The organism is Bradyrhizobium sp. LVM 105, from assembly GCF_003957705.1.
In the GTDB taxonomy this organism is placed as follows: domain Bacteria; phylum Pseudomonadota; class Alphaproteobacteria; order Rhizobiales; family Xanthobacteraceae; genus Bradyrhizobium; species Bradyrhizobium frederickii.
This window is the reverse complement of sequence record NZ_QZMV01000023.1, coordinates 1-51,935: the sequence shown is the minus strand read 5'-3', so window position 1 is coordinate 51,935 and position 51,935 is coordinate 1. Positions and strand designations below refer to the sequence as shown.

Genomic DNA, 51,935 nt, shown 5'->3' with positions numbered 1-51,935 from the left:
GACACGGCCCGAGCCAAAATGGGCCGCGCCTATCCCAACTCTTCCAAAGAGTCATAATCACTGTGCAGGGCTACTAGCGGCTCCGCGCTTTGTCGGATTTGTCTGCCATGAACGTTGATCAGCATGGAATGAAAGGCGATACCATGAAGAATCTGATTTCGGTCACCGCCAAGGCAGGAGGTACCGCCACTAATGCCTCTGGCACGACGACGCCTACCGCGCTGGCGGTCGAGCACAGAATGGATGATAGCACTGACTTATATCTTCCTAAAGGGGAGGGCGTCTTTGCCGACACGGTCAGATCGGATCGACCAGCTAGCTTCACGCTTCAGAACGGCCTCCAGGTGGTCGTGATCCCGGATCATCGCACACCCGTTGTGACTCAGATGATCTGGTATAAGGTCGGTTCCGCCGACGAGCCGCCTGGCAAATCGGGGCTTGCGCATTTCCTCGAACACCTGATGTTCAAGGGCACCTCCAAACATCCAGCGAATGAATTCTCCAAGGCCGTCCTGCGCGCCGGCGGCAATCAGAACGCCTTCACCGGGCTCGACTACACCAGCTACTTCCAGCACGTGCCGCGCGAGCACCTCGGCAAGATGATGGAATTTGAAGCCGACCGCATGACCGGTCTCATCCTCAAAGATGAGGACGTGCTTTCCGAGCGCGACGTCGTGCTGGAGGAATTCAATATGAGCGTCGCCAACAATCCGCGTGAACGTCTCGCCGAGCAGATGATGGCGGCGCTTTACCTCAACCACCCCTATGGACGCCCGATTATCGGGTGGCGCCACGAAATCGAAAAGCTTACCCGAGAGGATGCGCTTACTTTCTACAAGCGCATTCATGCACCGAACAACGCGATCCTGATCGTCGCTGGCGACGTCGCCCCTAAGAAAATCCGCTCGGTGGTGACGGAGACATTTGGCGCCATCCCCACGCAAGCATCAATTCCCCTGGAACGCCTTCGGCCGTAGGAGCCGACGTCGGCCGCGCCGCGCACAGTGACGTTGGCCGATGCCCGCGTCGAGCAGCCAGCCCTGCACCGCTATTATCTCGTACCATCGGCTCACACCGCGGCCGCCGGCGAGGGTCCAGTGCTTGACGTGCTCGAGCAGTTGATGGGCGGCGGTGTCAACTCATACCTCTATCGCTCGCTGGTGGTCGAAAAGCAGCTCGCGGTCACTGCCGGAGCGAGTTACCACTCGGCCGCGCTCGATCCCTCGCTATTCGCGGCTTCTGCCGTACCAAAACCCGGCGTCAAACTCAGCCAGATCGAGCGCTCCATCGACGAGGTAATAGCCGACATTGCGGGTAATCCCGCGAGCACCGCAGATCTCGAGAGGGTCAAGACGCGGCTGATCGCGCGGGTAACCTACGCCCAGGACAATCAGGAGATGCTCGCACGCTGGTATGGCCGCGGCCTCACAACGGGACTATCCATCGACGATATTCGGGGCTGGCCGGATGGCATCCGCGCGGTCGGTGCCCAGCAGGTGCAGGGGGCCGCGCGGAAATGGTTCGACAAGAAACGAGCGGTGACCGGCTATCTCATCAAAGAGTCCACCGTAAAACACGGGGAGAAGCTCTAATGATCCATCCTTGCACACGACGTGAGGTCCTCCTTGGGGCAAGCTCGCTCTCAATCGCCACGCTCGCTTCGCCCAATTCGCTTGCCGCCACAAGGACGCATGCCCGGACCAGGATCAGGCGCCTGGTTTCGTCTTGCGGTATAGAAGCCTGGTTCGTGCAGGATTCCACTGTCCCGTTGATCGCGATGGAATTTGCCTTCACCGGCGGCGCGACTCAGGACCCCGAACAAAAACCTGGCGTAAGCCACATGGTTGCTGGCCTGCTCAAGGAGGGTTCCGCCGAGCTTGACTTCAAGACCTTTCATGAGCGGCTCGAGCATCGTGCCATTGATCTGCATTTTCACTCGACCCATGATCACTTCCGCGGTTCCTTGCGCACGCTCGAGGACAACGCAGACGACGCCTTCGACCTTTTACGGATGGCGCTAACCTCGCCCCGTTTCGACGCGGCCGATGTCGAACGGATCCGTGCCACTGTGCTTGCGAGCCTTCGGCACGACTCGACCGATCCTTCGTCTCTGGCCCATCGCAAGTTCCTCGAGGTCGCCTTTATCAATCATCCTTATGCTCGCCCAGTCGGGGGCTCGCTGGAAAGCGTGCCGAAGGTCGAAGTCGCGGATCTCAAGGGCTATGTCCGACGCGTGCTCGCAAAAGACACGCTCAAGCTCGCGGTGGTCGGCGACGTCGATCCAGAGGTCCTCTGCAAGCTGCTCGACAAAACCTTTGGCAGCCTGCCGACCAAAGCGGAAGCGACGCCGGTTTCCGACGTCATCGCAGCAAAGCCGCCGCAGCGGGTCTTTTTTCCGCTCGACGTTCCGCAGACAGTTGTAACTTTTGGCGGTCCAGCCGTCCGTCGCACCGAGCCCGATTTCATGGCCACCTATGTGGTCAACCGCATCCTCGGCGGCGCCGGCCTGACGTCGCGTTTGTTCCGCGAAGTCCGCGAGAAGCGCGGACTAGCCTACTCCGTTCGTGAGAACCTGGTCTGGCTGGATCATTCAGCCATGTTTCTCGGCAATAGCGGCACTTGCGCCGATCGTGCCGACGAAACGGTCGAAGAAATCGAGAAGCAGGTCCGCCACATCGCTGAGAAAGGACCGACTCAGCAGGAACTCGATGATGCAAAGTCCTACCTGAAGGGCTCGCAAATGCTGGCTCTCAACACATCATCAAAGCTTGCGCGGACGCTGCAGCAGCAGCAGCTTGACAAGCTGCCCATCGACTATTTCGAAAAGCACAACGCCGTGGTCGATGGGGTGACGTTGGCAGACGCCAAGAGAGCAGCGCGGCGGCTGTGGGGCGATGGTCTGCTCACGATTATCGTTGGCCGCTCTCCAAATGACGCAACGCAGCCGACCACCGTGCCATCGGCGACCATACTTCCGCCAGGGGCCCGGCAGCTAAATGCCGCTCCGATGGCGCCACCGAATTGACTTTCTGGCAGCCAGGCGCTTAGCAAGCACCTGGCTGCTCCGCACAGAGTGCGCCTAGCCACCCGCCTTTAGCTCGCGGACAGCTACCATGCGGCCGCTCGAGCACGGTTTTTGCTCAATCGCGTTGCCAAATAAGTAGTCCGGGTTGAAGTCTTCAGGGCAACCAAATGCAAGATAGAAAATAGCCCCGGCGAACAGTAAGTTGAGGCACTGTCGTCCTGCCATTGGGCAATAGCTCAGGCGTGGAAATAACCCCTTACCAAATGGCTTGTCCCAATTCTCCATTTCCAGGCTATCAGCGATGGCCGCATCGGAGCTCTTCGCAGCGCCAGAGGATCGCTACTTTCGATCGCCTTCGGCCTGCGCTCGAGCTGCGTTAAGCCGGCAGGGCTGTACCGTGGCGCCAGCGGCATCGATGCCCCTCCAGCGCAAACCTAGGGAATGTCTGGCAGACTCCGGTGGTTGCCCCATATGAAGGCAAGCGTGGTGTAGCTTTACGCCGAGGCCGAATATGCAGACCAACTATATAAAGCGCCACCGACCAGAAGAAACGAGAAGTGGACGCGCACCTCGCATTCCCTTTCAGGCGGGCTTGCCCGAGTAAACTGAAAGGGTGATCAGAGTGGGCGCTTCAAAACGGTAACGTACACCGTCCGACGCCCCCAGGAAGCGGCCCAGCGAGAGCGCACACGCGCCAGGCCATCGTTCATTCCGCGCAGCTTCCCGCAGCGCCCGAGGGGAGGATCGCCGGTCCTATTCGCTCGACGCCGGCCTTCTTTTGACGCAGCGTCCTCGATCTCGCTTGCCACCGATGTTGCGCCGTCGGGCGTGCCCGCTCAGCCTTCGATCTCGTTCTCCATGAGACGATAATCTCGGCTCGACGCGAACAGATGTGTGCTTGCTATTTGCGTCAGCAGCCCGTTTCAGCGCTCGCACATCTCGATCTCTTTAGCAGAGTGAGAGCTCGCTCGTTCAGGGTCATTGTCTGCCGAAAAGACGACGATCTGTTCCAGCGGACCTTTGATGATTTACCAAGCCATAGTCGTACCGCGTAGCACACCACCTTTTCTTCCCCGAGCTCGCAATCTAACGCTACGTAAGATTCGGTCGCTTTATGCCAATCTAGATAGCGGCGTCGATAGATAACTTATGGCAACGCAACGATCACCACAGGCAGGCCATTGGTTCTTGGCGGCACGCATTCCAGCCGCTTACAAACCTCACCTAGATCACCACCACGAGTGATTTACTCACCATTATCGGCTTGCATCGTCATTGCAATCCAAGGCCGTCACTCGCTTGATGTTGAAATGTTCATCGGTTGCAGATCTCTCTCATCCGAAGGTTCATTGCCCCTTCTTTCTGCCATGTTCGCATCCAAAGCAGAGACGCGTCGGTTGCGCAGTTTGCGCGCGGCAATAGCGAGTGTCTCAGGAGATTTCCATGGTGAAGCCAGTTGTAATTGTGGTAGGTGCGGACAAGGGAGGGGTCGGCAAAACCACCGTATCACGAACGCTACTGGACTACTTCAGCGTCAACAACGTGCAAACACGCGCATTCGACACGGAGTCGCCGCGGGGAACGCTGAAGCGCTTTTATCCCGAGATCACCGAGATCGTTGACATGACGGCGACAGCGGACCAGATGAAGATCTTCGATACCCTGAACTCAGGGCTGTCCGTCACTGTCATTGATGCTCGCGCAGGCTTACTGTCCTCTGCGCTGGCTTCCTTGCGCGACATCGGATTTCTGGACTCAGCGCGGTCTGGCCAGATAACATTCGCCGTATTCCATATCCTGGGATCATCCATCGCTTCGTTAGACGAAATCGCGGAGACCGCGACCTTCATGAACGGCGCAAAGTACTACCTAGTCAAGAACTTCATCAACGACACTCAATTCTTCCAGTGGGATCAAGCGACCTATAATTCCTATTTTCACCGCATCAAACATGCGACTGAGTTGGTCATACCGAAGCTCAACGAGATGGCTTATGAGCAGGTGGAAGTTGCATCCGTCCCATTCGTAGACTTCGTCGCGAACAAGGGGCGGAACGATGAACCCGCGAACAACTCCTTCGTGCTGCGCGGTTATGTCCGGCATTGGCTGGCAAATGTCTGGAGCGAATTTGATCGCATCAACTTGACGGAATTGGCCGGCGCCAAGTCCGCTACCCGGCCCGGCGAGAAGTAGTCGCATTTCGGCGAGCTCAGGTCGGGCCCACGTACGAAACGAAATTGATCTGCTGGCTATGTTAGCGACCCCCATCTACATCATTTGCTCTCCTAGCCCGCAGGTCGGTAAAACTCTCATCGCTCGGGCCATGAGCGAGTTCTTGCTGCTGAAAAACGGCACAGCACTGTCGTTTGATGTCAACTTGAAAGAGCCGTCGTTGCTCGACTACCTCCCTAACATCACGGAGACCGCGGATGTGATCGACACTTATGGCAAGATGCAGCTGATGGACCCTCTTATCATCCACGACCGGGTCGCCAAGGTAATCGATCTCGGCTTTCACGCCTTCGACGAATTCTTCAGGATGTGCGAAGAGATCGGCTTCATGAAGGAGACGGCGCGCTGCTATGTCGCCCCCATCATTCTCTTCATCGCAGGCGCTGACCGCATCTCCTTTCGCGGTTATGAAATGCTGCGGCGGCGAATTCCGGCGGCGTCGCTGGTCACCGTCCACAATGAATTCGTGCTTCGTGGCGAATTACCTGAAGCGATGGACGGCGAGCGGGTGCTTCGGATTCCCGCGCTTCCGCTGTTCCTCAAGAGATATATAGACCGGCTTGGCTTTTCCTTCACTGGATATCTACGCAACGAGAATGACTGGTCCACCGAGCTGCATCAATGGATCCGACGGAACTACAGCATGTTTCGCGATCTGGATTCGAGTGTGATGTTGCGAAAGGTCTATCGATCTCGGGGCACGGATATCGACAGCCTACGTTGCACAAGGGCTACTTGAGATTCCGATCTGCCTGCCATCTATGCGTCAGGTCTATGGGTCGCTTCGATGGCGCTCTCAAGGGTCTCGAACGCATGAATTTCGATTTACGACCCTTCAGTGGACTGCGTATCTTTGCTCACCGAACGAACGGGCGGGAAAGTCGCGAGTCTTCGGATGCAATTATTCGGCAGGAATGCGGAGCGAAGGAATGGCCGCTCGATGACCAGCGCTATGCTTGATACTCCAGGGACGAAGCATCTGTGATGACTCCAATTGATGATGCATTAAGTGAGATCAGATCCCTGCGGAGCGAAATCTGGCGGTGCCGTCGACTCCTTAAAACGGACCTACCTGGCGCGGAGCGCAAGGCCGTCGAGAATCGTCTGGTTGAACAACTTTCTGCCTTTGAATGGCTCTTGGCGACGGCGTTTCCTTTGACCTTGAGCCCGAAACGGTATTCGGCCAAGAGCATCACGATCGGGCAAACTGATTCCCCTGAAGCGCCCATCGACAACGCCGCAATGGCATCAAGCAGTTCCTTCGGGAAGTCGATGGGCGGATAACAAAAGAGGTTTCCTGGCTCTATCTGTGTCTTTAGCCCGGCAGTCGAAAACGGGCTATTCTCCAGCTGAGACACCTGAAGAAGACCACGACGGAACAACCTCCAACGCTAACGTTCCGGCGATCTTTTGCCAGTTATAGCCTGCCGGAAAATACTTCGTTGCCGACCACAACGCCATAGATTGATGGGCAGCACGAATTCCTGCAGATGTCCTGCCGTAACCACCGCAGTTACACAGATTGTCCTTCCGACCAGCTACGACCAAGTCGATGGCAATCTCACGGCGGGCCCAAAGTCGGCGGATCGCTGCAGCGCTGAAGAGCGCAACTGCTTCAGTACGAAATTGAAGTTCAGAGCGCATGCAATCTCGTAGCACGCGTGGGCGCACATCGATCGCTGATCGGGGCCAATCGATTCACGGAGCTCAGCCCCCGGATAGATGAACTGCGGCGCGGCAGGCTGATGCTTCAGCCCGATCGACTTTCGGCCAAACTCTGGCCCGCAGGTCTGAACACCTCACTGTCGCTCAATTTCTGCAACTGCCACTCGGACGCCTCACTCTCGATGGAGGACGACCGGAAGCCTATTGAGACGCCGTCTTGGTCCTTCTTTTCTCTCCGCCGCAATTGGCATGATGCGGCGGCATTCGCCGCGTAAATTCTTGAAATTGTCCCTAAGGCAAAAGATGGCTACCTCCACATCGCTAGGCCCTCTAAAGCGGTCACAGAAGCGCATCACGTCTAGTCTGCATGACATTAAGACTTGCTCGGCCCCACGATCTCGCGCACGAGCTTGTTCTGTGCACCACGTGGCCGCGATCGCGATCACGATCACAGCGAGGGCGGATGCACAGCAATGCGCATTGCAAATCCAGCTCATTCGTTGCTCTTTATTCACCAAACCTGTCTTAAGTCGCATATCCTTCACTATTATTCTTTGCCCCGCGAGCGTCATCTGTTTGCCGGATACGGCGCGTCGGCAGCCATGATCGCGCCTGTTGCGGGGCAGCCGCAATGATTAAGGCCTCCATCGTCCCGCCACGCGCAACACGCTCATTGCGAAGACGGAGGTACGGCAAAGATTGGCCGTTTAGCGCATGTGTGGCGATGCTGTCTCCCCGGTGGCGTTCTACTTCGTAATGCCTACAACCTGACGCCACGGTCGATTCAAGGACTTTGAGCGTCCGGCACGTGTGAATACGTGCTGAGACGGGCATACCCACATTTGGTGGCAGTAGGACGAACTCCTGACAACTGCACGCCTGACCGACTGCACCGCGGGGTGGGGGTTGAAGCTCAAAGCGCACGCATCGAGCCGAGCAGCGACAAGCTGCGCCGGCGCAGCTCGCTTTGTTCGCGGTCCCAGCCAGCTGACCTGCAGAGTCAAAGAGTGCCGTACGGGTGAGTTTCCGAGAAGCACGGAGGCGTGGACCGACAGGCCAGGATTCCTGTGGCTGGATGATGATTCGTCGCACGGGTCACGTACCGTTGATTCGACAGCCTCAAGCCGCTTGCTGCAATTCACAGTACGCAATTGCTTGAAACCAGCTCAGTAGGCTTCGACCTTGAGCCCCCTGGCACGCTGGTTGCTATAGCACCGGCGGAGCGTCGGCCTGGGTGCAGCCTAGCCCAGCATACGGAAGACACCATTCGCTGACTGCTGCACGTCGTTCTGCGGGCGGACGCGGACCGAGCGCTATGTTTGCGATTCCACGATCTAGGAGAAAAGCGAGACATCACATGAGGAAGCGGTACGCGAGCTTTCCAGGGCCGGTAGGTTAAGTGTTGTGGCCTCAGCCATTCTGGTTTCCCCCGCAGCAGGCGCCAATGAGGATTTGATGCGCGTCGCCAAGCGGATTTTCAAGCCAATTCCCTCAGTCGCTCCAGCGGTGAAGGACAATCCTATCACCCATGAAAAGATCACACTTGACAAATCCTTATTTTTCGATTCGAGGCGAGCGGCGTTATTAGCTGCAATACGTGTCATAACCTTGGGACGGGCAGGGTAGATGCCGGCCGGAGGTCGATTGGTCATCGTTGGCAGCTGGGGTCACGTCGTGCGCCAACAGTCTATAACGCGGTCTTCAACGTGGCGCAGTTCTGGGATGGTCGAGCGGCGGATCTTAAGGCGCAAGCCGCAGGCCCTGTCCAGGCCAGCGTCGAAATGAATGCGACGCCCGATCACGTGCTCAAAACATTGAATTCAATGACCGATTATGTCGTTATGTTCAGTAAGGCTTTTCCAAACGAAGTGGCGCCCGTTACGTTTGAAAATTTCGCCAAGGCCATCGAGGCTTTCGAGGCAATCTTGATTACTCCCGCCGCCCCCTTCGATCAGTACCTCGAGGGCGATGAATATGCTCTCAGCGATCAGCAGAAAACCGGGCTAAAGCTATTCATCGAAAAGGGATGTTCCTCTTGCCACAACGGAATTAACGTCGGTGGACAGGATTATTTTCGCTTCGGCGTCATTAAAGGGCCAGCCGAAAGCCTGCTTCCAAAGGAAGACAAGGGTCGTTTTGCCGTCACTAAGGATCCCGGCGACGAGTATGTTTTCCGCTCGGCGCCATTGCGCAACATCGCATTGCGTCCGCCCTACTTTCATTCTGGTCAAGTTTGGAGTCTTAAGCAAGCGGTCGGCGTCATGAGTGAGGTTCAGCTTAGAGCAAAGCTCAGCGATGAAGAAACTGACGAGATTGTCGCCTTTCTGAATTCGCTCACCGGGCAGCTGCCGAAGATCGAGTACCCGATACTGCCCACGCGCACCATTGCAACGCCAACGTCCTCCTTAGACAAATAGGCCTTCACGATAGCGTAGGCGATCCAAGCTGGAGCATTCAGCAGGCTCAAATTGCGGACCTCAAGCCCCAACCCGTTCGTCGCCGACGCCAGAGTTCCTTAGGCGCCGGTCAAGTCATCCGTCTTGGGCAGCTCAATCCTGCGTCGACTCGCGAGGCAACGAAGGCCCGCGCGCCCTGAAATACGTCGGCAACCCGTGCTGCTAGGAGACGTTCTGCCGTAGCTCGCGGGCACCGCATATCATCTCACATCAGCCCTTTTTCCAAGCGCCCGGCCGCCGACCTTCTCCTCCGCACAGATCGGAACGTGCGCCATCGGATGGCATCCACTTGTCCCTCATTGACGAGTTTTACGGCCGCATGTTCGCCAAAGCACCATCCCCAATCCAAAAGGCGATGGATCATCCTCAGCTTCCACGTGGTAGCTCCTACATGTGCGCATGGTGACGCGAGCGTCCACAGTCCTACAATAAGATGTGACGACTTAAGATGTCGGGTAGAGACCGATACAAAACCTCCCTTGCCGCAAGACGCGCAGATATTCCTTGAAACGGCACGCGGATTGCTGGGTAGGGATCAATCAGTCGCCGCCAAAGAAGGGGCGCGGGGAGCCGGAGTTTCAATGAGATTTATCCGATTCATCCTGATCGATCTGGCTTTGATGCTGGTCGCACCCGAGAATGCAGAAGCCATGACCGTAGCTCCCGGCGCAAACTTCAAATCGGCTCGCAAAGCCGTGGGATGCTTGATGCGGATTTCGGGCCCCGAGCCAGTATTCAGCTCTGGCCTGAGCCGGCATCTTTACCGCCAAACCTCTCGAGCCGCGCAATTTGGACATTCAGCAAAAGCCTCCGGGCCGGCGAAGCAGGCTGAAAACCTCGCGCTAAGGGAGAGGCGCTTTGCCTCTCATTGGCAAGCGCACTGGGCAGCGTCCGACTGTCACGATCCTCGCGGCGCGGAGATGCTCAGGAAGCCTCTGATCTTAACACAGATCTGCAGTCCACCGCCGCAGCTTATGCCCTCAGGCGAGCAGAGACGCCGTGCTGGAGCGGCACCGGCCGGATTATCTAAGGCACGGCGATCATCTCTATTGCAGCTGTGCTCGTGACTTGGATGGGAAGATACAGCACAGGCGCAGGTTCATGAGAGAAGCAAGAACGGGCTATATTGAGGTTGCGTTCAACGGCTCTCTCGCGAACATTCCGTTAGATGCGCAATTCATCCTGCCGGCCAAAGGCGTCACAGCAATTTTTGGTCCGCCCGGGTGCGGCAAGACCACACTCGCGCGCTGCATCGCTGGCGTGCAGCATGTGCCGACTGGATTTTGTGCGGTCGATGGAGAGATTTGGCAGGATGAGACAAAGTTTCGACCGCCTCATCTGCGTCCCGTCGCATATGTATTCCGACCACCAATTCCTCTTTCTCATTGGTCTGTACGGCGCACCCTCCTATACAAGGCGTCAACATCGACACCAACACTAATCGATTTTGATGGGGTGGTCGAATTGCTCGCCTTGTCGCCGCTGCTCGAGCGTTCGCCATCACATCTTTCGGCGGCCGAGCGACAGCGACTTGCCCTTGGCAGCGCGCTGTTGGGCCAGCCTCAGCTACTTTTGCTGGACGATCCACTCATTGTGCTCGACCGCGCCGCCAAATGCGAGATCCTGCCATTTCTCGAGCGCATACGGGAAACCCTCCCATTGCCGATGATCTACATCACCCAAGATTACGCTGATATCGAGCGTTTTGCCGATCATCTTGTCATGATGAAAGATGGCGTCGTGACTGCGGCCGGGCCGCTCAACATCGTTCAGACCGATCCGGCGCTTGCCGGGCGCGGCGAAGCGGCAGTCTGTCTTGATACCTTGGTCGGCGGCTATGATGGGCGCTACGGGCTGATCATGCTCCGCCTCAACGGGGCGCGCCTTCTGATACCTGGAGTGCCGCTTAGACCGGGCGCGCAGCTGCGGCTGCGCATCGCAGCCGGCGATGTCAGCATCGCGTGCGAGCCCCCACGTGCAAGCTCTATCCTCAATGTATTTCCGGCACGCATCAAAGCCTTTCTGCCGTTCGACGAGGCGGAGGTCACCTTGGTTCTGGCTCTTGAAACTTGCCGTTCTGGCGCGCCGCTTTTGGCGCGCATCACGCGCCGCTCGTTTGATGCGCTACGGCTCAGCAATGGAGCGAACGTTTTTGCGGAGATCGCGCGCGCCGTTCCGCTCGCGGCTGCCGAGCGGTGCTTGCAACGCCTGCCACGATCCGCATGAGAGCGTTCGACAGCTATGTCCCGATACGAGAAACACATCAACAGGGACCCGGCCGTGATCGATAATATGGATGAGATAGATCCGAATAGTGTGGGGGCTATTCTCTACCGTCCAAAAGACGATGTTGATAGGCTACTCGCCGATTTCGCGCAGGACATCGCGCAGCAAGGCGTACGCATCGGCGGTATCGTGCAGCGACACGCGAGGTGCGCAAATGGCACGCACGTCATGCTCGCAATCGATGTTGCGACAGGACAAGAGATCTCGATTTCCCAGCCACTCGGCAGCGGAGCTATGTCCTGTAATCTCGACACAAATGGGCTTGCTGAGGCCGCAGCTGTCGTTTCCCGGGCACTTCGCAACAATATAGATCTTCTCGTGATCAACAAATTCGCCAAACAAGAAGCCGCTGGCCGGGGCCTGCGCGCCGATTTCGTTGACGCGATCACCCAAGGCGTACCAGTCCTGATAGCCGTTCCGAGAAAATGCCTTGCCGACTGACGAACCTTCACCGCGGGCGTTGGCACGCTGCTGCCTTGTGATCGTCAATCCTTGGAGCAATGGTGGCGCGAGATCTCAACGAGACGGGCGCGCAGCGGGGCCTTCAGACCAGCTGCGGTTATTTGGGGACGATGATACCGGATCGCTTGATGACGACAGGAGACAGTCGACCACGTCGTCTCCGAAATCGCCCATCAGGCTCTTCCGCCTCCGAAAACAGCCTTAGCTCTTGCGTCCGCTCCCACGCTCTGCGCCACCGCGATGCCTTGCGAACGTGCCGATTGCGGACCTTCTATGGCGAGAGTTCAACCAGCTGCCCTTTCCGCCGATATCAACCCCTCAGTCGGTTCTGCAGTGCCTGCCGGTCGAGGACGAGATTGCTTAGGTTCAGGTCTGGCTGACGTCTGCCCGCCAACCGCCTGGCCAGCGCCCGCGTACCGTCGAGCACAAAGACACCACAATCGTAGCCGTTCCTCTGCTGGCGTATCGGGGCGTTTTGCAGGTTGTCTTCGGCTCCCACATGCGCTGCGAGCATTGCTGCGGGTCTGTCATTGCGTCCCCGGGCGGAGTCATAGTGGTAGGCGACTGGATTGTTGCGATCGCGGCGGTCCACCAGCAGCAACGACCAATGGGACCCGCGGTCATCGGGACCCATGGTGCTGGCGTCATTCACCGGCAAGAACAGAAAGTCGGCTGTGTCGTTACCATTGGGATCATCGACAATCTGATGGAATGCGGATAGCGCGTCGTCCGCTGCGGTCGCCGGCAGAGGCACTCGCAGCCGAACCGCCGACCCTGGCCTTAGGAGCCGAGAATGGGCCAGCATGATGGATCAGCTGAGCGTCGCGGCGTCCTCGCGGACCCAACGTGATGGAGTAGGTCGCCCCGTTGATGGAGACCGGCTGGGGAGCCATTCGCGAACTTGGCAACAGCATTTTATTGTCAAGTACATCGAGCAGGAAATCCGGCACCGGCTGTGAGCCATGCTGCCAATCCTCGCCGACGAGATATCCGATATCCTCCAGCTCTTGAGGTACGCTGATGGCCCGATGAAGAACGGAGGTCTGCCGGCATGGCTCTGCACCGGCCCTGACTGGGCATCGTCACGCACCTCCTGCGGTGTGGACGGCAGGTCAACCAAAGAACCGAGACCCCGATAGATGTCTGAGGACCGAGCTGGCTCCCCCTTCGGCGTTGGAAAGTCGAAATAGGTCGGCAGTTGTGGGGACCAAGTCGAGCTCGACCCAGCCGGCTCCTGCAAGCCGACCTGACCAAACGCGCCTACTATCGGCGGCCACTCACTTTCGGACGCGGCGTCGGCAAATCTCGCATCCAGGTCGGGATGGAGGTTGAGTCCGAGCCTGCTCTTTGCTGAGGAGCGGGTACACCCAGCGCTCTGTTTGCCTCGAGTACTTGCACATACTGCCTGAGCTTCTTGAGAGTCACGCCAGATTTCCCTTTGGCTTCGCCGTAAGCCCGGTAGTCTGCATCCAGCGAGCGTTGCTGCTTATTGTTGCCGTGGATTCGGCTCGCGATGCTCTCCCTACCCTCTGTGCGGAGCCAGCCACTGAACTTGCGTTGCGCCGAGGCCGTACCTTGAATGGTTTTTCTCCTGTGCTGGGAACTCGGGTCAAGCTTGCTCAGCTCTTCGTTGGCGAGGCCCTCGATGAGGCGGGCGTCGTCGTCGTAAGGGCGAAATCCTTGTTGGGGCTCGAGACCTAGGTATTCTCTAAACGGATCGAGTGGAGCCGTCCGCTTTGTGGCTTTACTGAACGCCGTATAATCTGCGGTCAATGACGATTTCTGCGCAGTGTTGCCGCCGATTCGGTCCATGATGCTCGGCCTGCCCTCCCTTTGAAGCCAATCACTAAAAGAGCGTAGTCGGGAAACCATCGTCGAAACGGCGGCTTTCTCCTTCTTGGTCGCGTCAGATCCAAGCTTGGACAAAGCGTCGGTCAAAAAGTCATCGATCGTGGAGATGTCCTCCGGATGAGCCGACAATGTTTCGCGTCCCATCAGTCGGCCCCGGCGCCGACAGCTTGGAGCCCGTCAGCCCCGATCCTGCGCAGATGAGACAGTGCCGCGCTGAGGCGGTCGCGATCATCGCCGCCAGCTTCAACGTACTCGTCGATGTCCGCGGCAAGCGAGCTTGGTTCATTGAACGCCCGAAGAGCCAATGGTCCTTTATTCTCGGAGCCAACGAGCAAACGTGTTGAGTGCCTGCACATTGGACTTGATCGTAGCAGCCGGGACCTTTCCCGTCCCGCGGCTTCTGATACCATCGGGAGTAATTCTGTAGTCTTTGACGTTTTCCATGAACTGGCGGATCATCCGCTCGTCCTGGGGATGCATCGGTTGCTCTCGCGTATTCACAAAAGCTGGGGCCAGAATGGCATTTCCAGCCCGGAAATTCTGAAGTGTTTCCAATGCTCCCCCCACATAGTTCCTGCTGTTGGCGCTGGCCATCTTCATGAATTCATCTTTATAGGCGGCTAACGCACCTAAGATCTTGAGACATTCAGGTCTCTCCTTCTGATTATGGAGCTTCAGAGTGATCGCCGCATGTATCATCCAGACTGTACAACCTGACGCTACGTAGAGTTCAAGCCCCAAATCGCCGCCAAAGGCGAGCCTGGTTGGCTTTCAAACCTTTTAGAGTCCGGCAAACCATCGAGCCTGGTGATCTCGCGCCGCTTGAAGCGCCTCAATGCGCGAAGCGCCGTAGCCTCTGATTACTCGCACCTTGTTTGGCAGCCGCGAGCATCTGGCCTTACTGGCGCAATCTGTTGTCGCCGGCGATACAGCCGCTCTTGTTTGCGCCAGATGCTACGAACCTCGCGCTTCGTCAGGTTCCGTATTTCCATTAGATCTCGGCAGGCCGACAGTCGTTCATCACATTGATGGCGAGATGAGGCGGTTTGCTTTAAGGGACGCAGAACGGTCTTTGACCAGACGCTTGCAGCGCGAACATCTCAGGCGGTCGCGCAAAGCACGACTGCTTTCATGAACCTTGGCAAGAAAGCGCTTGGCTACAGATTTTTCTCAGATCGGCCCTCCAAGCGCCCGGGCATGTCTGTATCAAAGCCGCTGGACTCCACTCCTGAGAACGGATGGCACATAGCTTGCTTCAACAGTGAAGCCACCTTCTACAGAAAGCGACTTTGTGAGGACAGCATGCTCGGAATTGGAAGTCAGTTGCCGCGGTTCGAAATCACAGGCGTGAAGCCCGGTTTTCAAGCGCAGGAAGAAGGAGGACAGAGTGCATTCGAGACGCTGACCGAAGCGAGCTTTCCAGGAAAGTGGAAGATCATCTTCTTCTATCCGAAGGATTTTACCTTCGTCTGCCCGACAGAGATCGCTGAGTTTGCCCGGCTTTCCAAGGAATTCGCCGATCGCGATGCGGTTGTACTGGGTGGTTCGACTGACAATGAGTTCTGCAAGCTCGCTTGGCGGCGCTCACATCTCGACCTGCACAAACTTCCAATCTGGCAGTTTGCCGACACAAAGGGAACGCTCGTCGACGGTCTTGGCGTGCGTTCACCAGAAGGGGTTGCCTATCGTTACACCTTTATTGTTGACCCGCAAAATACGATCCAGCACGTCTATGCGACCAATCTCAGTGTCGGGCGCAGTCCTAAGGACACGCTCCGCGTTCTGGACGCGCTGCAAACCGACGAGCTCTGTCCCTGCAACCGCGAAATCGGCGGAGAAACCTTGAAGGTTGCTTGAGGCAGCATGTCGTCGATCGAACAACTAACCGACCAGATTCCCGATTTCGCGAAGGATGTCAGGCTTAACTTGACCTCCTTGGTGGCCGATGAGACGCTTTCGCCACAACGAAAATACGGGCTGCTGCTGGCGAGCGCGATTGCCACTCGCAATGCAGCCCTGATTGCCGTAATGGAATCGGCTGCGTCCGCTGTGATGACATCTGTGGCGATTGCCGCAGCGAAAGCCGCAGCCAGCCTCATGGCAATGAACAACGTTTATTACCGCTTCGCTCACCTTGTCGCCAACCCGGAATACAAGACGATGCCGCCACGGCTGCGTATGAACGTGATCGGCAATCCCGGCGTGGAGAAGTCCGATTTCGAGCTGTGGTCGCTTGCGGTCTCCGCCATAAACGGCTGCGGTGCCTGCATCGATGCCCATGAGAAGACACTGAGAGCCGCGGGCGTCAATTCCGAAGCGATCCAGACCGCCGTGCGCTTTGCCGCGATCATGCAGTCAGTGGCAATCGCAATCGAGGCCGCTGGGCCCGCCCCCTCTCAGGCGAGGCGCTGATCCTTCCTCTACCATCCGATCGACCGCGTTGTGGCGCCACTCAGTGAGGTCACAACCAGTCCTTCGCGGCTCCCGAACGAGCGGCACATCTGCACGCTATGGCTTGTGCAGCGCCCCCCCGAAGAGTGTCTTGCTCGAAGTCCAGGCGCCGCGCAAGTGACGCGGAATGCGCCAATGATGCGGAGAAGCCCTATCGCCTAACTCGGTCGCACCACGGCCCTGTTCCACTATCAGCCAAACTTAAACTGCACTCCATATCCACCGCGCGGATGGCTCCATTCGATGTCGCCGGTGGGCTCGGCGATCACGCGGCAGGTACCGCACTCGATGCAGCCGTCAACTGTTATCTCGACCTGGCCGTTGTCGTTTAGCTCGTAGCATCGCGCGGGGCAGGCTTTCAAAAGTGCAAGGAGCTGCGGCGATGGCGTCGTGTGCGCACGGACCTTGACGTGAGGGTGACCGATGTCGACAAGATAGCGATTATGATACAGCTTGTCTTCGACGCGGACTGGGGATTCGACATTCATGCTTTGACCTTCCATTGTTGGGCTTCACAACTGTCGCGGTCAGCGCCAGGCCCGAGCAAAACGACAAGCATCACCGAACAGACCTGCCCATGACCGCGCCTTGACAAAGGATTTCAGGGTCGCCTTCTCCTTCTCAGCCTTGGGCGTACCATCGACGCGCACGAAGTTTTGCATCGCCTTGGAGATGAGCTGCGGATAGGTGAGAAAGAAGTTTTGTGACTGGGTATGCATTAGGGGCGGCAAATCCTTGTACTTCTTTAGATCTTTGATGACGAAGGAATCGTCTAGCATCTTCTTGTAGATCGACAGATTTGCTGCACTCATCGGCTCGCCGCGCGATTTCACGAGACCTATCGCTTCGGCGGCGATGCGGCCGGAAGTCATCGCGAGATTGGAACCCTCGCGATGAATGGCATTGTTGAGTTGGGCCGCATCGCCCACTACGACCCAGCCTTCCCCATAAAGCTGCGGGATCGACTTGTACCCGCCTTCAGGAATGAGATGGGCCGAATACTCCTTGACTTCGGACCCTGCTATCAGGGGCGCCACGGAAGGATGACTCTTGAATTGATCGAGCAGGCCGTAGGGCGTCTGGCTCGTGCGCTGGAAGTCGGCGACGAGACAACCGATGCCGAGCGAAATGCACTCTTTGTTGGCATAGATGAAACCCATTCCGGTCATGCCGCGGGAAATGGTACCGACCGCCTCGATCACGACGCCTTCATCGCCCCTGAGATTGAAGCGCGCCTCGATAGTCTCGCGGGGCAAGAAGTGCATCTCTTTCACCGCGAGCGCAACGTTATCGGGTCTCGGCCGCGCGCGTAGGCCCGCGCGCGTCCCGAGCAGGCCATTGACCCCCTCGGCCAGCACGACGACATCGGCATGTATTTCGCCGTCTCGACGATCTGTACGAACACCGACGATCCTTTCACGCTCGTCCCGTACGAGCTCGGTGACGGTCGTCTCGCACAGCAAGGTCGCGCCAGCCTCCCGCACCTTGGAAGAGAACCATTTGTCAAACTGGGCGCGTATAATCGTGTACCGGTTCGGCCGTTCCTCGTTGAAGTCGTCTGAACGGTAATGCATGCCAACATGGGAGCGATCGTCCATCATCCAGAACCGCTGCTCAATCAGGTGACGTTCGAGCGGCGCCTCCTCTCGAAACTCGGGGACCAGCTTTTCCATCATGTCGGCATAGAGGATGGCGCCCTGCACATTCTTCGATCCGGGATATTCGCCGCGCTCGAGCTGCAGCACCTTCATGCCGCGTTTGGCCATGGTCAATGCCGCCGCATTGCCGGCCATACCGGCTCCGACCACGATCGCATCGAATCTCTCTTCAATCATTATCATCTCCTTCTAGACAGCGATCCGGGCGCGCGAATTCGGCAAAAGCCGAGCGCGAAATGCGGCCGTCAGCGCCGGTAGCAATTGAATGGCGTCACTGACGATCGCGAGATGGGCGAAGTCAAAGATCGGAGCGTTCTTGTCAGTATTGACGGCGACGATCAGATCCGCACCCTCCACGCCAACCCGGTGCTGGATCGCGCCGGAAATGCCGGCGGCAATATAGAGCTTCGGCCGGATGGTTTTGCCCGTCTGGCCGATTTGCCGGTCAGACGTAACCCACCCTTTTTGCACGAGAGGACGCGAGCAGCCATATTCAGCGCCAAGCAGAGTTGCGAGCTCGCGCACCAACCGAAAGTTCTCAGGCGATCCCAGTCCCAGGCCGCCCGCAACCACGACATCGGCATAGGCCAGATTGGAGGTTTCTGCATCGCGGTCTGGTAGGAACGACAATACCTTTGTGACAATGTCATCTTCCACAAGACCGAGCGGATGGACGATGATACGAGCGGCATCGCGTACGACGCGCTCAGGCATCGGCATGACCCGCGGGCGGACGGTTGCCATCTGCGGACGATAATTCAAGGTATAGATCGTGCAGAGCAGCGAGCCGCCAAAGGTCGGACGCGTCGCCGCCAGCGAACCATCGGCGTCGACGTCCAGCGCGGTGCAGTCGGCTGTGAGCCCCGTCGACAGCGTCGTCGCCACAGAACCTGCGAGATCGCGACCGAGCGTCGTCGCCCCCAGCAGTAGGATCTCGGGCTTGTAGGTGTTGACGAGTTCGGTTAGCGCTTTGGTGTAGGATTCGTTGCGGTAATCCGACAAAACATTGTCGCTCACGAGATAGGCCATATCGGCGCCATAGCAAAATGCGTCAAGCGCGGCGTTACGTGTGTGCTGCCCCTCCGGACCGATAACGACAGCAGCAAGATTCACCTTTAGCCTGTCGGCGAGCCTGCGGCCCGCCCCCATGAGCTCCCAGGAGACCGGATGCACCCGGCCGCGCTCCAGCTCAACGAAGACCCAGACGTGCTTGTAGGCCTTAAAGTGCTCCGGCAGTTCTTTTTTGGCCCCTGCGCGACCGGCCGCCGCCGGCATGGCCGTTCTGGTGACATTGTTCATACTCTAAATTCCCCTCAAAGATAGGCGCGCCCGCGCCACAGGTTTGCTTTTTAGCTTCGATAACTGAAGATCACTTTTGGTCAGCGAGGGGCCGGCTGCTCTGCCCCGTCTGCTTGGTCCGACCGACCGCACAACAAGAGGCGTCGTCGCGATAGACGTACCGGTCCGGCCGGATTTGGAGCGGTCTTCCACACTGGACGCTTGCGCGCCAGGTTCGACGAGCGCCACCGCAGCGGCCAGGGCGCCGCGGTGGTTGTGACCGGTCGCTTCCATGCCTGAGTTGGCGAGTCCGTTCGCTGCGCAATACCTGCGCCTCACTTTCGGCCCACCAGGTCCACATTGACTGTGACGACGAGCGCGATCCTGGCAACGCACCTGTCACGCGATCCATGCCGAGCCTCCAGCGCCGACAGCCCGTATGGGCCGACGTTGGCCCTCTTCCTGACGCATGTTGCTATCCGCCATGAGATGGATACAAATCTGAGCGGAATCCGGGGCCGACTTGATCCGGACGACGCTGGGCATACCCTCTCCAGGTGTAGCGCGAACGGGCGACTTATCCATTGACCACCATCTCACCGTCCATACGGAGCCTTGATCGTGTCAAAGGCCGTTTCGAACGGACCTGGCGCGATCGTAGGCCACGAGATGATGGCGCAGGGCTTGGCAGGCACTAAAAGCAGCATCATAAGTCTTCCTTCAATCTCATCTCGGACGACTACCATCTGTCGGCATCGATGATCGGATCGGCAGGACAACAGCAAGTGTCGTACCAGTTGCAAAAAAACAGTGAAAGTCAGTCGAAAGTAATGGTTTGGCAGACACTTGAAATATCCGCTGGTACCGTGGACACGACCAGTCCAGACATGGGTCGGGAATACGACAGCCGCCGCTCGGGTGATAGCTGCAGAGAGTTGACCCGAATAAAGACGAAGGCCGCACATCGGGTTGCCACGGTGCCCCGTCGGGCACACCTTGCAGTGGAACGCTAGATCACTTCAGCTCGCTCAATGGGACAAAGGCCGCCGCCTTCTTAGGATCTGCGGCCGCCTCCTTCAAAACCTTGAACACTCGCTGGTCGATTGGTGACGATGCCACGAAATCGGCATAGGCCCGCTCCAGCATCGCCTTGCACCGAGCTCTGATTTCCGGCTCTGCGGCACCTGCAAATTGCTCTTTTGCAAAGTATTGTCCCATGCGCTTTAAGATGTGAAGGCGCGCGACATTCACGATTTTAGGATCGTAATCGACGCCAAGTAGCGAAAAAAAATCCTCCGCCGATGAGGCCTTGCTGAGCCGATCGAGGATACCGGCTGCCGGGGATGAGTTGATCATGGAAAATTCTCCTTCGGATTAGCTCTGGACGGTAAATGAGATGGGGTGGCGCCTGTTGACTGCTGGCGGGATCAATGGCCAGACCACGATCGAGGCTGACGCTAGTCAGGACGGTCGCCGGACCGGAACTCAGCGCGAGAAGACGCCGATTGGCAGTGCGGGGCGGCTCGCCATTGGGTAGGAGATCACAGCATGTATGGCGGAACGGGAAGTAAGATCTGGAGGTGAGATCGCGCCAGGGGATCTTACGTGCGAAAGCTGGACGCCGTTCGGACCCATCAGCAATATCGGACGCCATCCTTGCGGCGCGTCTGTTTACGCAAACGCTGCTGGACACGGCTTTTCACGCGGGGTGGGTTGCCAGGCATCCGCACACGTCGCGCCAGATCGCCGCCACGGTTTCGCGCTCGACCGGCCGCTTGTGCTCAATGGCATATTTGCGGACTTGCGACAGAATCTGTCTGGCTTCATCGGCGCTGGCGACGAGCTGCAGTTCATCGAGTAACGCGGTGATCGCCCCAAGTCCGGAATGCTTGCCGATCACAAAGCGGTTGCAGCGGCCAAACAAAACGGGATCAAGCGATTGATAGGTGCGTTGATCCTTTAAAAGGCCATCGACATGAATGCCGGATTCGTGCGTAAATACATGCTCTCCGACGATGGCCTTGTTCACAGGAATCGCACGTGCGGCCGCGCCTGCTACCACCGCGGCGACGTTCCCGAGCTCCGGGAGTATGATGCCAGTCTCGCGCCCGTAGAGCTGCTTGAGTGCAACCGCGATTTCCTCGAGCGGGGCATTTCCGGCCCGCTCGCCCAACCCGATGACGGTCACTGAGGCGTGGCTCACGCCGGCCTTGATAGCGGAGAGCGTGTTGGCGGTTGCGAGTCCGAGATCATCGTGACCGTGAAATTCGAGTTCGAGATCGGTGGTCGCACGCAAATTCCTGACCAGCACGTAGGTTGCGTCGGGATCGAGCACACTGAGCGTATCTGCAATACGAAAGCGACGCGCGCCCGCGGCTTTTGCAGTTGCCATCAGTCTGATGAGAAAATCGATGTCGGCGCGGGAGGCGTCCTCACCACCGACGGCGACCTCAAGTCCGCGCGCACAGGCATAGCCTACCAATCGCTTCACCCGTTCCAGCGCCAGGTCGCGATGACCACCTAGCTTGGCTGCGATCTGGACATCGGAGGTCGGGATCGACATATTGATCATGGACACCTTTGCTTCGATCGCCGCGTCGACATCCGATTCTCGCATCCGGCACCAGCCTATGGTGGTCAGCGGAAGATCTGCTTCGACAATGGCGCGAATGGCGGCGATCTCCTCGTTGCCTATCGCCGGCGTTCCGGCCTCGATCTCCGTGACTCCGGCCCGCGCCAGCGCCTGCGCGATCGCTAGCTTTTCCTCTGTGGTGAACGCAACGCCAGGTGCCTGCTCGCCGTCGCGTAATGTCGTGTCGTTGAGCACGGTGGGCTTGGCGCGCACCTGGTCGGACCAAGACGATTTTGCGGCGGTGCTAGCGGCAATCACGCGAGAGCTCCTCATTGTTTGACCTACCTAAGCTCCAGCAAATGGATTGTCGTAAATGCGACAGGCCTATGAAGCGGACGCCTTGCCTACTGCCCCGCCGTGTTCGAACTTTAATGCAGTTGCGGCCCGCCAGGATGTGAGAATTGTTGCGGAGCACTTGAGCCCGCCGCCGCCTTGGACACATGGTCACTCGCTCGAAACGGCATCAGCCGCGCCCTCGACCTTCCGCGCGGCTTACCGAATCCTGCGAGGCTTTCCCCGATGATGATGCGATCGCGGACCCTTGTGGCGGTTCAGATGGCCAGCCGCCGGCAACGACCGGCCGAGCCGCCTGCAACAGAAAATCGCGCCGCCGCTCGGCCATCCGGCTCTCACCGCTTTCTTCGCCGAAGCAGATGTTGAAGTCGTCACATTGGTTGCACACGGGTGTCGTGCACATCGCGAGGCCTTCATTCTCACAAAGCATGCGGTAGAAGAAGCGCTTCCAGCGCATATTGTTGACATTGCGCGAGGCGAGCGGCGCGAAATGGCGGCTCAGCAGCCGGGAGAGTTCGCCGCGATTGCGCAAGCCGAGAGCTTCCCAAAGATGGCCTGGCTCAATGGCGCGCCGCGCTATCATCGCAGCCAGCCAGTGACCGATATCCCGTTCCGTCGAGCGTTGCTTGAGCAAGAGATCGCGCAGCATTGCGATCTCTTCGTCCCCTTCGCACTTAAAAACCGAGAGCTGCCCCGCCAGCTTGATCTCAAGCGAGGGAAAGTACTGCTCCAGCAAGGCCGCCAGTTCAAGGCCGGACAAGCCGGTCTTCTCGGGAAGGGAGCCACCATCCATTGTGGCAGCCGCCAAGATAGACGCCAGGACATGGCGATCGAAATTGCTGTCAATGGCAATATCGGCATCTGCAGGAGGCACACCGGTGAGCAGACGGTAGGTTGCAATTCCCCTGTGTATCTGGCTGTTGGCATCAACGGCACAAGCAGCCATGAACGGAAGGTATTGCGCTTCGAACATATTTTGAGGGTTCCACAGCAGTCAGGTTTTCCCTGCCGCATCCTGGTTTTGGTCAAGATCGATCGTCAGAATGCCGGCCTCCCGGGATGCGTCGGTGAGGGAGACCGGCATTCGTCGCGCACCTTCGCTAGGCCGCGACTCGCGGCCTTTACGAGGCCGCGAGTTCGGCGGCGGTCTTGCCGATGATGGATTCGTCCACGGGCTTCATAATGCCATGCTCCATCAGCATGTCCTCGAGCTCGTCCATGGAGATTGGAGTCGGGATGATGCCTTTGCCGCCATTTTGGTGAACCTTGGTCGCAAGATTGCGATAGTGATCGGCCTGCTTGGAATCGGGTGCATATTCGAGCACCGTCATGCGGCGTAACTCGGCGTGCTGCACCACGTTGTCGCGCGGCACGAAGTAGATCAGCTGAGTGCCTAGCTTCTTGGCCAACGCTTCCGCCAGTTCCAACTCCTTGTCCGTCTGCCGCTCATTGCAGATCAGACCGCCCAGCCGCACGCCGCCAGAGTTTGCGTATTTCAGGATTCCCTTGGAAATGTTGTTCGCGGCATACATCGCCATCATTTCACCGGACATCACGATATAGATTTCCTGCGCCTTGTTCTCGCGGATCGGCATCGCAAAACCACCGCAAACGACGTCGCCGAGCACGTCGTATGAGACATAGTCAATGTTTTCGTAGGCGCCGTTCTCCTCCAGGAAATTGATCGAGGTAATGACGCCGCGGCCGGCGCAGCCGACACCCGGCTCAGGACCACCGGACTCCACGCAGCGAATGTCCTTGTAGCCGACCTTCATTACGTCCTCGAGCTCGAGGTCCTCCACGCTGCCGGCGCTCGCTGCAAGGCTCAAAATCGTGTCTTGCGCCTTAGCGTGCAGAATCAGGCGGGTCGAGTCCGCTTTCGGGTCGCACCCTACAATCAGGATTTTTTGACCCATCTCGGCCAGCGCCGCCAGCGTGTTCTGCGAAGTGGTCGACTTGCCGATGCCGCCCTTCCCGTAGAACGCGATTTGTCTCAGTGAAGACATGTTGTTCTCCATCAACCGATTTGCCAAAAGTTGCGCTTCTTGCGCGCGAGCTTGTTTCTCTCTCAGAAACGGGGGCACACGGGTTCAAGGGAAGGAGCGCATCGCTCGTCTTACGCGTCGGCGTGCACTCAGCCCTCAGTCAGTGTTGCTGCCGCTTATTTGCAACCGCCGTGCCAACGCTTGACCGCGCTCCTTAGGCTTCTGATTACGTTTCTGAAAACCAACTAGCCGGTGAGTAAGGCCCTGGCTGTTTTGGATCTAACAGGATGTGCGCGGCTGTCAGAAAACTAACAACGACCACAACGATCAACGCGAAAAGCCGATTTGCGCCATCAGTTCCGATGCCCTCACGTGTGGAACGGAACTTGCTCCGATTCGACGACAGTGAATATGCCGGTTGGCCCGCAATCTGGCGCACCAGCGGCGAGGTTGCATACATGGTACGGCGCTTGGTGCGCTGACTTTGGAGATGATCGGCAAGAAATTGAAGAGGCTCCCGAAGCAGCCGCGCCGTGCCAATCGTTCAGCTCAGCGCGCCTACAGAGGTATATCGTGGCGACAATCATCTTCTATCAGAAACCCGGCTGCGCCACTAACGCGCGTCAGATTCAAGCGCTGAAGTCCGCCGGCCACGACGTGATCGCCCAAGACATCTTGAAGGAGCCATGGGATGCGGAGGAATTACGTAGCTTCTTCGGCAATATGCCCGTCGGCTCCTGGTTCAACCGAGCTGCGGCACGTATCAAGTCAGGCGAAATCAATCCCGATACTATCGACGCGGCAAGCGCACTCGCATTGATGGTGGGCGATCCGCTCCTGATACGACGACCGCTGATCGACGTAGACGGGGCACGATGTGCCGGGCTCGATCATGAGCCCGTGCTGTCGCTGCTTGGCCGCAAGACGCAAGATGATCTCGAGGGGTGTTTGCACAAAGCAAACCCCAGGCGTTGTGCGCAGGCCTGAGGAAACGAAGGAGCGGCCCCCAGTCGATCAAACAAGTAAGGATGACGTTTCCCACTTCCGGCTTCCTTCACGGGCAATAAGCGACGGGACCTTCGCTGAGGCGGCCCGCGCGAGTGGCTGCCCGTAAGGGGCATCGTCTATATTGCGCTCGATCGCGACGCTTCTCGCTCTTGTGAGAGGCGGTGGCAGGTGCCGCCTTTGTCGCGCATGATGTCCGCGGCCTGGATTGGATCAGAGCAACAATCCGAGATGCGGCTTCTTGAACAGACCCGCCTCTGTTGAATTGAATAAGGATCAGAACAGATCTCCACCCTGCGCGGCAGTGATCCTTATGCAACTTAGCGGCATAATTGCGCTCTGCCCGCTTCCATTTTGATCGGCATCAAATCCTCCGTCCTTCCCGGTGTGTGACAGAGATATCGCGCGGCTCTTCGCGCGGACTTTGGAATGGAGAATTCGATGAGAACAAGGACAGTTCTGACGAGGGCGTCACTCCTCGCGCTAGCAACCTCGTTGGTCAGCCTCCCGGTACAGGCTGCAGATCTGGGCCGGGCGCCGATCTACTATCAAGCGCCCCCGATCGAACCCTTCAATCCATGGATGATCCGCCTGCGCGTACTTGGCGTTTTGCCGGACACCGAAGGCAGCTCAGTCAGCGTCGCCGGGGTGCCCTCGCTGTCCTCGCCAAGTTCTGGGCTTTCGATCAGCGATCAAGTCATACCCGAGCTCGACATCACCTATTTCTTCACGAGAAACGTTGCCGCCGAACTCATTCTCGGCGTAACTAGCCATCACATCAGCGGCAATGGCGCGCTCACTGGCCTCGATATCGGCAAAGCCTGGCTGTTGCCGCCAACACTGACCCTGCAATATCACTTCACCGATTTCGGCGCGCTCAAGCCCTATATCGGCGCGGGCATCAACTACACCGCATTCTTCAACCAATCGGCAGCCAATACGTCGCTCGCTGGTCTTGCCGTTACGGATTTGCGCATCAGCAACCAATTCGGCGCAGCGGTCCAATTCGGCTTCGATTACATGCTTGATCGGCACTGGGGCCTCAACTTTGACGTGAAGAAGCTATGGCTGCGGCCGGAGTACTCCGCCACCGTAAACAATGCGATTGCCGTCACCGGTCGCGCCAACATCGACCCATGGCTCGTCAGCGGCGGCGTTACTTACAAGTTCTGACGCTAGAACAGGATCAGAAAGGGGATCCGTTTGATCAAACCGGACGCGGCGAGCTCATCGAGCGCGTCCCTAACCTCACCGCAGTGCAAACAGAGCGAGATGACGCGTCAAGTACGCGTCATCTCGCGAGACGCGGGGAGCCCAGCACTGCTCTCGCTGTGAACTCCGGGTCGCGTGGCAAGCGGTGACGGTACACAAACAGATCGACCCAGCACGCGCGTTGCAAAGGCCGCCATTTGCCGATTGGGCCGGAGAAGAAAGGCGGCACGCCGCGAAAACGTCAATGACTTTCTGTTCTCAAATCCGGGGCGTGATGGCTACGCTCTATCTCAGACGATCTGACCTCCGAGCGGCCAGCTCATCGCCGCACAAGCCGTCGATGCTTGCTAGCCTTGGCAAGGGGCCGCTAATCGAGCCCTCTAGGTTCGCTTTAACACCATCACAAGGCGGTCGACACGTTTGCCTTGCGCGAGGTGGGAGTTTACGATTTCGTCGACATCCTCAGGCGTGGACGCGCGATACCACACTCCATCGGGATAGACGACCATCAAGGGACCAGAGTTACAAAAGCCAAGGCAGCCTGCCATCGTGAAGCCAATATCGTTGAGGCCTTGCGCTTCGATCGCCTTGGCCATTCGATCCCATAGGGCCTGTGCGCCAGAGGCGCCACAGCTGCCGTGCGGATGAGTTGGCGGACGCTGCGTGTTGCAGGCAAAGACATGATGTCTATAAAGTTGAGGAAGCTCGAATTCGGTTTCTGAGTTCATGCGCCTATCCTGTGATCAATGGGCTTCATCTGAGAAGAGACAAGATGCGAGTACATCATTAAACGCCGCATCGACCAATTAATGCTAATGATTCCCACACGCGCTCGCCAAAGCAGGTAAAATGAGCGGGCGCCATAGTGATGGTCGTCGCCGACGATCAGCGATAGATATCTTCGCGTCCAGAGCAGCCTCCTTGATCAACTCCAACCTCTTCTGCCCTCATCACGATCTTTCTGCTCCCGCTTGCTCACATCCAACTTCTCCAAAGCAAGTTGCACACCAGATGCGTAACGTTCGCTTCCGCAACGATCCCTTGCTTTGCGCGACTCACAATTGTTGCGAAGGTTACGACAATGTCGTTCGCCTCTGTTTTGGACACGACAAACCTCGCATAGCCTTTGACCTCCCGTTCAACCTTCTGCAGTTCGTACGCAGAACAACCGAGACGCTCGGTTATTTGGCCCAGCTCTTGCGCTATCGTATCTTGGAATGAGCAGCGATCTTCATGACCCTCGGGCCGCCTAGCGAGGAGCTCGAAGATCGTGCGGCGGATCGAGCGCCGTGTTCTACCATGGGTGATCGCCTGGCCGCATTGACCGGCGCGAGCCTACAGCATCTTTTTCGCCCTGAATCTGGACGCTGCGCTCCGCCGCTGCCCATCCATCGTTTGCTCAACAGATAGCGCCTGTCGCGAGAGCCCAACGAGGCAGGGATGAACGCCGAGCCACCTTTGAGGCTGCAGACCAAGCCGGTCGCATCCCGTCGGCAGCAACGCTAAAACGCAACACAGCGGTCCCAGATGGGGATCACGCTTCACACGATACGCGTCAAGACGCACGCTTGCAGCCGGAAATGCGGAACAACGAGCACGTTCCCATGAATGCATTTGCTCTAACCGGCCCTTACTGACGATGGTGGCGCCATTCGCTAAGAGCGTCGCACAAGCCGAGGTTTGGCATGGCAGTTGCAGCGCCGGCAATAACGCCAGCTGCACCGGCCGGCCTTCTGACACAGGATCGTCATTCCTCATCCCCAAACGATCCTGTCAGTCTGGGTCCCGCCATTCTCCACGCCCAGACGATGCCCTCGGCGAACTTCCAGCCGCCGGGGGCATTTCCCCTCAAACATATCCACGGCGGTAGGAGGCATGTCCCGCTGCCGGCTCGATTTGACGAGCCAGCGCAAGAGCAGCTTGTGGTGCTGCGCAGGTCGCGGAGTGCAAGGCCGCAATCCGACGAGGTGCCCGTTTGTATCATCACAAGCTGTGACACGCATCTACCAACGCTCACGCGTACAATGGCCCTCATTCGAGGGCAAAGCGCCCTAAGGCAGCTTGAGCACAATAAAGCGATAGGCCCGTTAGTCCGGATGGATCGTGACATCCATGGTTTCGTCGCTGTCCCCGAAGGGGTCACCAAACCGATCGTCCTCGAGCAGCTTGACGCCGCACAGGCAGACGTCACCTTCGATCACGGCGAGCGCTACCGGCTCAAGCGATTGTCCGTCGCAGGGGCCGTCGATGCACATCCCAGTGTCGATCTCGAATCTTGCACCGTGCCGGCCGCATCTAAGAAAGGAGCGGTCCGCCGAGAAAAACGTACCAGAGCCGATATTCAGCCAGACGCTCTGATGCGGACAACGATTCACGTAACCAAAATAGTCATTGCCGAAGGTGCGCACCACAATAATCGGAAACGGCCGGCTCTCGCCCCTATCGTCAATCCGCGACAGGCTAAAGCTCATGGCCCCACTCCGCTCGATGGCATCGGCCGGACAGACGACAAAAACCTCGACGTGACCGCTCATCAGGTTGCCGATTACAGGTTCGCTCATCCCGGCCTCGCCGTTTCCTGCTTGAAGGCTTCGATCGCAGTCCGGCTCAGCTGAAAACTCCCACGGCCACGAGCGAGCGCCCGATAAGCCGAGCTGGCACGGGCGTTGAGGACGTCAAACCACTGGTTCGGCGTGAGCTTCGCCGGACGCTCGCTGATTTGGATCACCCTTCCGTTCGGAGCGAAGCGGACGTGGATGATGACTTGTTGCGAGTTCATACCGATCACCTGTTTTGATAACTCTAAAGATCCTGAACGGACACCGAGAATCTCGACTGTGATGTGCTTAGTTTTGGGCACCTTGGCGCGTAGGCTCTCACGCCACGCCTTGGACGCGCCGCTTCTCTGATATCGAGAAGGGCTTCTTCGCGCTCGCTTGGAGCATTTCTCTTGCTGCTCTAAGACAAGTGCATACCTCCAGCGGCATCCGGCGCGCTCCCGCCATGCTATCCGACAACGCTGCCACAAAGGACGTATCCTCGGTCCGTTGCTCATCTCTCGCGATGAGAAATACCACGCTCACCGCCATTCAACCCACATTCTTCCGTGTCGTGGATGACGATCATCTTAGTAAATCGCGGCACCCGCTCCCACGTTTATCGACGCATCTTTCATGGTCTCCACGATAAACTCGATCTGCTTGTTCGTGAGATGGGTGTGGAACGGAAGCGCAAGAGCGCGATCTGCGATTTTTTCCGCAACCAGGAAATCGCCACGCCGATAGCCGAAGTCGAAGTAGTGTTGTTGCAAGTGCAGCGGTTGGCTATAGGCGGTGGATTCAACCTGCGCGCCGCGCAGATCATCGATAATGGCGTCGCGCCCCGATCGCGTGAAGCGCGTCCCCAGATGAACGAGATAAAGCAACCAGTTTACCTCGACCACATCGGGGCCAACATAAGGCGGCTTGATGCCCTCAAATGATTGCATATGCGCGTTATAAAGCTGCTCGACGAACCGACGCCGCTCCAGGATTTCGTCGAGACGCTTGAGCTGCGCTAGGCCCAAGGTAGCCGTGAGATCGCTCATGCCGGCCTGATAAGGCGCCGTGCTACCGACAACAACGGAAGAGCGCTCGTCCAGGCGATGGGCGCGATGGCGACGCAAGCCGAGCGCGATGTCGATATCATCGGTCACAACCATTGCGCCTTCACCACAGGTTAGGGCCAGCGGCTGAGCAAAGTCGAACACCGCGATGTCGCCAAACCGGCCGACAAGCTCACCCTTGTAGCTCGATCCGATCGCCTCGGTGGAATCCTCCAAAAGCAGCAGCTGATGGCGCTGGGCGACCGCGCGCAGCTCCGACCATGGCGCTGGATGACCGTTGGGATTGCCGGCGACAATCGCCCGCGTATTGGCCGTGATGCGCTCTTCGGCCTTCGCTGGGACTAATGCTCCCGACCAATAGTCGATATCTGCAAATACCGCTCGTGCGCCTGCGAGACTGATGGCATGCGCGGTCTCACGAAAGGAGTAGGGCGAGGCGATAACCTCGTGCCCGGGACCAATGCCGAGCGCCCTCAGCGCAAGGAGGAGCCCTATGGTACCACTCGAGACCGCAACAGCATATTTGCGACCAAGATAGGCGGCGAAAGCGTGCTCAAACGCCTCAGTAATCTGCCCGTTGGAGATCTGCGGCGAACACAGCAGCGTTTCCACGGCAGAGAGCTCGGCAAAGGTGATATCGGGATCGGACAGTGGAATGAATGATGCATTCTCCTCCAGAGTGTACGCGCCATCAAGCCGATACTCTACCAGTTCAGTGCTCACCGCCCAACATTCCTTTTGGCCAAGACGATGCCGGTCGCCCGCGTCGGATCGGCTGTAATCTGCACGCAGTGATCCGATCCATCGATCAGATGAAGGTCGAAACGCGGAAACTGCCGGAACGGCTGGTCCGCCACATCCGACGCATCACAGCGCACCCAAGCAAGTTGCGGAAAGCGGCGCTGCAGCTCGACAAACGAACCCATCTCGGCGCCATCGGCTGCAAGCAGCCGCTCGATTTCGATCAATTCCTCCGCGGTGAGCGCCATCGTGGCTCCTCTGTGGCTCGTGAAAGGCGGGGCATCATTGCCAAAACAGACGCTCCGGATCCGCATTCAATTCGTCGATTGCAGAAGTCAACCGATGGTAAAGGCTGTAAAATTCCCAGATTCCGCGCGCGTGGTTCTTGCGAAACAGCTTCCAGATCCCGCACACGGCATCATAAAGAACCAGCGCGACATCGATGAGAGCGCCATCCTTGGTGATGTTGCGCGAGCAACATGGGCTCTCGATGAGGTAGCCGCCCCTCACCGGCGTCACGTTCGGCGAGACGTAGAGATAGCGCCTGCGTGAGCTCAAGCCGCGCTCGATCCGTTTGCGATCGAGTTCGTTCGGGTGAGGCACCAGCCCGGCCTTTATCTTTCTCATCAGCGCAGCATTCATGGCGAAAGCCTCCATTCAAAGCACTGTGATTTCTTCTTCAAGACAGCCGATGAGCAGCTGCTCACCAAAATCGACAATGTAGATCGGCACGTTCGCTTCGGTATGGATCGCGACGTTGATGATCTCACCGGTCGCTCCGGCGGCGAGCAAGACTCCTTCGGGCTCCGTATCGGGAAATGAGTGGTCGTTGATGAGGTCGACTGCGGTCTTGATCCGCTGGCCACGTCGATATTTCGGAAAGCCGGGCTGCGTCACGACTCCTCCGGCAATGGCAGATCATCGATCTCCTCGTAGGCGTCCACCGGCTCCAGTTCCTTGCGCTTCATGCCAACACGGTAGCCGCTTTCCGGATACTCGACGCCGTAGATGTAGAATTGCTGCAGGAACGTGCCGATCGATACGACGTAACCCACCTCTCCCTTCTTGACTAAAACGTCGCCAATCTCCTTGCCGCGATAGGTGCCATCATTGCGGATGGTGCGATTGGCTCGCACCTTTTGGCCAAAGCTGTAGACAGGCGGCTGATTGAGCTCGACGACGTCGCTGTCGCGAACGAGGCTGTTCATGTATCGCCTCTCATGCATCGTTCCTTTAGAGGTGCGGGGAGCCGCCTCGGCCCCCTCAGGCGAGATTCTGCATTCACTTCATCCTTGCGCGGCATCGTCAGTCACATCGACGATAGCAGCGCTGCCGAGAAGGCCACTCTCGGCATCGCGAACCGGCTTTGCACCACCGCGCGGAATGAAAGCCCGCCAGGGCCGTGCTGCCGACCAGTTACAGCACGAACGCACGGCAATCCAGCGCAGTTCTCGTCCGCGATGGAGGACCGAAGATCGGCGCCTGCGCCGCCGCCAACCCGCAGCACGTAGCTAATGACGCTTTTTGAACCAGCTCTTGGCACGCCACCTCATGGGCCTCACGCTTTAAGCTGGCGCCTGGTAACGAGGCAAGGATGTGTCAACCACACAGGTGTTGTCGACCGGACAGGCGGCGACACATTGCGGCTCGTCGAAATGGCCAACACATTCAGTGCATTTCACCGCTTCAATGACGAAGCTCCCCCCCCTTTCTGAGATGGCATCGTTCGGGCATAAGGGTTCGCAGGCTGAGCAGCTCGTACACTGCGAGGCGACAATTTTGAATGGCACATATTCCCCCTTTACGCTGCAGAGATCCGAGATCCTTGCCGGATCGCGGCGTCGCCGCGCTGCACGTGCTGGATCTCCCCGCGTTTCACCTTGTCCAGATAGGATTTGAACCAGGCGATCGCCGACTTCTCAATGAACTCATGGGCGAATTGATCGACCGGCTCGATCCCCGCCTTGATCAGTTTGCTTTTCGGGCAGCCGCCGATCTTGGACACGAAGACCGCATGGCAGTCATGGATGCCACCCATGATGGCGGAAAGCCTGTCCTCCTCGCCATAACCGCCCTGGCAGTAAACGTCCACGCGGCGGTGGCCGACGAATTTGGCGGCGGATGTAGAAAGTTCGTAAACCTGGAATTCCTTTGCATGCCCAAAGTGCTCGTTGATCAACCCCGAGCCCTTGGTCGCCACGGCCACTAGAAGAGTGATCGCGCTCATCTCTCCGGCACATTCGGCAAACTCCTTTTGGCCGGCCGCGACTCTGGCGGCACGCTCACGCTCTACCCTGCTCTGATATGCCTTGCGCATCTCTAAGTCATATTGGACGTCCATTTTCATGACCTGATCGGTGGTGAACTCTGCGCTGCGATCCTCCCCGAGTAGACCGACCGCATCGGCGCGGCACTGGCGGCAATGCCGCATCATTTTTGTCTCCCCTTCACAAGCATCTTGCAGCGCCTTTAATTCCCACGCGGTCGGTCCGCGCTGACCGTTGAGGCCAAATACCGTGCCGTGCTCGGGCGCGGAGATCAGTGGCATGATATTGTGAAGGAAGGCACCGCGCGACTTCACCGCCTTGTTGACCTCGACCAAGTGGCGGTCGTTGATGTTTGGGATCATCACCGAGTTGACTTTGCACAGGATGCCCCGTTCGCCAAGCATCTCGAGGCCTTGCAGCTGGCGATCGGTGAGTATCCTTGCCGCGTCGATGCCGGTGTAGCGCTTGTGGTTAAAGAAGATCCACGGATAGATCATCGCGCCGATTTCGGGATCGACCATGTTGATGGTGATGGTGACGTGGTCAATTTTGGACCTGGCGATGGTATCAATATGGTCCGGCAGAGCCAGTCCGTTGGTTGACAAACACAGCTTGATATCCGGAGCCGCCTTGGCGACCAGCTCGAAGGTCTTGAACGTCTTTGCTGGATTGGCCAGAGGGTCGCCGGGACCAGCGATGCCAAGGACCGTCATCTGCGGAATAGTGGTCGCGACGGCGAGCACTTTTCTTACCGCCTGCTCGGGCGTGAGCTTCTCGCTCACCACACCCGGACGCGATTCATTGGCGCAGTCGTATTTTCGGTTGCAGTAATTGCACTGGATGTTGCAGGCAGGCGCGACCGCGACATGCATGCGGGCGTAATGATGATGCGCTTCTTCGCTGTAGCAGGGATGGTTCTTAACCTTTTCCCAGATTTCGATCGGCAGATCGCCTTGCCCCGCCTGCGAGCCGCAGCTCGCCTGACCGGTGTTGGCCGAAGCGCGGCAGCCCTTATACTCGGCGGCGGGCTTCATCTTGCCGCCATCCACTGCCGCTTTGACATATTTTCCGCGTCCGACGACCGCGTTCATTTTCATTTTCCCTGCAGGCATCATCGGCTTCCCAGGATCATCCGTGAGCGAGCCTCAAGAAGCTCTTAGCAACTCGCATGCCATGACGGGGACGATGAAATTGCTGCCAGACGCCAACGAGTTAGCGGAACCGATGTGCGCCGGCTCATGCAAGAACATACAATGATACGCTTGTTGTCAGTGCGACAGATACGTCGTCATTCTCACGCAGCGCTCCATGGCTTGCGCATTCATTCTCGCGCCGAGCTCGCCGGAACCCGGCTCCATCTGACCGGGTCTTCTCGCGTTACGGCTATCGCAAATAGCCCGATACGAGCTGGGGGATTCGGGCTTCACAAGGACGCTAATGGGTGATCAGTATCTCAACCGCGCAAGGGACCCCAATCACAAGCGGTGTAAGGCCTTGCTCGAGTAGAAAGCGAAGCTCGTTGCGAGAGAGCGCGTCCGGATCCACGATCGCATAGTGGGTGTCGGCCGAGCGCTTTATGATCTGCCGGGCATAGCTACGCAAGAGCTGGTCGTTGAAGCGGCAGCCGATGAAGAGAAAGGTCTGGCCGGTTCGCCTTTTCTTGATGATGTCCGGAATTGGTGTCGGAATGTCGATTTCGGTCAACGCCTCGACATAGTCAGCGTCGGAGATAAGGGAGTTGTTGGCCGGCTGCACGCTACCATGCGGCTTGTACAACACCGTCGCCCAGCTGCCGGCCACGGCACTGTCGACCTCCCTGGCCAAGTGAATCGTAAAAGCGATACCATCGATTCTCACCATTGCCGATGCGGGTGATACCCTGCACTTCGCCCCATCCATCGCGCTCACCCAGCGCCGCGCGCATGGCGGCATCATACCACGCGTCGACTATGACGGGCAGGGACAGGGACGCAAGATGATGGTGCAACCGCGTCGGCTCGACTGGGCGAGCGAAGGCCTGCGTCATCAATGTCGTCACGGCTGACCGGTGTTTGCTGATCTCGATATGCTGCGCCGAGGCCCACGCATTGCCCCTAGCCCGGCGCGGCGGCGTAACCTTGCTCGCGAAGAAGCTGGCCAACGCCTCTTGCGTGGTCGGCATATCGGATCTGCACAATTCGACGAGGCCAGGACCGAGATAGGGAATGACGCTCGCGGCCCTCAGCCCGGCAGCGATGTCAACTAGCCTCGCCTTTGCATCGGCACCATCGACAAAGTCGATCTGTGGGGGCGCCTTCACGGATCGTCCCCGCTCTCGCCCCGTTTTTTAGCGTTAATTGTGATCGGTAACGCTGTGCCGCTCGGCATCTCAGGCAAATCGAGCACCCAGCCATTAGCTAATTTGATCCAGCCGCCCCATAGCGTCTCGTACTCGGATTCAACGATTGGCTCTTCGAGATCCTTTTTGGGCACGTAGATCGACAGGCCCGCGTCCGGAGACCGGCGGATCATGATTTTCACGAGGTCTACTCCCTGACTGCGATGGGGGAGGTGGCGCGCAGGCGAGCCACGATGTCGGACACTGCGCACACGACCTCATCGATCTCCGCAACGGAGGTTTCACGCGACAGAGAAAAGCGCACCGCGCCGTGCATTCGCCACTGCGGCACCTGCATGGCACGCAGAACATGCGATGGCTGAATGGAGCCGGAGTTGCAGGCTGATCCGAGCGACACAGCGATGCCCGCCCGATCGAGATGGTGGGCGATGGCTTCGCCTTCGAGATGGTCGAAGGCAATATTGGCCGTGTTCGCCAACCGATTGCCGCTGTCGCCGAGCACAACGCACCCGCCGTTCTTCAAGATTCCCTGCTCAAGACGGTCGCGCAAAGCGCCAATGCGACCGCGTTCGGGGTCAAGCCGCTCCGCCGCAAGCTCGGCGGCTTTTCCCAGGCCGACAATGCCGGGAATATTCTCAGTCCCGCCTCGGCGCCCTCGTTCCTGTGATCCGCCGCAGATCAGCGGCCGGAATTTTGTCCCTTTGCGCAAATAAAGCGCGCCGATCCCCTTGGGGCCGTGCAGTTTGTGCCCGGATAGCGACAGCATGTCGATCGCACTGTCCTTCAGGTTCACGCACACCTTACCGATGGCCTGGACCGCATCAGTGTGAAACAGCGCGCCGGCCTCGCGGGCCAGCCCGGCCAGAAACTCCACCGGAAACATCGTTCCGGTCTCGTTGTTGGCCCACATAACCGAGGCAATCGCTGTGCGTGGCCCGAGTGCGCCGCGAAACGCCTCGATGTCGAGCCGGCCCCGGGAATCTACGGCGACGATGTGCGTCTTGACCCCTCTTGTCGCCAATTGCTCGGTTAGCGCAAGAACGGCGGAGTGCTCTACCGAGGTGGTGACGATTTCGTCGCGATCTTTCTGCATCGCAAGCGCAGAGAGGATTGCGGCATTATTGGCTTCGGTCCCTCCCGAGGTGAAAACGATTTCATTATCGTATGCATTCCCTAGTAGGATACGCAAGCTACGCCGTGCCTGCCTCACAGCGACTGCGACCTCGCTGCCAAAGGCATGCGTGGACGAGGCATTGCCGAATTGCTCGGTGAAGAACGGCAACATGGCTTGCACCACGGATGGATCGGTCCGAGTCGTTGCATTATTATCGAGGTAAATCAGCATTCGATTTTCGCTCAATCCGCTACCTCGCCTGCAGCCGCGACGGGGACCAGGCGGACCAATTCGTCGATTTTACCAACAAGCCGCGCGCCTGAATGCCTTTCAGCGTAACGCTCGAAAGCTTACGGAACGTGCGGGTAGCGGACAGCCTGACCATGATCCTGCTGCCATCCATCTCGATCAGGTGACAGTCACCTCCACCGCGTTGCAGATTGGGTCCGATTGCTTCGATGGCGCCGCGGATGCGACGCTCTCGGTCTGTCGTAATGGGCGGCGATTGCCTCAGTTGTTCCGGTTCGGCCGGCATGCTTCGATGTCCTCCTCATCAGCTGAACGATTTGGTTCATCAGCCGAACGATTTTCCGCATGAGCAGTTCGCGGTGGTGTTCGGGTTGTGAAAGGTAAAGCCAGAACTCTCCAGTGCCATCACGAAATCGATGGTCGTCCCGATCAGATGCTCACGGCTCTTGTTATCAACGAACACCTTCAGCCCATCGCATTCGATCACGGCGTCGTCAGGATTCGGTTCTTCGACCAGACCCATCTTGTATTTGAATCCATTGCAGCCGCCCGCTTCGATCATGACGCGCAGACCGCCGGTCGGGTGCGTCGACGATGAAATCGCGCTCTTGATTGCGTTCACTGCGCTGTGCGTCAGGTTGATCACGGCTTTCCCTCATCATCTTGGATCTAGCTGTTAGGGGCAAGTCACGTGCCAGCGCGCAGACGCTTGATGATGCTCACCTTTTTGGATCGTGCCTGTTGGCGTTGAAACCGGTGTTGGGTTCCCGACAAGGCTCCTTGAGGCGATAGCAGCCACTGACGCGTTTTCTTCTAAGCTACGGCGAAGGCCGCTACACATGCGACGGCAAGCAATTTGCATCGCATCTGGCACCGGCCAAGGCGTCGGTGAACAGTTTAGATCGAGGAAGAGTTTAATGACTGCAATCGAGAACACCGCACTCGGCAGACTTGAGAAGGAGGGCCGCCTGCTCAATGCCGTACTCAAAGGCGGGACTGCCAAGCCGGGCCGGTTCGGCTTTCGCGGCGACGTGGCACTAAAATTCCAGACGCAGGTCGCGGACGAGAAACGGCCGCCAGACTACTCGATTGAGCAGGTGTTGACGATCGCGCAGGACGGTGAACGCACTATTCCGGTGCTGGCCGGCTACCTGCATTCCTTCGCCTATCTTGCTGACGTCGTGACCGTCCTTGACGGCGCCTTAAGCCCAACTGGCAGCTACTTCATGTTTTGCAACAACATTGATTTACTGGCGAAGTACCGAGTCAAGTTCGGTGATATTAGCTTCCACGTCCTACCGTGCGATGAATCCACGGTTTGGAAGGAGATGATGGACCTGGTCGGGCTCAACAAGGACGACATCAAGAAACTCGATCCGGCCGGCAAGCTTGATTACCTCCTCGATGCCGCAAAGGATCTCGACCTATCCTATGAGGAGATCTCGTACGACGAGGGGCTAAAGTGGATGGAGCCCGTGAAAGACCGCAACGAGAACCGGCCGGTCTGAGCGCGGTCTTCAGTTGTTGGCCGATGCATCGTCTTCGACAAGATGCACGCCGACAACGCAGATATCACCGTCCAGAACTGCCAACGCGATCGGCGTGAGTACCCTACCTTGACATGGACCTTCGACGCACCGGCCGGTGCCGAGTTCGAAGGTCGAACCATGCTTGCCGCACATCAGCCGGATACCGTATGGATCGAGGAATTCGTTCCGCTGCCAGTCCAAATTGACGCCGTTGTGCGGGCATCTATTGACGTAGCCAAGCACCTTTTTGCCCCAGCGCACCACAATGATGGACCACGGCCGATGATTGCCGTGGTCATCGACGACCATAAGGCGGAATCCCATGGCCTGGCGGCTCGGGATGTCATTAAACCTGCAGATCACGTAGATAGGACTTGGCCTCATTTATCGCCCATTCATCGCAAGACGATTTTCATCGTCGCTGTGCAAGCAACCTGCAAGAACCGTACAAGTGCCGGGCTGATAGTGTCTGTGGTAATCCAACGCGCAAGCCAGCCATTGCTGGCTCACCCAATTACCCGACGCATAATTCAGACCAGTCAGTTCGACAATTTGGGCCTTGCTGCCGTTTCCATGATGGCCATACAGCTGCAGCTTTCGGGTCCAGGCCCTCTGCACCATTTGCCAGAGAGCTGCTTGCGAAGGCTGGTCGTTGCTGCTCGTTGATGGCCACTCCGTAGGCCCGCCCGTTACGCCCCTCGGATCGCATCCCACCGCAGCTTCGTAAGCGCTTTCGGAGAAAGGTTGAACGAACGTTTCAGCCGGCGGGGACGACGCAGCGAGCGTGCGCCCCCTTTGAAGCAAGACCGTTGAGCCCGGAACAGAACGGTTAAATGTCCGTCATTTCAGGGCCGCTGTTGCTATTGCAGCGGATTTACTCCATGTGCATCTCCGTAAGAGCGCGCTCCAAGTAAAATGAAGGGTCATCGTCCGATGAGTCCGTTTCGTAGCTTCTCTGAGGACCGACATCACTGCCCCCATCTTTGGAAAGATACTTCGTAGGCTTGCCTACCCGCTGCCACTCATCGTTCTCGTTCTTCGCCCACACATCGTCGCGCTGGTGGGGATCAAGCACCCAGTAGTTACGACCTACGGGAACAAAACCCATATCCGCTAGACGAGGTTCCATGCCTGCAAGGGCCGGCCGCGACAAGATCAGTGGCTGGTCCCCGTCCTGTCGCAGTTGATGTTCTAACAAGATATCGCCAGCGTTCTCGACAAGCGGATGAGTCACCCTAAGATCTACGACGGACGTGATATCGTTGCGCCCAAACTGCTGCTGAAAATGGTCTCCTTTAATCCGAGCCGGGCCTCCTGCTCTTAGAAGCCCGACAATTTCGTCGCCCAACCGGTAGCTGTAAAATCGTGCTGGTTTATTTGGATCGTCGTACGTGTTGGCGTAACTTCCAGCAACCGTTGCTGCGCGCTCAGCCTTCTGGGAGACGAAGTCCGAGTACTCTTCTGGATTCTCGGCGATGCGCCTGATATCATTGCGCAAGAATCTCTCAACTCCGCGCAAAAAGGAGTCTCGGTCGATCTCTCTAATGGGCGGTTCGGAAACGAGAGAGTATGACGCCGCTGGTTCGGATGACGACCCACCTCGCTCCATTCCTGCAAGTGTTTCCGCAAACCGGGGACTATCTCCCGCTTCTGACGAATCGTCAGTTTGGTTACCGGTTGTAAACTGGCTGGATGAGCCAACGCTTCTGCCATACATGAGAGCGCTCTCCTATCGGCAAAGTTGCACGCAACTGAGCTCGTGCCGCGCAAGCTCTGTTGCTAGGATAGGATTCCTAGCTGACCACAACCTGACCAAAACACCCTGCGCTTCGGCGTGACTACCTCTGCGCGTGAGTTACAAATTCGCTGCGACAAGCCGCGATCTGTGGGTAGAATCGCACGTAAGATCGCCGGCTGCCGATCCGTCAAAGAGACCGACGTCTAATGATGATGACTCGCAGATTCCCTATCAGCAGATGGGTAGCAGGCCCGACCAGGTACCCGCGCAACGACAATTAGAGACCTGCGTGCCAAGTGTTCCGTGTCTGATTTGCGATGTGCTCTCGATGCTCTGTTGCAACGACTGTGTACTGGGCAGCGAAAATGTCGTCCGTCACCGGGCGTGCGCAAAAGACCAACTAAGGTGTTTACGGCACTTCACGTTCTCAGATTCGACCATCTAGGCAGACATCATTGTCCACGATCGGCGGCGCGGCAGACACGTAAGCTTCTCCTGATCGCAAGCAGACATGCACAGTATCCCCTCGGCTCAAATCGTCCAACGTAAGTGGCTACCTGCCTTGAACTATGCTCTCAGGAATCCATCATGACAGGCACTTCGATCTACTTAGCGCTGCGTGAGGCGCGGCTCGCCTTCTACGAATAGGCAGACCTTGGAGAGGAGTGGTTTGTGAGCAACGGCTGTTGTATCGGCATAATATAGCCGGCCCCCAACCAATCGAGATCCTTCTGGCGCGCCGTTCTCACCATGAGTTCACCTGATCGCAATTGCACCTTTCCTCACCTATATCTCGCCTGCCGCGACAGGACGAGTGTGTTCGCTCACGCCGCTTCAGGTACGGCTGACGCGTGAGTCTGGCAGTTCGCGGGGCAAACCCTGGCGCATGCACCGCAGCCAATGCAGGCGCCTTGATCATTCAGAACCATGACCTTCTTTTCGATCTCATCGTCGTCGTCATCGAGGTTGACAAATTCGCCATCCTCGCTGATTCCTTTCAACGTCATGACATCACGGCCGCAAACCTTGAAACAGCGGCCACAGCCGATGCACTTCTTGGGATCGATCGAGATCAAGTATTGTGGCGTCCAGTCGCGTCCGTCTCGTGTTTGAAACGACATGCATTGCCCCTTTTAAGTCTTTTCAAGCGCCTTCAAGTCGAGGCCCTTGCGCTCAAGTTCGGCATAGGCATCGTACGCCTTCTGCGCCACCAGCATGATCGAGGTCCAGTTGATGGGTAATTCTTCGGAAAGGTCGTGCAGATCCATCTTCGCCTGTATCGCCTTGGCGGACACCTTCCTTAGTTCCGCCTTCAATGTTTCACGATCGCTCATGAGTATCCCCAATAGTTTGCCACGTCCGGAAATTTCCGAGTCAAGTCGATTCCGTCGCTGACGTACTTGTCGCCCTCCTGCGCGAGCTTTACGAAATTATCAAATCCGAAGCGATGGACGTCGCGCAGCTGCTTGTTCACGGCGATCAGCCGACCTGAGATGAGCACCATGCGGCCGAAGCCTTCATGATGCAGATCCAGAATCGGCTGGATCATCCCGCCGGTCTCCTTCTCGATCGAGAGCGCGACCGCATCGAAGAACAGCTTAAGCCGCCACAGTGTATCGGGATCGGGATCACCGATAATCGGCAATGCGCGCCTTTTCTGCTTGTCCAGGATATAGGGTTCGAGCAGGTCAAGATCGCTTTTCCCGTCCCAGGCTCCGTTGGTATCGTGCGCACGCCAAATCTTGATCAACTCCTTGAGGAATGGCGCGTCGACGGCGCTGCCCTGCTGCTCTATTTTAGCGGTCATATCACCTCATTCGTCGAACTCGAACGTACGCCGTCGGTCCTTTGCCATGGCCTTGCGTAGCCAGGGAGGTGGCGTGCCCTTCAGTACGCGCTCGAGTTTTTCGAGCAACACCAGAATGCTTTCTGGCTTGTTCACCTTGATAGGATGAATCTTGTTGGCCACCACTCGCGCAGCCCCGGCACCGCCGATGGCGGCGACGTAAAGAATCGCGCAATCCTTGATCGCCTCGATCTTCGGCGCCAATTTATCGTCGTTGCCGTCTTCCTTAAGGTCGCCCTCAAACTCAATCGCTTTGAGAAACACGTGCCCGCCAGGCGCGACATCGTAGATTGCGATATTCTTTGCCCAACCAAAATGGGCATCCACCCGTCTCATGTCCTGAGTGGCAAACGCGACCTTCATGCAATCGACCTCCCAGCCGCGCCGGCGGAGCTGCGATACCCGGAGCATCGTGGCAGACCGGCCGCAGTCCGCCATCTATCGGGCGTAGGCTGATCGTTCTCCTCGCGGTGCGCGATCACGAGGTTGGCGATTTCGAAGATCAGATTGCGGGTACCACGATAGCCCACGGATAGTTGGTGTCCCGCACCAAGTCGATCGAACATAGGAAAACCCGTACGATAGAACGGCAATTTCAGGCGAGCCGCCGCTTGCCTGCCATGCGAATGCGTGATCAGCAGGTCGCAATGGTGTGTTTTGGCAAGCCCTTCCAGATCCTCGAGATCGCCAATGAGTACTTCCTTGGTCTTGATCCGCTCGATCACCTCCGACTGAGTGGTCGTCACGGCCGCTGTCACCTGAGCGCCCATGTCGTGCAGCATGCCGGACATATCGAACAGAAGGTCTGGCTCAGCGCCGATAGCAACTTTGCGACCGCCAATATGGAAGTGCGCGTCCAGCATTGCATCGGCGAGCTGACCGCGCTGGCGCCGATATTTCAAGGGTATGGGGCGGCCGCTGATCTCGCTCAGGAAGGTCATGAATTCGTCGTTTGGACAGAGACCACACAGCCGCTCGAAGACACGAAAAGGCACGCCGGTCTTGACCTGCATGACCTCTGCCGCACGCTGCATCTGCGCCCCGATTGCAATCGTCCATCCGGCGCGGCCCATGCCCGCAATTTCGTCGACGCCGATGCCGCCGATGGTCGTTGGCGTAAACTCATCGGGGATATGTCCATCGAGCGATCCTGCTACGTCAGGGAGGAAGGACGGGCACAACCCGAAATCTTCCAGTATGACACGGAGTTCATCAATGTCGCCGGGCGTGAGGTGACAACCCGGCAGAACATTCACTTTCAATGGGTCCCGCAGGCCATTGGCGCCGGGCCTTTCCACCAGCACCTCTACAATGCGTGCCACAGCCTTCCCCCAGCCGTCCTGGAACGCGCCCTTGAAATCAGGCGTCGAGACATACACCAGTGGCAACTTTGCGAGTTGGGGATGCTTGCTCCGGATTAGCTTGAGGTAGGCATCCACATCGTCGCCGTTGGTCTCGGTGACACCGGTCGAGCAGATTCCGATGATTTTTGGCTTGGTACGGTTGTAGATGTTCAGTATAGCCTGCTCGAGATTCTCATAACCGCCGAGTACGGTCGCGACCTCGCTCATCGCGGTGGTCTGCAGCGGTACTGCCTCTTTGAAATGCCGGACGAAAAGCGTGAGCCCGAAGGATGTGCATCCCTGGGAGCCGTGCAGAAGCGGCATCGCCCCGCGCAGCCCCATGAAGGCGAATGCGCCGCCGATCGGCTGACTCATCTTCAGCGGGTTGACAGCGCAGGCTTTCGTCGGCGCCGTGACGATGGCCATGACGCCTCCTTATTCTGCCGCCTGTACCATGGCAGATGGATCGGACACCAAGATACCTTCGATGCGCCTCCGGCAGCAGCCACCGGCCGCATTGGTATGCTCTCTCACCGCTGCGACGCTCCTCAGGCCGTGCGCGTAGATTGCATCCTCAATCGTGCCCAGATCGACCGTGTTACACACGCAGATCTTCCTCGCGCGGCGCGCGGTCTCGGCGAGCGCCGGATCGCAGGCGATCGCTGCCGCCGGCGATTGCATCTGCTCCATCGCCTTGGCCAATGCCTGCCATGGTGCCGGTCGACGTAGCTGCTCCCACATCGGACTCGAGAGTGACTTATCGATCTCCTCCACCAGCTTGACCATTCCGACATAGCCCATATAGGCGTGGCAACGCTCCTGATTGATATCGAGCCATGGCATCGCCGCCTTCAGCGCGACGAACTGCGACTTGCCGCCCGATAGCATGATGTCCGCTTTTGCGTCCTTTAACATCTTAAACATCTCGCGCGGCGTAATGTCCTCGATCACGTGGGCATCCTGCCCCATGAGCTCCTTGATGCGCTCCTTGTCTTTCCTGGTTGATTTTTTGACGCTGGTTCCGACTAACTCAAGCCCTGCTTCCTGGAGTGCCGCAACGATCGACCATGACTTGACGCCGCCGGTAATCAATAAAGCCTTCTTGCCTTCGAATCGTGGCCTGTACGGCCCTATCGCAGCCCGGGCCCACGCTTCCTCGCGCGCGATCACCGCTTCAGTGCGCCCGAGCAGATCTGCAGGCGCGCCGCGCTCAACCAATAAGCGGGCAAGCTGACGCAGCGATTCGCTCGAATCTTGAATACCGTAGAACGCCCCCTCGAAGAACGGAATCCCGTAGCGTTGCTCCATCTTGCGTGCGACGTTGATCATGGACTTTGAGCACACCAACATCGCCGCCCGCGCGCGATGGGATGAAGCGACTTCGCGATACTTGCCATCGCCGGAGATGCAGGAGAGAATCCGTATTCCAAGCTCGTCTAGCAGTGGCTTCACTTGCCAGAGCTCTCCCGAAAGGTTGTATTCTCCGATCAGGTTGATATCGTACGGGGTGGTGTAGTCTGGCTCTTGCGTCCCGATCACATAGTCGAGCAACGCCTCGCCGGCGAGCTTGTTACCGAGGTTCTTCGAGCCGACGAAGCCCGGGGAATTGATCGGGATCACCGGCTTTGCGAACCTTTGAGATGCGGCCTTACAGACTGCGTTGATATCGTCGCCAATCATCGCCGGGATGCAGGTTTGATAAACGAAGATCGCGGGCGGGTCGCACTTGTCGATGATCTCCTTGATCGCTTTGCAGAGCCGCTTCTCGCCTCCGAATACAATATCGGTTTCGCTCAAATCGGTTGTGAACGAGGTGCGCCACAGATTCGAGCCTGACGACGCCGCGCCGCGATTGTCCCAGGAATTACCTTCGCACGCGATCGGACCATGCACCAAGTGAGCGACATCGGTGAACGGCTGTAGCGCAACCTTGGCGCCATCGAAAGCACAGCCGCCCGCAGCGCTCCCCGGCTGCAGTTGTTTGGTGCAGCCGTTCTTGCGTTCTGCCTCCGACTTAATGCCGTTCTTGGCGCAGCCCGGCTCGTCAAAAATATTCTGGACCGTGGCCGCTAGTGATCTCATCCCTTTTTCCTCTCAGCGCAAACTAATTGCATGGTCAACGGTCATGTGCTTGTGCCATCGCAGAGTTATTGCGATGGCATGCGACACGGTCGCTCATCAACGAATGATGTCGAAGCTGTAGTCAGTTTCGCCAAGAACGTTTGTCTTCTTGTCCATCTCATCGAAGACCTTGTCCAGGATCTTCACGAGCACATTCAGGCCGCCCTGATAGCCCCATAGGGGGGACCGGTGATGGTGATGCCGATCAAAAATTGGAAAGCCGATGCGGATCAGTGGCGTTCCAGTATCGCGCTCCAGATACTTGCCATAGGTGTTGCCAATCAGAAAATCGACTGGCTCGGTGAACAGGAGTGAGCGCATGTGCCAGAGGTCCCGGCCCGGATAGGCTTGGCAGCCCTGCCCGAATGGCGAGCTTGCAAGCAGCATCTGCATTTTTTCGTGCCATGCCTTGCTGCCGTTCGTGGACAGCACATGGGTCGGTTCGGCGCCGAGTTCGAGCAGAAACGCAGCCAGCCCATAGCAAAGATCCGGATCACCATAGATCGCGAACTTCTTGCCGTGGATATGCGCGCTGGAGTCAGCGATGGCGTCGACCAAGCGGCCACGTTCTCGCGCGAGCTGCTCGGGAATCTCCTTGCCGCTGATGCGTGACAGCGCCACGATAAAGTCATCCGTTGCGGATAAGCCCACCGGGTAGTTGAAGGATACGATGTCCTGCCCATGATCAGCAACGAATGGCAGCGTTTTTTCGGTGCACCACTGCTGCATGGAGATTGTCGCCTTGGCGTGAACCGCGTTGGCCGCATCTTCCAGCGTCGTGCCTCCGTCATACATCCGGAATTCGCCGTCTGTCGGAGTATCGAAGACTTCAGAATTATCAGCGAGAATCGTGTGCTGGATGCCCATCAACGCCAAGATGCGCTTGATTTCGCGAAGGTTCCCGACGGTATAGCCATCGAACCCACCAATGATGTTGATCGCCCCGTTCTGCTTGCGCTCCAGCTTCGGCGCTGTTCCGGCCTTACCGTCCCAAAAATGCTCCAGAATGCCCTTGAGCGCATTGTCATATCCGGTGACGTGGCTCCCGACGAACGCCGGCGTATGGGCGAATGGCACGTCGAAGTCCGCCGGGACCGAGCCTTTTTCTTTCGACGTTTTGATGAAGGCATTGAGGTCATCGCCGATCACCTCGGCCATGCAGGTGGTCGAGACCGCAATCATCTTGGGTTTGTACATGTTGTAGCTGTTCGCGAGCCCGTCGGTCATGTTGTTCAGACCGCCGAATACGGCAGCATCTTCCGTCATCGACGAGGAGACGCAGGAAGAAGGCTCCTTAAAGTGCCGCGACAGATGGCTGCGGTAATAGGCAACGCAGCCTTGCGAGCCGTGGACGAAGGGCAGCGTGCCCTCAAAGCCAACAGAGGCGAATACGGCGCCAAGTGGCTGGCATGCCTTGGCCGGATTTACCGCTAGCGCCTCCCGCGCAAAGTTCTTTTCGCGATATTCGGCCGTCTTCGTCCATTCCTTGATGCGTTCAACCTCGGCGGGATCGCGCGGATTCTCGAATATCTTCTTTTTGGCCAGCATCTCCTGGTATTCTGGACCTCGGAACAGTTCGAGATGATCGAGCACGTGTTCGGCACTCTGCGCCATTGTTGAAATCCTTCACTATCGAGATTGGTGTCGCCCTGGCTTTCCGGCAGAGCGAGATGAGTTGGTTTATTCTGCTGCCAGGAGCTTGGCCCTCGAAGCTTCCTTCCAGGGGGCCTTCGTTTTCTTCCAGACGGGCGAGTTGATGGCCATGTCCATGTCGCGGGCAAAGATGGCAAAGCCGTCGTAGCCGTGATATGGGCCCGAGTAGTCCCAGGAATGCATCTGCCGGAACGGCACACCCATCTTTTGAAAAACGTATTTTTCCTTGATGCCCGAGCCGACGAGGTCAGGCTGGAGCTTTTCGACGAAGCGCTCGAACTCATAGCCATTAACGTCATCGTAGATGAGCGTGCTGTCCTTTACGTAGTGCTGAGCTGTGCGCTGATAGTCGTCGTTGTGACCGAACTCGTATCCCGTACCAATGACTTCCATCCCGAGGTCCTCGTATGCGCCGATCACATGACGCGGACGGAGCCCTCCGACGTACAGCATCACCGTCTTGCCCTCCAGGCGCGGGCGATATTTTGCAATCACAGCGCTCACCAGCGGTTGGTACTTTTCAATCACCCGCTCGGCGCCTTCCTTGATCTTGTCGTCGAAATAGCCAGCAATCTTCCGCAGCGACTCTGCGATCTTTGAAGGTCCGAAGAAGTTGTACTCGCACCAGGGGATACCGAACTTCTCTTCCATGTGACGCGAGATGTAGTTCATAGAACGGTAGCAATGCAGAATGTTGAGCTTTGCCTTCGGCGTTGCCTCGAGCTCAGCTAGTGAACCGTCGCCGGACCACTGCGCGATCACCCGCAGGCCCATCTCCTCTAGCAGAATTCGCGATGACCAGGCGTCGCCGCCGATATTGTAGTCTCCGATGATCGCAACATCGTACGGCGTCGGCTCAAACTTTGATTTGCCATCGGACTCGAGCTGGTCGAAAATCCAATCGCGCACCGCATCGTTGGCGATGTGATGGCCTAGTGATTGCGACACACCCCGAAAGCCCTCACAACGGACCGGCACGATGGTCTTGCCGCCGTATTCCTTGGATTTCGCTCTCGACACGGCCTCGATGTCGTCACCGATCAATCCGATCGGGCATTCCGATTGGATCGTGATGCCGTTGTTGAGCGGAAACAGCTCCTGGATTTCGTCAAGAATTTTGACCAGCTTTTTGTCGCCACCGAATACGATATCCTTTTCCTGGAAGTCGGAGGTGAACTGCAGGGTCACGAAGCTATCGATCCCCGTCGTGCCAACGTAATAATTGCGTCGGGAGCCCCACGAATATTGACCGCAGCCTACCGGGCCATGGCTGATATGGACCATGTCCTTGATCGGTCCCCAGACCACTCCCTTTGACCCTGCATAGGCGCAGCCCCTGATCGTCATCACGCCAGGTATGGATTTGATGTTGGACTTCACCCCGCAATCTGACTTGCCGGCTTGGTGAACGTTGAGGTGCTTGGCACGCCGTTTCGCGGTTTTCTCCGGATAGACCTTCAGCACCTCCTCGATCAGCTCTTTGTTGCGAGCCCTGATTTCTGCGATGCTCTGGGTCGTGGCGAGACTCATCTGATGTCCTTCAAAAGTTAGCTGTTGCGAGGGCGGCTTCTTGGGCAAGACTTTTGCAACCAGCATGCCAGCGCATCATGTGCGCCAAAAACATAGCAATCAAAGTCGCTTAGCGCGCCTCCTGCGGTTACGGTGGTTGGTGTTGCGAACCCGACATTACGCTTGGGGCAGAGAACTCTTGGCTCCGCCCTGTTCGAAATTGAACAAGGGCTGGCTATGCGTGAAATTGCCCGCCCAATTCTCGAACGTGTTCGCGATCGCAGTACGCTGCGATCGACCTCGCCTAAGGCGCCGCACTGGAAGACCGGCCGCAAGGGCGGCTGGCCGACACAGGCCCATCAATCCTATCTATGCTTGTTGCGACCTACAGGTGCTTACCTGCTGCTATGTGGTCAGGTGCATGACCTCATCCTCCAGGCCTCAATGCGAGCTGCCTTGCCACCTGGAGATCGCAGGCTGGCCTAATCACGAGAACAGCTGCCGCGCCTTGATAAGCGCACGCACGAGCACATCGATCTCCTGATGTGTATTGTAAAGTCCGAGGGACGCACGGCACGTTGCCAGCACGCCGAAGCGCTTGAGCAGCGGCATCGCACAATGGGTCCCCGCCCGCACCGCTACACCGGCGCGGTCGATGACGGTGGCAATATCATGCGCATGCGCACTCTTCATATCAAAAGAAATGATCGGTCCCTTGTCGGCCGGGTTCCCGATCAAGCGCATGAAATTGATCTCCGCCAGCCTCTCCTGCGCGTAAGCGAGCAGCACGCTCTCGTGCCTGCGGATCTGCACCTTGCCTATTGAATTGATGTAATCGATAGCTGCCCCTAAACCAATGGCTTCGACGATCGGCGGCGTACCTGCTTCGAACCGGTGTGGCGGATCACCATAAATGACGCCGGAACGCGAGACCTCGCGGATCATCTCTCCGCCGCCATTGAAGGGCGGCATCGATGCCAGATGCTCAGACTTGCCGTAAAGCACACCGATCCCGGTCGGACCATAGAGTTTGTGGCCCGTCATGACGTAGAAATCGCAATCAATGTCGCAAACGTCGGCGCTCAGATGGACGCAAGCTTGCGAGCCGTCAACCAGCACCGGGATACCACGAGCATGCGCGATCCTCACCACGTCTTTCACCGGCAATACTGTGCCGAGCACGTTCGACATTTGTGTGATTGCAACCATCTTGGTGCGCGGGGTCAGCAGTCGCTCAAACTCATCGAGCAAGAAGTTTCCGTCATCATCCACTGGCGCCCATTTGATCACTGCACCGAGTCGTTCCCTGAGAAGGTGCCATGGCACAATGTTCGAATGGTGTTCCATCATGGAGAGCACGATCTCATCACCCGGGTTAACGCGTTCACGGCCAAAAGTCTGCGCGACCAGATTGATTGCCTCCGTGGCGCTCCGAGTGAAGATGATCTCTTCGTTTGTACGCGCGTTCACAAACCGCGCCACCTTGGTACGGGCGCCTTCATACGCCTCGGTCGCCGCGTTTGCGAGGTAGTGCAAGCCGCGATGAACGTTGGCGTATTCGCTGGAGTACACCTGCATCATACGGTCAAGCACCGCGTTTGGCTTTTGCGAGGATGCAGCGTTATCGAGGTAAACAAGCGGCTTGCCGTACACCGTCATGGCGAGCGCGGGAAAGTCCATACGTATACGGTTGACGTCGTAACTGCCATTGCTCACGGCGGGATGTGCGCTCATCGCCCCGCCTGCAGCCAGTGTTCAGCTTGAGCTGTCACAAAATCGCGCAGATTCTCGGAAGTGATCTCCTCAATCGACTCGCCAAGGAACGCTTTAATCAGCAACGACTTCGCATCCTTCTCGGGTAGCCCTCGAGCGCGCAGATAGAATACGAGACTGTTGTCCAGCGCACCCGATGTCGCTCCGTGGCCGCAGGTCACGTCGTCAGCCAAGATTTCAAGTTCCGGCTTACTGTCAGCCTCGGCCTGGTCGGACAAGAGCAACGCTCGCGTCGTCAGGGTGGCGTCCGTCTTCCGGGCGGCAGGACGAACGACAATTCGGCCCTGAAATACCGAGCGGCCTCGATCGTCGATGACCGCGCGGAACTTCTCCCGACTGGTGCAATGTGGCACGGCATGGTCGACCACCATCGTTGTGTCGGCGTGAAGCTCGCCCCTGATGAGATTAACTCCATTCGCCGAGACCTTGGTTCCCTCGCCAGCCAGCGAGATGAATCCCTGATAGCGGCTGATGGAGCCGCTGCAGGTCATGCTGAAGAGGTCGAGCTTAGCCCTGGCGCCGACTGCGATGATCGCCGACGAGATATTCACGGCGTCAGAGGCAGCGGCTGCGACGCGGATATACGAAAGGCTCGCCTCGTTACCGACTAGGGCGATTATCGCATCGTTGGCTTGATAGCCGCTCGCGCGTTCAGCCGAGACGAAACTTTCCACGATGGCCGCATGCGCGCCTTTACCAAGCTGTAGATACGAGCGTGTAAAGGTGGACACGGACGCGCCGGTTGCGACGTGAACGATTTGAATTGGACGCTTCACCGCGTTGCCGTCGGCGACCGTAATCACCAGGCCATCTGTTGCCAATGCGGCGTTGAGCGAGATAATGGAATCGGTCGTCGTCGACAGCACCAGACCTGCCATGTCGCCAGGGGCCGAATTCTCCAGAACCTCTCGCAGCGACCGCACAACAAGTTCATTTTCCAGCCTGCCGAGATCGGATAGCTCCGGCACGAATATGCCATCCACCAAAACCAGTTTGACCGCCTGATCGGCAGACACTTGCTCGGCCGACACCTTTGCGCGCACTAGCGCCTCCGCATCCGGTCGCGGAGCGAGTGGCAGCACCTCGCCGATCAGTGCGCGCAGATCTGTGTATTTCCAGTCCTCCATGCCCCGATGCGGAAGACCGGTACGCTCGTAGACCTCAAATGCGCTCGCCCGGATTTGGGGAACAAGGCCTGCACCAGGCAGCCGTCCACGCGCCGCAGCGAAAACATTGCCACTTGCGCGTTCGGGGTCGGCTTTGGGCAAAACCTGCTTCATCGGAGTCCCTAGAGCCGTCAGGCCGCGTCTTCGAATTGGCCGTAGCCACAAGCCTCGAGCTCCAGCGCCAGTTCCTTGCCGCCGCTCTTCACGACTCGGCCCTTCGACATCACGTGCACGACGTCAGGCACGATGTAGTTGAGCAGCCGCTGATAATGGGTGATGACGACCATCGCGCGCTTGGGCGACCGCAGCGCGTTGACGCCGTCCGCCGCGATGCGCAGCGCGTCGATGTCGAGGCCCGAATCCATCTCGTCAAGGATGCACAGGCTCGGCTCGAACAGCGCCATCTGCAGCACCTCGTTGCGCTTCTTCTCGCCGCCGGAGAAGCCGACATT

48 protein-coding genes and 4 pseudogenes are annotated in these 51,935 nt (G+C 58.0%); 13 read left to right on the top strand and 39 right to left on the bottom strand.

Annotated elements, in window-relative coordinates:
* Positions 1 to 239 precede the first annotated feature (239 nt).
* From D6B98_RS35730 to D6B98_RS35710, 5 genes and pseudogenes are all read left to right on the top strand, one after another.
* Positions 240 to 1,592: pseudogene (locus D6B98_RS35730) on the top strand (M16 family metallopeptidase).
* Positions 1,592 to 3,025 carry a M16 family metallopeptidase gene (locus D6B98_RS35725; protein ID WP_126261676.1) on the top strand — a complete coding sequence of 478 codons (1,434 nt, stop codon included), beginning with the start codon at positions 1,592 to 1,594 and terminating at the stop codon, positions 3,023 to 3,025. The pseudogene D6B98_RS35730 and the gene D6B98_RS35725 overlap by 1 nt, the downstream one beginning before the upstream one ends.
* Before the next feature lie 1,443 nt (positions 3,026 to 4,468).
* A complete protein-coding gene (locus D6B98_RS35720) occupies positions 4,469 to 5,218 on the top strand; it encodes a P-loop NTPase family protein (protein ID WP_126261675.1) in 750 nt (249 codons plus the stop codon).
* Positions 5,219 to 5,276: 58 nt separating this feature from the next.
* The gene (locus tag D6B98_RS35715) at positions 5,277 to 5,996 is read left to right on the top strand and encodes a hypothetical protein (protein ID WP_126261674.1); all 720 of its coding nucleotides are present in this window, start codon (positions 5,277 to 5,279) and stop codon (positions 5,994 to 5,996) included.
* 245 nt (positions 5,997 to 6,241) lie between these two features.
* Positions 6,242 to 6,541 (top strand): hypothetical protein, encoded by a 300-nt coding sequence (locus tag D6B98_RS35710; protein WP_235884893.1) that lies wholly within the window; start codon positions 6,242 to 6,244, stop codon positions 6,539 to 6,541.
* Between the two features lie 54 nt (positions 6,542 to 6,595).
* Here the strand turns inward: D6B98_RS35710 and D6B98_RS35705 are convergent, their stop codons facing one another.
* Positions 6,596 to 6,901: a hypothetical protein gene (locus D6B98_RS35705; RefSeq protein ID WP_126261672.1), complete on the bottom strand. Its 306-nt coding sequence runs from the start codon at positions 6,899 to 6,901 to the stop codon at positions 6,596 to 6,598.
* 1,437 nt (positions 6,902 to 8,338) lie between these two features.
* Here D6B98_RS35705 and D6B98_RS35695 point away from each other — a divergent pair.
* The 3 genes and pseudogenes from D6B98_RS35695 to D6B98_RS35685 all read left to right on the top strand — a co-directional run bounded on the left by D6B98_RS35695 (position 8,339) and on the right by D6B98_RS35685 (position 12,105).
* Positions 8,339 to 9,339: pseudogene (locus D6B98_RS35695) on the top strand (cytochrome-c peroxidase).
* A gap of 1,140 nt (positions 9,340 to 10,479) precedes the next feature.
* Positions 10,480 to 11,604, top strand: coding sequence for a molybdenum ABC transporter ATP-binding protein (modC, locus tag D6B98_RS35690; protein ID WP_126261671.1), 1,125 nt, complete (start codon positions 10,480 to 10,482; stop codon positions 11,602 to 11,604).
* A 54-nt stretch (positions 11,605 to 11,658) separates the two neighbouring features.
* On the top strand, positions 11,659 to 12,105 hold the full coding sequence (locus D6B98_RS35685; protein WP_347338648.1) for a DUF2478 domain-containing protein: 447 nt from the start codon (positions 11,659 to 11,661) through the stop codon (positions 12,103 to 12,105).
* Between the two features lie 331 nt (positions 12,106 to 12,436).
* Here D6B98_RS35685 and D6B98_RS41075 read toward each other — a convergent pair whose 3' ends face one another.
* The 3 genes from D6B98_RS41075 to D6B98_RS41065 all read right to left on the bottom strand — a co-directional run bounded on the left by D6B98_RS41075 (position 12,437) and on the right by D6B98_RS41065 (position 14,577).
* A complete protein-coding gene (locus D6B98_RS41075) occupies positions 12,437 to 12,880 on the bottom strand; it encodes a Ulp1 family isopeptidase (RefSeq protein ID WP_235884895.1) in 444 nt (147 codons plus the stop codon).
* 509 nt (positions 12,881 to 13,389) lie between these two features.
* Complete coding sequence (locus D6B98_RS41070) at positions 13,390 to 14,121, bottom strand: hypothetical protein (protein WP_235884896.1); 732 nt, start codon at positions 14,119 to 14,121, stop codon at positions 13,390 to 13,392.
* 168 nt (positions 14,122 to 14,289) lie between these two features.
* Positions 14,290 to 14,577, bottom strand: coding sequence for a hypothetical protein (locus D6B98_RS41065; RefSeq protein WP_235884897.1), 288 nt, complete (start codon positions 14,575 to 14,577; stop codon positions 14,290 to 14,292).
* A 702-nt stretch (positions 14,578 to 15,279) separates the two neighbouring features.
* Between D6B98_RS41065 and D6B98_RS35675 the strand changes: the two genes are divergently transcribed.
* Positions 15,280 to 15,834: a peroxiredoxin gene (locus D6B98_RS35675; protein WP_126261684.1), complete on the top strand. Its 555-nt coding sequence runs from the start codon at positions 15,280 to 15,282 to the stop codon at positions 15,832 to 15,834.
* A gap of 6 nt (positions 15,835 to 15,840) precedes the next feature.
* Positions 15,841 to 16,389, top strand: coding sequence for an alkylhydroperoxidase, AhpD family (gene ahpD / locus D6B98_RS35670; protein ID WP_126261670.1), 549 nt, complete (start codon positions 15,841 to 15,843; stop codon positions 16,387 to 16,389).
* A 230-nt stretch (positions 16,390 to 16,619) separates the two neighbouring features.
* On the opposite strand, the gene D6B98_RS35665 is transcribed toward ahpD, so the two are convergent.
* The 7 genes from D6B98_RS35665 to nifH form a co-directional block, all read right to left on the bottom strand.
* Positions 16,620 to 16,916 (bottom strand): ferredoxin family protein, encoded by a 297-nt coding sequence (locus D6B98_RS35665; RefSeq protein ID WP_126261669.1) that lies wholly within the window; start codon positions 16,914 to 16,916, stop codon positions 16,620 to 16,622.
* A 39-nt stretch (positions 16,917 to 16,955) separates the two neighbouring features.
* Complete coding sequence (locus D6B98_RS35660; RefSeq protein WP_126261668.1) at positions 16,956 to 18,263, bottom strand: FAD-dependent oxidoreductase; 1,308 nt, start codon at positions 18,261 to 18,263, stop codon at positions 16,956 to 16,958.
* Between the two features lie 12 nt (positions 18,264 to 18,275).
* Positions 18,276 to 19,385: an electron transfer flavoprotein subunit alpha/FixB family protein gene (locus D6B98_RS35655; RefSeq protein ID WP_126261667.1), complete on the bottom strand. Its 1,110-nt coding sequence runs from the start codon at positions 19,383 to 19,385 to the stop codon at positions 18,276 to 18,278.
* A 993-nt stretch (positions 19,386 to 20,378) separates the two neighbouring features.
* A complete protein-coding gene (gene nifW / locus D6B98_RS35650) occupies positions 20,379 to 20,720 on the bottom strand; it encodes a nitrogenase stabilizing/protective protein NifW (RefSeq protein ID WP_126261666.1) in 342 nt (113 codons plus the stop codon).
* Between the two features lie 343 nt (positions 20,721 to 21,063).
* Positions 21,064 to 22,254, bottom strand: a complete 1,191-nt coding sequence (gene nifV / locus D6B98_RS35645; RefSeq protein ID WP_430642557.1) for a homocitrate synthase — start codon at positions 22,252 to 22,254, stop codon at positions 21,064 to 21,066.
* Positions 22,255 to 22,459: 205 nt separating this feature from the next.
* On the bottom strand, positions 22,460 to 23,263 hold the full coding sequence (locus D6B98_RS35640) for a nitrogen fixation protein NifQ (RefSeq protein WP_126261665.1): 804 nt from the start codon (positions 23,261 to 23,263) through the stop codon (positions 22,460 to 22,462).
* A 148-nt stretch (positions 23,264 to 23,411) separates the two neighbouring features.
* Positions 23,412 to 24,296: a nitrogenase iron protein gene (gene nifH / locus D6B98_RS35635; protein WP_126261664.1), complete on the bottom strand. Its 885-nt coding sequence runs from the start codon at positions 24,294 to 24,296 to the stop codon at positions 23,412 to 23,414.
* Positions 24,297 to 24,848: 552 nt separating this feature from the next.
* Here nifH and D6B98_RS35630 point away from each other — a divergent pair.
* Together D6B98_RS35630 and D6B98_RS35625 are read left to right on the top strand one after the other, a co-directional pair.
* Positions 24,849 to 25,262, top strand: coding sequence for an ArsC/Spx/MgsR family protein (locus D6B98_RS35630; protein ID WP_126261663.1), 414 nt, complete (start codon positions 24,849 to 24,851; stop codon positions 25,260 to 25,262).
* A gap of 447 nt (positions 25,263 to 25,709) precedes the next feature.
* Positions 25,710 to 26,453 (top strand): OmpW/AlkL family protein, encoded by a 744-nt coding sequence (locus D6B98_RS35625; RefSeq protein ID WP_164719082.1) that lies wholly within the window; start codon positions 25,710 to 25,712, stop codon positions 26,451 to 26,453.
* Between the two features lie 419 nt (positions 26,454 to 26,872).
* Here D6B98_RS35625 and D6B98_RS35620 read toward each other — a convergent pair whose 3' ends face one another.
* From D6B98_RS35620 to D6B98_RS35550, 15 genes and pseudogenes are all read right to left on the bottom strand, one after another.
* Entirely contained in the window at positions 26,873 to 27,220 is a 348-nt protein-coding gene (locus D6B98_RS35620) for a (2Fe-2S) ferredoxin domain-containing protein (RefSeq protein ID WP_126261662.1), read from the bottom strand.
* A 1,359-nt stretch (positions 27,221 to 28,579) separates the two neighbouring features.
* On the bottom strand, positions 28,580 to 29,053 hold the full coding sequence (locus D6B98_RS35615) for a Rieske (2Fe-2S) protein (RefSeq protein ID WP_126261661.1): 474 nt from the start codon (positions 29,051 to 29,053) through the stop codon (positions 28,580 to 28,582).
* On the bottom strand, positions 29,050 to 29,352 hold the full coding sequence (locus D6B98_RS35610; RefSeq protein ID WP_430642558.1) for a hypothetical protein: 303 nt from the start codon (positions 29,350 to 29,352) through the stop codon (positions 29,050 to 29,052). The genes D6B98_RS35615 and D6B98_RS35610 overlap by 4 nt, the downstream gene beginning before the upstream one ends.
* Before the next feature lie 267 nt (positions 29,353 to 29,619).
* Positions 29,620 to 30,774, bottom strand: coding sequence for a DegT/DnrJ/EryC1/StrS family aminotransferase (locus tag D6B98_RS35605; RefSeq protein ID WP_126261680.1), 1,155 nt, complete (start codon positions 30,772 to 30,774; stop codon positions 29,620 to 29,622).
* A 41-nt stretch (positions 30,775 to 30,815) separates the two neighbouring features.
* The gene (locus D6B98_RS35600; RefSeq protein WP_126261660.1) at positions 30,816 to 31,085 is read right to left on the bottom strand and encodes a DUF6129 family protein; all 270 of its coding nucleotides are present in this window, start codon (positions 31,083 to 31,085) and stop codon (positions 30,816 to 30,818) included.
* A gap of 34 nt (positions 31,086 to 31,119) precedes the next feature.
* A complete protein-coding gene (locus D6B98_RS35595) occupies positions 31,120 to 31,479 on the bottom strand; it encodes a DUF3024 domain-containing protein (protein WP_126261659.1) in 360 nt (119 codons plus the stop codon).
* 15 nt (positions 31,480 to 31,494) lie between these two features.
* Entirely contained in the window at positions 31,495 to 31,734 is a 240-nt protein-coding gene (locus D6B98_RS35590; RefSeq protein ID WP_126261658.1) for a nitrogen fixation protein NifZ, read from the bottom strand.
* Positions 31,731 to 32,045: a nitrogen fixation protein NifZ gene (locus D6B98_RS35585; RefSeq protein ID WP_126261657.1), complete on the bottom strand. Its 315-nt coding sequence runs from the start codon at positions 32,043 to 32,045 to the stop codon at positions 31,731 to 31,733. Before D6B98_RS35585 ends, D6B98_RS35590 begins: the two co-directional genes overlap by 4 nt.
* 357 nt (positions 32,046 to 32,402) lie before the next feature.
* Complete coding sequence (locus D6B98_RS35580; protein ID WP_126261656.1) at positions 32,403 to 32,627, bottom strand: 4Fe-4S binding protein; 225 nt, start codon at positions 32,625 to 32,627, stop codon at positions 32,403 to 32,405.
* 11 nt (positions 32,628 to 32,638) lie between these two features.
* On the bottom strand, positions 32,639 to 34,138 hold the full coding sequence (gene nifB / locus D6B98_RS35575) for a nitrogenase cofactor biosynthesis protein NifB (protein WP_126261679.1): 1,500 nt from the start codon (positions 34,136 to 34,138) through the stop codon (positions 32,639 to 32,641).
* Positions 34,139 to 34,538: 400 nt separating this feature from the next.
* Positions 34,539 to 35,403: pseudogene (locus D6B98_RS35570) on the bottom strand (SIR2 family NAD-dependent protein deacylase).
* Positions 35,400 to 35,624 carry a putative nitrogen fixation protein NifT gene (gene nifT / locus D6B98_RS35565; RefSeq protein ID WP_126261655.1) on the bottom strand — a complete coding sequence of 75 codons (225 nt, stop codon included), beginning with the start codon at positions 35,622 to 35,624 and terminating at the stop codon, positions 35,400 to 35,402. Before nifT ends, D6B98_RS35570 begins: the two are co-directional and overlap by 4 nt.
* Before the next feature lie 5 nt (positions 35,625 to 35,629).
* Positions 35,630 to 36,802, bottom strand: coding sequence for a cysteine desulfurase NifS (gene nifS / locus D6B98_RS35560; RefSeq protein WP_126261654.1), 1,173 nt, complete (start codon positions 36,800 to 36,802; stop codon positions 35,630 to 35,632).
* A 4-nt stretch (positions 36,803 to 36,806) separates the two neighbouring features.
* On the bottom strand, positions 36,807 to 37,091 hold the full coding sequence (locus D6B98_RS35555; RefSeq protein WP_235884898.1) for a NifU family protein: 285 nt from the start codon (positions 37,089 to 37,091) through the stop codon (positions 36,807 to 36,809).
* 39 nt (positions 37,092 to 37,130) lie between these two features.
* Complete coding sequence (locus D6B98_RS35550) at positions 37,131 to 37,451, bottom strand: iron-sulfur cluster assembly accessory protein (protein ID WP_126261653.1); 321 nt, start codon at positions 37,449 to 37,451, stop codon at positions 37,131 to 37,133.
* A gap of 271 nt (positions 37,452 to 37,722) precedes the next feature.
* On the opposite strand from D6B98_RS35550, the gene D6B98_RS35545 reads away from it, so the two are divergent.
* Positions 37,723 to 38,313 carry a hypothetical protein gene (locus D6B98_RS35545; protein WP_126261652.1) on the top strand — a complete coding sequence of 197 codons (591 nt, stop codon included), beginning with the start codon at positions 37,723 to 37,725 and terminating at the stop codon, positions 38,311 to 38,313.
* A 9-nt stretch (positions 38,314 to 38,322) separates the two neighbouring features.
* Here D6B98_RS35545 and D6B98_RS35540 read toward each other — a convergent pair whose 3' ends face one another.
* The 13 genes and pseudogenes from D6B98_RS35540 to sufC all read right to left on the bottom strand — a co-directional run.
* Positions 38,323 to 38,718 carry a Rieske (2Fe-2S) protein gene (locus D6B98_RS35540; protein ID WP_126261651.1) on the bottom strand — a complete coding sequence of 132 codons (396 nt, stop codon included), beginning with the start codon at positions 38,716 to 38,718 and terminating at the stop codon, positions 38,323 to 38,325.
* Positions 38,719 to 39,208: 490 nt separating this feature from the next.
* Complete coding sequence (locus D6B98_RS35535) at positions 39,209 to 39,943, bottom strand: host specificity protein (RefSeq protein ID WP_126261678.1); 735 nt, start codon at positions 39,941 to 39,943, stop codon at positions 39,209 to 39,211.
* Positions 39,944 to 40,896: 953 nt separating this feature from the next.
* On the bottom strand, positions 40,897 to 41,193 hold the full coding sequence (gene fdxB, locus D6B98_RS35530) for a ferredoxin III, nif-specific (protein WP_126261650.1): 297 nt from the start codon (positions 41,191 to 41,193) through the stop codon (positions 40,897 to 40,899).
* Between the two features lie 12 nt (positions 41,194 to 41,205).
* A complete protein-coding gene (locus tag D6B98_RS35525) occupies positions 41,206 to 41,406 on the bottom strand; it encodes a CCE_0567 family metalloprotein (RefSeq protein WP_092218307.1) in 201 nt (66 codons plus the stop codon).
* Positions 41,403 to 41,879 (bottom strand): NifX-associated nitrogen fixation protein, encoded by a 477-nt coding sequence (locus tag D6B98_RS35520; RefSeq protein WP_126261649.1) that lies wholly within the window; start codon positions 41,877 to 41,879, stop codon positions 41,403 to 41,405. The genes D6B98_RS35525 and D6B98_RS35520 overlap by 4 nt, the downstream gene beginning before the upstream one ends.
* Positions 41,880 to 41,885: 6 nt before the next feature.
* Positions 41,886 to 42,281 carry a nitrogen fixation protein NifX gene (gene nifX / locus D6B98_RS35515; protein WP_126261648.1) on the bottom strand — a complete coding sequence of 132 codons (396 nt, stop codon included), beginning with the start codon at positions 42,279 to 42,281 and terminating at the stop codon, positions 41,886 to 41,888.
* Positions 42,278 to 43,687: a nitrogenase iron-molybdenum cofactor biosynthesis protein NifN gene (gene nifN, locus D6B98_RS35510; protein WP_126261647.1), complete on the bottom strand. Its 1,410-nt coding sequence runs from the start codon at positions 43,685 to 43,687 to the stop codon at positions 42,278 to 42,280. The genes nifX and nifN overlap by 4 nt, the downstream gene beginning before the upstream one ends.
* A 9-nt stretch (positions 43,688 to 43,696) precedes the next feature.
* Positions 43,697 to 45,343 (bottom strand): nitrogenase iron-molybdenum cofactor biosynthesis protein NifE, encoded by a 1,647-nt coding sequence (nifE, locus tag D6B98_RS35505; protein ID WP_126261646.1) that lies wholly within the window; start codon positions 45,341 to 45,343, stop codon positions 43,697 to 43,699.
* A 96-nt stretch (positions 45,344 to 45,439) separates the two neighbouring features.
* Positions 45,440 to 46,996 carry a nitrogenase molybdenum-iron protein subunit beta gene (gene nifK / locus D6B98_RS35500; protein WP_126261645.1) on the bottom strand — a complete coding sequence of 519 codons (1,557 nt, stop codon included), beginning with the start codon at positions 46,994 to 46,996 and terminating at the stop codon, positions 45,440 to 45,442.
* Between the two features lie 66 nt (positions 46,997 to 47,062).
* Positions 47,063 to 48,565 carry a nitrogenase molybdenum-iron protein alpha chain gene (gene nifD, locus D6B98_RS35495; protein WP_126261677.1) on the bottom strand — a complete coding sequence of 501 codons (1,503 nt, stop codon included), beginning with the start codon at positions 48,563 to 48,565 and terminating at the stop codon, positions 47,063 to 47,065.
* A gap of 465 nt (positions 48,566 to 49,030) precedes the next feature.
* The gene (locus tag D6B98_RS35490; RefSeq protein WP_126261644.1) at positions 49,031 to 50,278 is read right to left on the bottom strand and encodes a cysteine desulfurase; all 1,248 of its coding nucleotides are present in this window, start codon (positions 50,276 to 50,278) and stop codon (positions 49,031 to 49,033) included.
* Positions 50,275 to 51,597 carry a Fe-S cluster assembly protein SufD gene (gene sufD, locus D6B98_RS35485; protein WP_126261643.1) on the bottom strand — a complete coding sequence of 441 codons (1,323 nt, stop codon included), beginning with the start codon at positions 51,595 to 51,597 and terminating at the stop codon, positions 50,275 to 50,277. The genes D6B98_RS35490 and sufD overlap by 4 nt, the downstream gene beginning before the upstream one ends.
* A gap of 17 nt (positions 51,598 to 51,614) precedes the next feature.
* Positions 51,615 to 51,935 (bottom strand): annotated as a pseudogene (gene sufC / locus D6B98_RS35480) (Fe-S cluster assembly ATPase SufC); the annotation flags it as partial.

Excerpts from the sequence above, each read along its gene's own strand:
- nifX (WP_126261648.1), bottom strand. The coding sequence starts at position 42,281 with ATGAAGGTCGCGTTTGCCACTCAGGACATGAGACGGGTGGATGCCCAT.
- nifD (WP_126261677.1), bottom strand. The coding sequence starts at position 48,565 with ATGAGTCTCGCCACGACCCAGAGCATCGCAGAAATCAGGGCTCGCAAC.
- nifE (WP_126261646.1), bottom strand. The coding sequence starts at position 45,343 with ATGAGATCACTAGCGGCCACGGTCCAGAATATTTTTGACGAGCCGGGC.
- nifN (WP_126261647.1), bottom strand. The coding sequence starts at position 43,687 with ATGGCCATCGTCACGGCGCCGACGAAAGCCTGCGCTGTCAACCCGCTG.
- D6B98_RS35715 (WP_126261674.1), top strand. The coding sequence starts at position 5,277 with ATGTTAGCGACCCCCATCTACATCATTTGCTCTCCTAGCCCGCAGGTC.
- D6B98_RS35595 (WP_126261659.1), bottom strand. The coding sequence starts at position 31,479 with ATGAATGCTGCGCTGATGAGAAAGATAAAGGCCGGGCTGGTGCCTCAC.
- D6B98_RS35710 (WP_235884893.1), top strand. The coding sequence starts at position 6,242 with ATGACTCCAATTGATGATGCATTAAGTGAGATCAGATCCCTGCGGAGC.
- sufD (WP_126261643.1), bottom strand. The coding sequence starts at position 51,597 with ATGAAGCAGGTTTTGCCCAAAGCCGACCCCGAACGCGCAAGTGGCAAT.
- D6B98_RS35640 (WP_126261665.1), bottom strand. The coding sequence starts at position 23,263 with ATGTTCGAAGCGCAATACCTTCCGTTCATGGCTGCTTGTGCCGTTGAT.
- nifB (WP_126261679.1), bottom strand. The coding sequence starts at position 34,138 with ATGAAGCCCGCCGCCGAGTATAAGGGCTGCCGCGCTTCGGCCAACACC.
- D6B98_RS35535 (WP_126261678.1), bottom strand. The coding sequence starts at position 39,943 with ATGGAGCGAGGTGGGTCGTCATCCGAACCAGCGGCGTCATACTCTCTC.
- D6B98_RS35520 (WP_126261649.1), bottom strand. The coding sequence starts at position 41,879 with ATGACCGCTAAAATAGAGCAGCAGGGCAGCGCCGTCGACGCGCCATTC.
- D6B98_RS35585 (WP_126261657.1), bottom strand. The coding sequence starts at position 32,045 with ATGAACAGCCTCGTTCGCGACAGCGACGTCGTCGAGCTCAATCAGCCG.
- D6B98_RS35675 (WP_126261684.1), top strand. The coding sequence starts at position 15,280 with ATGCTCGGAATTGGAAGTCAGTTGCCGCGGTTCGAAATCACAGGCGTG.
- D6B98_RS35540 (WP_126261651.1), bottom strand. The coding sequence starts at position 38,718 with ATGAGGCCAAGTCCTATCTACGTGATCTGCAGGTTTAATGACATCCCG.
- nifW (WP_126261666.1), bottom strand. The coding sequence starts at position 20,720 with ATGATCAACTCATCCCCGGCAGCCGGTATCCTCGATCGGCTCAGCAAG.
- ahpD (WP_126261670.1), top strand. The coding sequence starts at position 15,841 with ATGTCGTCGATCGAACAACTAACCGACCAGATTCCCGATTTCGCGAAG.
- D6B98_RS35720 (WP_126261675.1), top strand. The coding sequence starts at position 4,469 with ATGGTGAAGCCAGTTGTAATTGTGGTAGGTGCGGACAAGGGAGGGGTC.
- D6B98_RS35600 (WP_126261660.1), bottom strand. The coding sequence starts at position 31,085 with ATGGCGCTCACCGCGGAGGAATTGATCGAAATCGAGCGGCTGCTTGCA.
- fdxB (WP_126261650.1), bottom strand. The coding sequence starts at position 41,193 with ATGTCGTTTCAAACACGAGACGGACGCGACTGGACGCCACAATACTTG.
- D6B98_RS41065 (WP_235884897.1), bottom strand. The coding sequence starts at position 14,577 with ATGAAGATGGCCAGCGCCAACAGCAGGAACTATGTGGGGGGAGCATTG.
- D6B98_RS35665 (WP_126261669.1), bottom strand. The coding sequence starts at position 16,916 with ATGAATGTCGAATCCCCAGTCCGCGTCGAAGACAAGCTGTATCATAAT.
- D6B98_RS35655 (WP_126261667.1), bottom strand. The coding sequence starts at position 19,385 with ATGAACAATGTCACCAGAACGGCCATGCCGGCGGCGGCCGGTCGCGCA.
- modC (WP_126261671.1), top strand. The coding sequence starts at position 10,480 with ATGAGAGAAGCAAGAACGGGCTATATTGAGGTTGCGTTCAACGGCTCT.
- nifK (WP_126261645.1), bottom strand. The coding sequence starts at position 46,996 with ATGGCGCAGAGTGCCGAACACGTGCTCGATCATCTCGAACTGTTCCGA.
- D6B98_RS35725 (WP_126261676.1), top strand. The coding sequence starts at position 1,592 with ATGATCCATCCTTGCACACGACGTGAGGTCCTCCTTGGGGCAAGCTCG.
- D6B98_RS35620 (WP_126261662.1), bottom strand. The coding sequence starts at position 27,220 with ATGAACTCAGAAACCGAATTCGAGCTTCCTCAACTTTATAGACATCAT.
- D6B98_RS35555 (WP_235884898.1), bottom strand. The coding sequence starts at position 37,091 with ATGCCGGCCGAACCGGAACAACTGAGGCAATCGCCGCCCATTACGACA.
- D6B98_RS35525 (WP_092218307.1), bottom strand. The coding sequence starts at position 41,406 with ATGAGCGATCGTGAAACATTGAAGGCGGAACTAAGGAAGGTGTCCGCC.
- D6B98_RS35490 (WP_126261644.1), bottom strand. The coding sequence starts at position 50,278 with ATGAGCGCACATCCCGCCGTGAGCAATGGCAGTTACGACGTCAACCGT.
- D6B98_RS35545 (WP_126261652.1), top strand. The coding sequence starts at position 37,723 with ATGACTGCAATCGAGAACACCGCACTCGGCAGACTTGAGAAGGAGGGC.
- D6B98_RS35660 (WP_126261668.1), bottom strand. The coding sequence starts at position 18,263 with ATGATTGAAGAGAGATTCGATGCGATCGTGGTCGGAGCCGGTATGGCC.
- D6B98_RS35705 (WP_126261672.1), bottom strand. The coding sequence starts at position 6,901 with ATGCGCTCTGAACTTCAATTTCGTACTGAAGCAGTTGCGCTCTTCAGC.
- nifH (WP_126261664.1), bottom strand. The coding sequence starts at position 24,296 with ATGTCTTCACTGAGACAAATCGCGTTCTACGGGAAGGGCGGCATCGGC.
- D6B98_RS41070 (WP_235884896.1), bottom strand. The coding sequence starts at position 14,121 with ATGGGACGCGAAACATTGTCGGCTCATCCGGAGGACATCTCCACGATC.
- D6B98_RS35625 (WP_164719082.1), top strand. The coding sequence starts at position 25,710 with ATGGAGAATTCGATGAGAACAAGGACAGTTCTGACGAGGGCGTCACTC.
- D6B98_RS35615 (WP_126261661.1), bottom strand. The coding sequence starts at position 29,053 with ATGAGCGAACCTGTAATCGGCAACCTGATGAGCGGTCACGTCGAGGTT.